This is a genomic window from Streptomyces sp. NPDC060028 (genome assembly GCF_042736725.1).
Taxonomy (GTDB): Bacteria; Actinomycetota; Actinomycetes; order Streptomycetales; family Streptomycetaceae; genus Streptomyces.
Window position 1 is genome coordinate 1 of the sequence record NZ_JBHWVJ010000063.1, and the last position, 43,127, is coordinate 43,127.

The window sequence follows — 43,127 nt, forward strand, 5'->3', positions numbered from 1 at the left end:
CGCCAGCACACCCGCGCCCGGTCCCGCTGGCCCAGACGCCGCAGCGCCTTGCCCAGCACCGTCAGCACCGTGGCCCGGCGCCATTCGCCGCCGATGCCCCGCAGCGCGATGGCCTGCTCGGCGTGTGAGGCGGCCAACGTCGGCCGTCGCGCAGCCAGATGGGCCTCGGCGAGCCGGAAGTGCGTCACGCCCTCCCACAGCGGCTGGCGGTTCTCGTGGAACAGCGACAGGGCCTCGGTGAGCTGCGCCAGCGCCTCGCCGAGGCGGCCCGCCTGGGTGAGCGCGATGCCGAGCGCGTAGCGGCCGTTGGCCAGGCGCAGGGTCAGGCCCATCCGGTCGTAGATGGCGATGCCCTGCTGGGCGAGCTGTATGGCGCTGGTGAGCCGGCCCAGCTCCACGTGGATCCGGGAGAGGTTGCACAGCGCGCTGGCCTCGCCGACGTTGTTGCCGTCGGCCCGGAAGTTTTCGATGGCTTCCAGCAGGTACCGCTCGCCGTCGGCGTGCCGGCCTTCGTACAGGGCGATGATCCCGCGGTCGTTGGGCGCCCAGCAGCTGGGCAGCGGGTCGCCGGCGGTACGGGCGAGCAGGGTGGCCCGGCGGGCCTCGTCGTCGGCCTCGGCGAAGCGGCCGGCCACCAGGTGGACGTTGGTCAGGGTGGTACGGGCCCGGCCCTCGGCGCGCGGGTCCTCCGCGGCGTGCGCGGCGTCGCGCAGGGCCGTCGCGGCCGATTCGTACTGCTTGGAGTTGGCCCCCGACTCGGCGAGGTCCTTGGCCGCCCACAGCAGGTCGACGGCCCGGCGCAGCACCTGCGTCCCGCCACCCGACGCCTTGTCGCCGGCGCGTACGGAGGCCTGCCGGACGCACGCGAGCAGCGGGTCGGCCTCGGCGTACAGCCAGTCCTGGGCGGCGCGCGGGTCGGCGAATGCCAGCCCGGGGTAGTGGGTGGCGGACAGGTGCGCGACGAGGCGGTCACCGGGGCGCTCCAGCCCGTACACGCCGGAGGCGGTGGCCAGGTAGAAGTCCAGCAGCCGGTCGAGGGCGGCGTCGCGCCGGCTCGGCGGCTGTTCGTCGCGCTCGGCGCAGGCACGCGCGTAGAGCCGTACGAGGTCGTGGAAGCGGTAGCGGCCGGGTGCGGCGGATTCGAGGAGGGAGCAGTCGACCAAAGCCTCGAGGAGGTCCTCGGTGTCGTGCTCGGGCAGGTCGATGACGGCGGCGGCCGCGGCCAGGGAGACGTCGGGGCCGTCGGCGAGTCCGAGCAGGCGGAACGCGCGCTGCTGGGCGGGCTCCAGCTGGCCGTAGCCGAGCTCGAAGGTGGCCTTGACGGCGAGGTCGCCGGTCTGGAGCTCGTCGAGGCGGCGGCGTTCGTCGGCGAGTTTGGCGGCGAGGACGGAGACGGTCCAGGTGCGACGGGCGGCCAGGCGCGAGGCGGCGATGCGGATGGCGAGGGGCAGGAAGCCGCAGGCGCCGACGACGTCGAGGGCGGCCTGGCGCTCGGCGCCCACCCGCTCGGCGCCGACGATGCGGGTGAACAGCTGGAGGGCCTCCTCGGGGCTCATCACGTCGAGGTCGACGAGATGGGCTCCGGCGAGGCCCGCCATCCGGACCCGGCTGGTGACGAGGGCGGCGCAGCCCGCGGTGCCGGGCAGCAGCGGGCGGACCTGGGCGGCGTCGCGGGCGTTGTCGAGCAGGACCAGGACGCGGCGGCCGTCGAGCGTGGAGCGGTAGAGCGCGGCCCGTTCGGCGGGGGAGTCGGGGATCGCGGTGTCGGGGGTGCCGAGCGCGCGCAGGAAGGAGCCGAGGACGGCGACGGGCTCGGCGGGGCGCGGCTCGGTGCCCTGGAGGTCGACGTAGAGCTGTCCGTCGGGGAAGTGCGGGCGGGCGGCGTGCGCGACGTGCACGGCGAGGGTGGTCTTGCCGACGCCGCCGATGCCGGCGAGCGCGGAGACGGCCATGACCTGGCCGTCGGCGCCGGCGAGGATCTCGCCCAGTTCGGCCACGAAGCTGGAGCGGCCCGTGAAGTCGGGGACGGTGGCGGGCAATTGGGCGGGCCTTACCTGGATGGGGGCGGCGGCGGGCGCCGGGGCCTCGGCGTGGGCGAGTTCGGCGTCGGCACGCAGGATGCGCTGCTGCAGGGTGGAGAGTTCGGGGCGCGGGTCGACGCCCAGCTCGTCGGCGAGGAGCCGGCGGGTGTCGGCGTACACGGCGAGGGCCTCGGCCTGGCGGCCGCTGCGGTAGAGGGCGAGCATCAGCAGCTCGCGCAGCCGTTCGCGCAGCGGGTGGGCGGCGGTGAGGGCGGTGAGCTCGGAGACGGCCTCGGCGTGGTGGCCGAGCTCCAGGTCCAGGTCGAGGCGGGTCTCCAGGAGCTGTAGCCGCCACTCATCGAGGCGGGTGCGCTCGGTCTCGGCGTGCGGGCCGGGGACCCCGGCGAGGGGTTCGCCGTCCCAGACGTCGAGGGCGCGGGCGAGCAGCGTACGGGCGAGCGCGCGGTCGCCGGCGGTGCGGGCCTGTTCGGCGTCGGAGGCGAGGCTGCGGGCGATGCCGAGGTCGAGGGCCTCGATGTGGCGCAGCCGGATGGCGTATCCGCCGGACTCGCTGACGAGCAGCCCCGGGTCGAGGACCTTGCGCAGCCGGGAGGCGTACGTACGGATGGTGGCCAGCGCCTGTTGCGGCGGGTCCTCGCCCCAGATCGCGTCGATGAGTTCGGGTGCGGTGGCGGTACGGCCGTCGCGGAGCAGGAGTACGGCGAGCAGCGCGCGCTGCTGGGGGGTGCCGGGCGGCAGGAGCTCGGCGCCGCGCCAGGCGCGGATGGGGCCGAGGACGGCGAACCGGGAGCTTCCGGGGGCGTGTTCGGGGGCGGTCGCGGCGCGGTCGGCGGCGGGCGCGGACTTCTCGGGGGCTTCGCGCGCCTCGGGGGCCTGAGGCGCATCGGGGCCCTGGGGAGCCTCGGAGACCTGTGAGACCTGGGAGACCTCGGGGACGGATTCCGCGAGTGCCCCGGCGGGGGTCGCGGCGGCAGTGGCGCTCCGGGCTGTGGCCTGGGGCTCTTGGTTGCTCCGGGCCGCCTCGGGGTGCTTCCGCTGGTGCGGGATGGCCGGTATGCCGTCCATCTGGTGTCCCCCCTGCCTTCCGTAGGTGTAAGGGCCAGTCTGCCCTGTGTTGCTCGTACCCGTCAGCCCGTGGCGGATCGATCCCCTCCCAACTAGCTGACGGTTCGTCAGATTGACGCTACCGTGAGGACATGGAGACCTTCCCCAAGATCATCTCGGTGGACGACCACACGGTTGAGCCCCCCCACGTCTGGCGGGACCGGCTCCCGTCCAAGTACCACGACGTCGGCCCCCGCGTCGTCCGCGCCCCCCTGAAGGAAATGACCTTCCTCGGCGGCAGGTTCGCCCCCGTCATGGGCGCCAAGGGCGACGACGGCCCGATCGGCGACTGGTGGATCTACGAAGACCTGCACCGGCCGCTCACCCGCCTCGACACCTCCGTCGGGTACGACCGCGACGAGATCAAACTGGAAGTCATCACCTACGAGCAGATGCGCCCGGGGTCCTTCTCGGTTCCCGAACGCCTCGCGGACATGGACGTCAACCACGTCCAGTCGGCGCTCTGCTTCCCGACCTTCCCGCGCTTCTGCGGCCAGACCTTCACCGAGGCCAAGGACCGCGAGCTCGGCCTGCTGGGCGTACGGGCGTACAACGACTGGATGGTGGAGGAGTGGTGCGGCCCCGACGCGCGCGGCCGGCTCATCCCGCTCACCCTGATCCCGCTCTGGGACGCCCGCCTGGCCGCGGCCGAGGTCCGCCGCAACGCGGCGCGCGGTGTACGCGCGGTCGCCTTCTCGGAGATACCGCCGCACCTGGGCCTGCCGTCCATCCACACGGACGAGTGGGACCCCTTCCTGGAGGCGTGCAACGAGACCGGCACGGTCATCGCCATGCACATCGGCTCCTCGTCGAAGATGCCGTCCACCTCGGCGGACGCCCCGCCGGCCGTCGGCTCCACCATCACCTTCGCCAACTGCTGCTTCTCGATGGTCGACTGGCTGATGAGCGGCAAGTTCGAGCGCTTCCCCAACCTGCGGATCATGTACGCGGAGGGCCAGATCGGCTGGATCCCGTACATCCTGGAACGCGCGAACGTGGTCTGGGAGGAGAACCGCGGCTGGGGCGGCGTCGCCGACAAGGTGCTGCGCCCGCCGTCGGAGCTGTTCGCGGAGCACGTCTTCGGCTGCTTCTTCGACGACGCGTTCGGCCTGCGGAACCTCGACGCCATCGGCGTGGGCAACGTCCTGTACGAAACGGACTACCCGCACTCGGACTCGACGTGGCCCAAGTCCCGCGAGGTCGGGGAGTCCCAGATGGGCCACCTCGCCCCGGACGTGGTGGACCGCATCGTCCGCGGCAACGCGATCGACCTCCTCGGCCTGACCCCCGAGGGCCTGTGGCCGGGCCCGGGCTCGGGTTCGGGCTCGGGGGCCTGAGCGCCTGTGGACACGCAACCGCCCCGGGAGCGCGCGAGGCGCGGTCCCGGGGCGGTTGCGTGCGCTCCCGGACTACGGGGCGCTGCGCGCCGCCCGCCCGGCGCCCGCGACCGCCGGACGGACGTGGGTCAGGAGGAGCTCCAGGAAGCGCTCCGGGCGGCGGAACGAGGCGAAGTGGCTCGCCCCCTCGATCACCGCGAAGTGCTTGACCGGGGCCTCCACCTCCTCGAAGAAGGCCCGGGCGGACGCCGTCGGGGTGAGGACGTCCAACTCGCCCTGGAAGATGAAGAAGGGGATCTGGAAACGGGTCCCGTCGGCCCGGTCGTCGAGACCGGCCGTCCCCTCCGTCACCCGCTCCGAGAAGGACTGCCCGCGGAAGAAGTCCCGCAGATCGCGCAGCGAGTGCAGCGGCGAGAGCCACATCGAACCCAGCACCACCTTCTTGATGGTGTCGAGCGTCAGCGGGTCGCTCTGCGCGGACAGCTTCGCGTACGTCGCCCGCTGCGCCGGCGTCCAGGCGTGCGCGTCCGGGCCGATCGCCTCGACCTGCGCGAGCCGCTTCGTACTGCCGGCCGCGCGCAGCCGCTCCAGCAGGCCCTCGTGGGCGGTGGTGTCACGGCCGCCGGACTGGATGTTCTGGTCGGTGCCGACGTAGGCGGAGTACAGCTCGGGGTGGTTGCGGGCCAGGCGCAGCCCGAAGACGCTGCCGTAGGAGTTGGCCACCAGGACGACGCGGTCCGTGCGCAGCCGCTCGATGGCGTGGCGGGTGACCTCCAGGGCGTCCTCGTAGAGCCGGTCGAAGGTGGTCTCGCCCTGGCCCTGCGGGCCACCGCGGCCGAAGGTCTTGCCGGCGCCGCGCATGTCCCAGCGGACGATCGTGAAGTGCCGCTCCCAGGCGCGGGTCCGGGTGGTGTGGATGGAGTTGGGGGCGCCGGGGCCGCCGTGGATCTCGACGATGACGGGGTTGGTCCGGTCCTCGCCGCGGACCGAGATCCACTGGTCGATGCCGCCGATGCGCACGAAGCCCTGCTCGTCGATGCCGGCGGGGGAAGCGATGTGCAGCGCCGCGGCGCCCCGGGCGCGGCGTACGGCGCGGTGGGCGAGGAGGCCGGCGGGCGCGGCGGCGAGGGCAGCGGCGGTGACGAGTGCGGCGGCAAGCATTGTGTCCCCCATAAACTGTTTCCGGTGTATGCAGAGGAGTGTGCGGTGCGGCGCCGGCACTGTCAATACCCTTGGGCGGGCAGCACCTTGCGGCGGGAGTGGCGGCAAGGCATGCTTCGCCAGAGCAAAGTCGGGAGGGGTGCCTGTGGTGGACAAGCGGACCGTGGTGACAGCGGTGTTGTGTGCAGTGGCGGCGCTGGGCGCGTCCGCGGTCATGACGCAGGTGGTGCCCGCCTCGGACGGCGGGAGCGCCGCGCGGGTGAAGTCGGCGCCGCCGGTGACGTCGTCGACCTCCCGGCCGTCGCAATCGCAAGCGGGGAAGCAGCCGCAGCTGTCCACCCCGCAGAGCCCCCGCCCGAAGGGCTCGGCGCCCGAGGAGGGTGGGGTCGCGCGCATCGCCGGAGCGCTGTTCGAAGGCACCGTTGAGGGCGACCACTTCTGCACGGCGACGGTCGTGCACAGCCCCGGGCGGAACCTCATCGTCACCGCCGGGCACTGCCTGCTCGCCGGCCGGAGCGGCGGCGACGGCGCGATCTTCGCACCCGCGTACGCCGACGGGCGGGCCCCGTACGGCACCTGGAAGATCGAGGAGGTCTACGAGGACCCCCGCTGGGCGGACGACACCGACGACGACTACGACCTCGCCTTCGCCCGCCTCGCCCCGGACGCCACGGGCCGCAACATCGAGGACGTCACCGGCGCGGCCGCCCTGGACACCACGGGCCGCTCGGGCGAGGAGGTCACGGTCACCGGCTACCCGGCGGACCGCAAGGTCCCGCGCACCTGCACGGGCATCGCGGTCCGCACGAGCGTGACGGAACAGCGCTTCGACTGCGCGGACTTCCCGGGCGGCACGAGCGGCAGCGCGTGGATCGCCAAGGACGGCCGGATCATCGGCATCCTGACGGGCGGCGACACGGACGACGTCTCGACGAGCACCGTCCTGAACGAGTACGCGGCAACCCTGTACGGCCGGGCGACCACGACCACGGGCGCGACCACGGGCGCGAAGCCCTGAGCCACCCTTGAGACGGCCGGGCAGTTAGCGGAGCAGGCCCAGGTGCACCGGCTCGGCGGGAATGTCGGCGAGGAGTTCCGCCAGGCGCGGGGGCCACAGGGGCTCGCCGAGGGTGGCGAGCGCCTGCTGCGGGAGCCAGCGCCAGTGCGCGTCGGGGGACTCGGTGACGGGCTCGCGGTGGGGCCCGTCGGTGACGTAGATGTGCTCGTGCTGGCGTACCGGGACGCCCTGGTACGTGAAGTCGTGCTCCCACGTGCACAGCAGCCGCCGCGGCTCGAGATCGGTCCAACCGGTCTCCTCGCGCAACTCCCGCCGCACACACTCCTCGGGACTCTCCCCGGGATCGATCCCCCCGCCGGGCGGCAGCCAGTGGATGCCGACCTCGACGTTGTCCTCGCGGAAGAGGAACACGGCCCCGTCGGGGGACCGGACGACAATTCGTGCTGCCTGACGCGGAGTTCTCATCGAGCCAGCGTACGACGACGGGCCGTACCGGGACCGGGCCGTGCCGGGACCGGGCTTGAACGGGGGCGTTGACAGGGTTTGGGGGTTTCCCGTCAGTCTCATCGTCTCTCCGCGTCGGCCCGGCCTGTCAAGGGCGCTCCCTACGGTCGCGTCGCTGCGCGATGGCCTTCGGCCACCCTTGACAGACCGGCCCGCCACGGAAATACGAAGACTGTCGGGAAACCCCCAAAAGGACGGGCCGGGAGCGGACTTCCCACTTTCCCGGACTTGGTTGCGGGACGGGGGGAGGGTCGAGCGAAAGGCGGCCCAACCTGCCCCGAATGGTGGCTGGATGACCGCGTCGGGGGGTCAGGCGCGTCAGACCGCCAGGCGCTCCACTTGCTCAGCGGCTGCAGGCCGTCTGTGGCTGGACATAAGCCGCCAACGATCGCTACACGCTCCTACCGGACGGCGACTGCGGGCTGAATGGGGCTTGATGGGCACTTGATAGGCATCTGGTGGAGTCTGATGGAGTCTGAGGTTGATGGATCCGTCCTCACACTCCACCTGGGCCCTCTCCCACCTCCGGATCGGCCCACAGGTCACAGCAGCACCAGACGGCCGTCGGTCGCGGTCGGTGAGGAGGGTGTCGGGAGTGTGGGCTGCTTATGTCCGGCCACGGACGGCCTGCGGACGCTGAGCAAGTGGAGCGCCTGATGGTCTGATGCGCCTGGCCTCCCGGCAGGATCATCCAGCCGTCGTTCGGGGCAGGTTGGGGTGGCCTTTCGTCGAGGCGGCCTTCCGTCCCGCAAGGGGGTACGGGGAGGAGGTCGGATCGGTCCGGTCCCCGGCCACGTCCTTTTGGGGGTTTCCCGACAGTCTTCGTGTTTCCGTGGCGGGTCGGTCTGTCAAGGGTGGCCGAAGGCCATCGCGTAGCGACGCGACCGTAGGGAGCGCCCTTGACAGGCCGGGCCGACGCGGAGAGACGATGAGACTGACGGGAAACCCCCAAACCCTGTCAACGCCCCCGTTCAAGCCCGGTCAGGCCCTCCTCACCCCCGCCCTACCCCCCTCACCCCGCCGCCTCTCCGCCGTCAACCTCCACGAGACGCCTGGTCGGCGCGCAGCGCCGGTTCGCCGCCAAGGCCGCCTCCCGCAAGCCCGCCTCCCGCTCGCCGTCCAGCGCGCGGCGGCCGAGATCGGCCTGGCCGTCGCCGCCGCCGAACTGGCCGCGGCCGCACCGGAGGCCGACGACGCGGGCCTCACCGTCGTACGCACCCTCGCGCCGCTGACGGTGACCGGTGACGCGACGCTGCTCGGCCACCTCGTGCGCAATCTGCTCGCCAATGCCGTACGTCACAACCGTGCGGGCGGCCGCATCGCCCTGGTGACCACCGCCGACGGGGAACTGACGGTGTCCAACACCGGCCCGGTGATGGCTCCGCAGGACGTTCCGCGTCTCCTGGAGCCCTTCCGCCGCCGCGCCGAGCGGCAGCACACCGCAGGTGAGGGCGCCGGGTTGGGGCTTTCCATCGTCGCCTCGATCGCCCGCGCGCACGGCGCCGGGCTGCTCGCCGAGGCCAATCCGGAACCGGAGGGCGGCCTCACACTTCGGGTCCGCTTCCCCGTGGCGGAAGCCCCCGGGCCCTGAGTCCGCCCCGGAGCGGAAGATCGGCGGTGTAGTACGGTCGGGCCAATGAGCAAGCACGCCCGAGCCCGTTCCCGTTCCCGGCGCCCGCGTTCGCGTCCGCTGGCCATTGGTGCCACCCTCGGCCTGCTGACCTTCGTCGCGGGCTGGGCGTACGCCGTGTACGAGACGCCCGGTGCGGACCCCCGGCAGTCGCTGGCGGCCGACGACCGGGCGGCCGCCCCGGAGCGCGCGGCGCGCGGGGTGCAGCGCGAGGCCCTCCAGGGTCTGCCCGGCCTGAGCGAGCAGACGCGGGCGCGGATACCCGCGGATTCCCGCCAGCTCGTCCTGGTCACCGGCGAGGCGAAAGACTCCTCGCGCTCCACCGTCGCCCTCTACACGCGCCCGGCGCCGGGTGCGGACTGGGTCAAGGGCGACAGCTGGCCCGCGCGCAACGGTGCGAAGGGCTGGTCCACGGAGCGCACGTACGGGGATCTGACGTCCCCGCAGGGCGTGTTCGCGCTGACCGACGCGGGCGGGCTGCTGGCGAAGCCGCCGGGCACGAGGTTCCCGTACGACCGCAGTGGTTCCTTCGTCGCGTCGGGCCGGGGTGTCGAGGGGGAGTCGCTGGCGGGTTCCTTCGACTACGTCGTCGCGATCGACTTCAACCGCAAGCCAGGAACCTCGCCGCTGGACCCGACCAAGCCCGACGGAGAGCGCAAGGGCGGCAACATCTGGCTCCACGTGGACCACGAAGGCCCCTCGCAGGGCTGCGTGGGCATCCCGAAGGAGGCCATGAAGAAGGTGCTGGAGACCCTCGACCCGGCCGCGAAGCCGGTCATCGCGATGGGTCCGGCAGGCTTCTGAGGGTCCGCTCCGGCGGCGCCGCCGCCGTAGCCCGCCGGCCGTGCAGCAGCAGGCCGGTGTAGGCGAGGTCGAAGACGCTGCACAGGATGCCCAGGCCGAGGATGAACGGCGCGTCCTCGATCACCCCGAAGAGGATCGTCGGGGCGAGCGTCCCCAGCCATTTGGCGACGGCGATGACGAGCGACTGGCCGCGGGGGCCGCGCCGGGCGGCGTAGAGGGCGATGAACAGCCCGGACATCAGCAGGTTCTGCAGGAAGGCCGAGTACCGGGTCGCGTCGTGGGTGCCGAAGTGTGCGAGGAAGAGCCACTGCACGGCGAAGGCACTGCCGAAGACGAGCACGCTCCAGGCGGCGAACAGCGGCCGGGTCACGAGCTCCGGGAGCTCCGCGCGCCCGAAGCGCAGGTAGGTGTAGACGATGACGAGGTCGGCGACGGCCCACACCACGTTGACGACGCCCTGCGCGGACACCCCGCCGAGGAACTCGTTCACGGCGTAGGTCGACTCCCACGCGAAGTTCAGCGCGAGCGCCGCGACCGGCATCGCGTAGGTACGGTCCCGCAGCCCGACCCGGATCGCCTCGACGTACACCACGGTCCACGCGACCCCGCTGACCAGGGTCAGAAACAGATCCACGCGATCTCCCGCCGCTCGCACCACCCGGAGCGCCGCACCCTAGCCACTCCGGTGCCCGCCGGGAATGGGAACGAACGGGACCGGCGTGCTTCAGGGTGTGAGGTCCAGGACGCGAACGGGTTCGCCCTCCCACCGCTTGGGGTCCGTGGTGGCGACGATCGCCCCGTCGGGCCGATCGGCGGTGGGCTGGGCGCTGTGCAGGCAGTGGGCCACGGCCCAGGTCTCGTGCCGGGCAACCGCCAAGGCTCCCGGCAGGTCCAGATCGAGCACGATGATGCCGGGCAGGGCGGCGAGGTGCTCTGCGGTGCCGGGGCGGGTCCGGTCGGCCTCGACCAGCGCGCACGCGGGGGCGTACAGGAACCAGCCCGCCTCGGCGTGCGCGCGGTGGATGAGGCGGGAGGCCAGGACGTTGCCCTGACCGGCGGCGGTCGTGGCGGTTTCGTCCAGCACGATGTGCATCGGATCGGTCACCGGGGCCTCGCCTCGCGCAGACGCCGGTCCAGTTCGCTGTCCAGCTCCTGCTGCTCCGCGGCCGTCGGCGCGTAGCCGTTCCAGGCACGCAGTGCGGCGCGGGCGCGTTCGGCGCGTTCGGCGCGTTCGGCGGGGGTCAGCAGGGTTTCGGCGAGACGGGCCAGGTAGGCGCGCAGCGACAGACCCTCGGATGCCGCTATGGCGGCGAGTCTGTCCTTGGCTTCCTCGGGGATACGGATGTTGGCATCGGCCATCGTCGTGCTCCTTCCCATACCCCCAGGGTACGGGTACGCACCCGTACCCGCCACCTCCGGTTCGATGCGGCACCCCCGCACCCCTTGCCTGACGGACCGTCAGCTACGACGATGGCCCCCGGCGTCGGTATGACGAATCGGCAGACGAGGACGAGGCGGGGACGGCCATGGCGCGCGTGTTTCCGGAAGGTCGGCTGGTCTACGGGATGCAGCTCCCGATCCAGTCGCAGAGCACCATCTACGCCGAACCCTGGGAGGCATCGGCCGGCGCGGCCGATCTCGCCGAGGTGGCGCGGGCCGCCGACCGGGCGGGCTTCGGGTACGTCGCCACCTGCGACCACGTGGCCATCCCGCGCCGGCTCGCCGGCCCCATGAGCACCGTCTGGTACGACCCGGTCGCCACCCTGGCCTTCCTGGCCGGCATCACCGAGCGCGTGCGGCTGCTGAGTCACGTCGCGATCCTGGGCCTGCGCCACCCGCTGCTCAGCGCCAAGCAGTACGCCACCGTCGACCACCTGTGCGGCGGCCGGCTGATCCTCGGCGTCGGCGCCGGGCACGTCCAGGAGGAGTTCGAGGTCCTCGGCGCGGACTTCGAGCGCCGCGGGGCCGTCCTCGACGAGACCCTGGACGCGCTGCGCGCGGCCCTCGGGCCCGAGGAGTACCCGCAGTTCGAGGGCGAGCGGTTCTCCTTCAAGGACCTCGGCCAGTTGCCCCGGCCCACCCAGGAGCGGATCCCCGTCTGGGTCGGCGGCTCCTCGCCGGCCGCCCTGCGCCGGGCCGCCGTGCGCGGCGACGGCTGGCTCCCGCAGGGCGACCCGCGCGACAAGCTCCCGGCGCAGATCGCCCGTATCAAGGAGCTCCGCGCGGCCGCCGGTGTCGAGGGCCCCGTCGAGTTCGGCGCGATCACCGAGGCGCTGTACGTGGGCGTGCCCGGCTGGGACACCGGCCGTCGGGCCCTCACGGGCAAGGCGGAGGCGCTGGCGGAGTCCCTGCGCGCGTACAAGGCGCTCGGCGTGGACCAGATCCAGGTCCGCTTCCGCAGCCGCGACCGCGCCGAACTCGTCGATCAGATCACCGCGTTCGGGGCCGATGTGGCCCCGCTCCTCAATGACTAGCGACTGGGAGTCGTGACCATGGGCAAGCTGGACGGGCGCGTCGTCATCATCACCGGGGCGGCGCGCGGCCAGGGCGAGCAGGAGGCCCGCCTCTTCGCCGCCGAGGGCGCCAAGGTCCTCCTCGGCGACGTGCTGGACGAGCAGGGCTCGGCGGTGGCCAAGGAGATAGGCGAGGACCGGGCCCGGTACGTGCGGATGGACGTGAGCCGGGAGGAGGACTGGGCGGCCGCCGTCGCGACGGCCAAGGAGGCCTTCGGCCGGGTCGACGGCCTGGTCAACAACGCGGGCATCCTGCGCTTCAACGAGCTCACCGCGACCCCGCTGGAGGAGTTCCGCCAGGTGATCGAGGTCAACCAGGTCGGGGCCTTCCTCGGCATCAAGGCCGTGGCCCCCGAGATCGAGGCGGCCGGCGGCGGCACGATCGTCAACACCTCCTCGTACACGGGCCTGACGGGCATGGCGTACGTCGGCGCGTACGCCGCGACCAAGGCGGCCATCCTCGGGCTGACCCGGGTGGCCGCGCTGGAGCTGGCGGCCAAGGGGATCCGGGTCAACGCGATGTGCCCGGGCGCGGTGGACACGCCGATGGCCAACCCGGGCCTGCTGGATCCGGCGAACATGACCGACGAGGCCAGGGACGCGATGGCCGAGCTCTACAAGAAGGTCGTGCCGATGGGGCGGGTCGGGCAGCCGCAGGAGATCGCGCGGCTCGCGCTCTTCCTGACCGGCGAGGACTCCTCGTACATCACCGGCCAGCCGTTCGTCATCGACGGCGGCTGGATGGCGGGCGTCAGCATCGTGTAGCCACCTATCTGATGGAGCGTCAGGTATTGACGCTCCCGCCCTCGCGATGGAACAGTCGTGACATCGAATCTGACGCAACGTCAGAAACCAAAGGACGGTGAACCCCCTTGGAATTCGGGCTCTTTGTGCAGGGATACGTGCCTGAGGCGCGATCCAAGGTCGACCCCGAGGCAGAGCACAAGGCGCTGATCGAGGAGACCGAGTACGTCATCCAGGCCGACAAGTCCGGCTTCAAGTACGCCTGGGCCTCCGAGCACCACTTCCTGGAGGAGTACTCGCACCTGTCGGCGAACGAGGTGTTCCTCGGGTACCTCGCCCACGCCACCGAGCGCATCCACCTCGGCTCCGGCATCTTCAACCCGCTCGCCCCGGTGAACCACCCGGTCAAGGTGGCCGAGAAGGTCACCATGCTCGACCACCTCTCCAAGGGCCGCTTCGAGTTCGGCACCGGCCGCGGCGCCGGCAGCCACGAGATCCTCGGATTCCTCCCCGGCATCGAGGACATGAACGGCACCAAGGAGATCTGGGAGGAGACCATCGCGGAGTTCCCCAAGATGTTCCTCCAGGAGGAGTACGAGGGGTTCCAGGGCAAGCACTGGTCGCTGCCGCCGCGCAAGATCTTCCCCAAGCCGTACGGGAAGGCGCACCCGGCCATGTGGTACGCCGCCGGCTCGCCCGCCTCGTACGCGATGGCGGCCAAGAAGGGCCTCGGCGTGCTGGGCTTCAGCGTGCAGAAGGTCTCCGACATGGCGTGGGTGCTGGACCAGTACAAGACGGCCGTCCAGGAGGCCAAGGCCATCGGCGCCTTCGTCAACGACAACGTCATGGTCACCTCGACCGCGATCTGTGCCGAGACCCATGACAAGGCCGTCGAGATCGCCGTCAACGCGAACATGAACCGCTTCCAGTCGCTGGTCTTCCGCTACCACGACACCTTCCCGCGGCCCGAGGCCATCCCGCAGTGGCCCGAGATACTGCCCGAGTACAACGCGGAGATCATCGAGCTGCTGATCGCCGAGGAGCTGCTGATCTGCGGCGACCCGGACGAGGTCCGCGCGCAGTGCAAGCGCTGGGAGGAGGCCGGCGCCGACCAGCTGTCCTTCGGCCTGCCGACCGGGGTGTCCCCCGAGGACACCATGACCACGATCAAGCTCATCGGCGAGCACGTGATCCCGCACATCGACACGGACCCGGTCCACCGCACCACGCGCTTCCGCGAGGCCGCGGGCTCCTGAGGACGGGGGCGGCGTCTTCCCGGACCGCCGCCCCGAACCGGCCCCGGCCGGAGGTCAAGGCCGCGGCCGGCCGGCGACCCCCGACCGGGGCCCTCGGGGGCCCTGGACGAGGGCGGTCGCCCGGCACAAAACAGCCCCGCCGGCGTTTGAGGCGCGGGGTCTGGGGCGGAGCCCCAGGACACGGAAGGGACGTCATGCTCGACCACCTGATCAAGGGCGCCACCGTCGTGGACGGCACCGGCGCCCCCGCCCGCGTCGCGGACATCGGCATACGCGACGGCCGGATCGCCGCCATCGCGGACCCCGGCACCGTCACCGAGGAATCGCGCACCACCGAGGACGCGACCGGCCTCGTCCTGACCCCCGGCTTCGTCGACCCGCACACCCACTACGACGCCCAGCTCTTCTGGGACCCGTACGCCACCCCCTCCATGAACCACGGCGTGACCACCATCGCCGGCGGCAACTGCGGTTTCACCCTGGCCCCCCTCAACCCGGCCCGCCCCGAGGACGCCGACTACACGCGCCGCATGATGAGCAAGGTCGAGGGCATGGCCCTCAAGGCACTCGAAGAGGGCGTCGACTGGACCTGGTCCACCTTCGGCGAGTACCTCGACGCACTCGAAGGCCGGATAGCGGTCAACGCCGGCTTCATGGTCGGCCACTGCGCCCTGCGCCGGCACGTGATGGGCGAGGACGCCGTCGGCGGCCGGCCCACCGCCGAGCAGATGCGGCAGATGACCGACCTCCTCCACGACGCCATGAACTCCGGCGCCTGGGGCCTGTCCACCACCCGGTCCTCCACCCACTCCGACGGCGCCGGCGCCCCCGTCGCCTCCCGGCACGCCGAGCCGCAGGAGCTCCTCGCGCTGTGCGAGGCCGTCGCCGCACACGAGGGCACCCAGCTCGAAGCCATCGTCGCGGGCTGCCTCGACCAGTTCTCCGACGAGGAGATCGACCTCTTCGTCGACATGAGCGCCGCCGCCGGCCGCCCCCTGAACTGGAACGTCCTGACCATCGACGCCTCCGTCCCCGAACGCGTCCCGCGCCAGCTCGTCCCGAGCGAGCGCGCCCGCAAGGCCGGCGGCCGGATCGTGGCGCTGACGATGCCGATCCTGACCCCCATGAACATGTCGCTCGGCACCTTCTGCGCGCTCAACCTCATCCCCGGCTGGGGCGAGATCCTCGGCCTGCCCGTCCCGGAGCGGATCGAGAAGCTGCGCGACCCGGACGTACGGGCCGAGATGCTGCGCCGCGCCGACAGCAAGGAGGCCGGGGTCTTCCGGCGCCTGGCCGACTTCGGGCGCTACGTCATCGGTGACACGTACAGCAAGGAGAACGAGGGCCTGTCGGGGCGCGTCGTCAACGACATCGCGGCCGAACGCGGCCAGGACGCCTTCCGGTGCCTGGTGGAGATCTGCGCCAACGACGAGCTGCGTACGGTGCTGTGGCCCATGCCGACCGACAACGACCCGGCGAGCTGGGCCCTGCGCGCCGAGACCTGGCAGCACGAGGACGTCATGCTCGGCGGCTCCGACGCGGGCGCGCACCTGGACCGCATGTGCGGGGCCCCGTACACGACCCGGTTCCTCGGGGACTGCCTGCGCGGCCGCAAGCTGCTGCCGCTGGAGCAGGCCGTACGGATGCTCACCGACGACCCGGCGCAGCTGTTCGGGCTGCGGGAGCGCGGCCGGATCGCCGAGGGGTACCACGCGGACCTGGTCCTCTTCGACCCGGAACGGATCGAGGCCGGCCCGGCGACCCTCGTGCACGACCTGCCCGGCGACAGCCCGCGGCTGGACGCGCGGGCCATCGGCATCGTCTCGGTACGGGTCAACGGCGTCGAGACCATCCGCGACGACGAGGTGACGGGGGCGATCCCGGGCATCGTGCTCCGCTCCGGCAGGGACACGAGGACGGTGAGCACCCGATGAGCGGGAACGGGCCGCAGCGCCTCTACATCGGCGGCGAGTGGGTCGAGCCCGCGGGCGGCCACTACGAGGTGGTCAACCCGGCGGACGAATCCGTCGTCGGTCTCGCCCCCGAGGCCTCGCCCGGCCAGGTCGAGGAGGCGGCGTGCGCCGCGGCCGCGGCCTTCGGGAGCTGGTCCCGCACCCGGCCCGAGGAGCGCGCCGCGATCCTGGACCGGGCCGCCGACATCATCCAGCGGGAGTACGAGCCCTGGTCGGCGCTGGCGCAGGCCGAGACGGGCGCGCCCACCGCGATCGCCCGCGGCATGCAGGTCGGCGTCGGGGTGGCCCGCTTCCGGCGGTACGCGAAGGGCGCCTTGGAGCCGGTCGAGCGGGGCCTGCCCCCGCAGGTCACCGACGCCGGGCCGATGGGCGCGGCGAGCGTGCTGGGCGCGCTGGAGGTGCGCCAGCCGGTCGGGGTCGTCACCTGCATCACCTCGTACAACAACCCGTGGGCGAACCCGGCGGGCAAGGTGGCCCCGGCCCTGGCCATGGGCAACACGGTGGTGGTCAAACCGGCCCCGCAGGACCCGCTGTCGGTGTTCAAGATGGCCGAGGCCCTCGCGGAGGCGGGGGTCCCGGCGGGTGTGGTGAACGTGGTGAACGGCCGGTCGGTGGAGGTCGGCGAGGCCGCCGTGGACTCCCCGTACGTGGACATGGTGTCCTTCACCGGTTCCACGGGCGTCGGCCAGCGCATCGCGGAGGTCTGCGGGCGGACCATGAAGCGGCAGCTGATGGAGCTGGGCGGCAAGGGCGCGGCGATCGTCTTCGAGGACGTGGACGACGCGGGCCTCTCCGCGGCGGTGACGGGGATCGGCACCACCTTCTCCTTCTACTCGGGGCAGATCTGTACGGCCCCGACCCGGGTGATCGCCCACCGGGCGGTCTACGACCGGCTGATCGAGAAGCTGACCGGCTACCTGGGCTTCATGAAGGTCGGCGACCCGGCGCAGCGCGGCACGGTGGTCGGCCCGGTGATCTCGGCGGTGCACCGCGACCGGGTGGAGTCGTACGTCGAGCTGGGCCGCAAGGAGGGCGCGCGCCTCGCGTACGGCGGTGAGCGGCCGGTGGTCGGCGAGGGCGGCCGGGCGGGCAAGGGCTTCTACGTGGCGCCGACCCTGCTGGTGGACTGTACGAGCGACATGCGGGTGGTCCGCGAGGAGATCTTCGGCCCTGTCGTCGTGGTCGTCCCCTTCGACGGGGCCGGTGATGATGCGGAGGAGGAGGCGGTCCGGCTCGCGAACGACAGCGACTTCGGCCTGATCAGCTACGTGTGGTCCGGGGATCCGGCCCGCGCCTTCCGGGTCGCGCGCCGGCTGCGGTCGGGCGGGGTCGGCGTCAACACCATCGGCCGGAACATGGAGGCGCCGTTCGGCGGCTTCAAGCGGTCGGGGGTCGGGCGGGACGTCGGCTCGTACGCCCTGCACGCGTACAGCGAGGTGCAGTCGATCGTCTGGACGGGCTGAGGAACAAGGGGGCAGGGGGGTGGGGGCTGCAAGCCGCCCGCACTTCCCGCCCCACCCCCCTGCCCCTCGCCTCAGTCCTTGAAGTAGTCGGTGAGCACGCAGCCGCTGACGAGCGCCTTCTCCTTCACGTACCCGCTGGGCGGGGCGAAGTTGGGGTTGCAGTTCAGGATGAACAGCCCGCCCGGCTTGGTCATGGCGGTGATGGCGTTACGGCTCGTGGCGATGACCGCGAAGTCCTGGCCGACGGCGAAGCCGCCGTTGATGCCCTTCTTCGGGTCCGCCGCGAGTTCCGCGTCGATCGACGCCTTGTAGGCGGCCTGGAAGGCCTTGGGGTCCTTGAGCATGAAGATGCGGGTGCCCTTGCCGCAGTCGCCTCGTTCGGTGACGGACCACTTGGCGTCGTACTGGGCGTCGTCGTCCCAGTACTCGTAGTCGTTCTTGTCCGTGGCGACCGAGGTGCACTTCGTGTACCCGTTGACGTAGCGGGCGGCCGCGGCCATGGTCGCCGCCTTGGGCAGCTGCTGGAAGGCGGTCCCGTTCTTGGGGGCGTTTCCGTTGACCCCGCCGTTCTTGGTGGGGTTGTCCAGGGTGCCTTCGTTCGGGCCCCCGTCGCCTTCGCCGGTGCCACCGACGACGGAATCCCCGCCGATGCCCCCGATCGCCTGGTCTGCGCCGCTTCCGCAGGCGGTGAGGGGGAGGAGGGCCGTGACGGCAATGACAGTGGTGAGCAGTGACTTGATACGCACGGCCGGGACTCTAGGGCGATGATCATGTCCACGGCAAACCGGGGGAGGGGTGGGTGACTGCGGTCACACGGGAAAGTTCAAAAAGCCGCAAATCGGACAAGGCTGCGGTTTCCGTATGACGGAACCTCATGTCCGGCGCCTGTTGAATCATGGATAGATGCCTGAGTGAACCTTGTATTACGAGCTCGTGAACGGCGCATCCCTGGGGATTCCAAGGGGTTTGGGCCTGTGCACTTCCGGACTTAAGTCCTCCAGATGTGGAAACCGCAGCATCTAACGTCCTGACACATGACACAGCTGGACGTTCGGCCTCAGGTCACAGACACGGCAGGCGGTGGCGCCGAGGGCGCCGGCGACGTGCGCGGCAAGGGCCTCGGCAAGGGCTCGGTCGGCCTGCTGGGAAGCGCCGTCATCGGCATCTCGACCGTCGCGCCCGTCTACTGCCTGACCTCCACCCTCGGCTCCACCGCGGGTGAAGTCGGCGTCCAGATGCCGGCGATCTTCCTCGCCGGCTTCCTCCCGATGCTCCTGGTGGCCTTCGCGTACCGCGAGCTCAACAAGGTCATGCCGGACTGCGGCACCTCCTTCACCTGGACCGTCAAGGCCTTCGGCCCGCGGATCGGCTGGATGTGCGGCTGGGGCCTGGTGATCGCCACGATCATCGTGCTCTCCAACCTCGCCGGCGTCGCGACGTCCTACTTCTGGCTGCTGGCCGGGGAGATCACGAGCAACCCCTCGATCGCGGCCCTGGACGACGACAAACTCGTCCACATCGCCACCTGCCTCACCCTCATCGCCGCCGCGACCGCCATCAGCTACCGCGGCATGACGGCCACCAAGGGCATCCAGTACGGCCTGGTCGGCCTCCAGCTCGCCGTCCTCGGCATCTTCGTCGCCATGGCCTTCCAGAAGGGCTCCGCCGGCACCTTCGACACCGGCCTGGACTTCTCCTGGTCCTGGATGAACCCCTTCGCGGTCGAGTCCATGGCGGCCTTCACCGCCGGACTCTCGCTGTCGATCTTCATGTACTGGGGCTGGGACGCCTGCCTCGCCACCAACGAGGAGACCACCGGCTCCGCCAAGACCCCCGGCCGCGCCTCGCTCATCGCGATGATCGTCCTCGTCGGCTCGTACCTCGCCACCGGCATCGCCGCCCAGATGGCCGTCGGCTCCGGCGGCGCGGGTCTCGGCCTCGGCAACGAGGAGACCTCCGACAACGTCTTCGCCGCCCTCGCCGGCCCCGTCATGGGCCCGGTGCTCGGCATCCTGCTCTTCGTCGCCGTCCTGGCGTCCGCCGCCGCCTCCCTGCAGACCACCTTCATCCCGGTGGCCCGCACGGTCCTCGCCATGTCGACGTACCAGGCCCTGCCGCCCGCCTACGCCAAGGTCCACCCGCGCTTCAAGACCCCCGGCCGCGCCACGGTCGTCGCGGGCGTCGCCACCGGCGTGTTCTACACGGTGATGACCCTGGTCAGCGAGAACGTCCTGACCGACACGATCTTCGCCCTCGGTCTGATGATCTGCTTCTACTACTCCCTCACGGCCTTCGCCTGTGCCTGGTACTTCCGCCGCGAACTGCGCCGCTCCGCCCGCGACCTGTTCTTCAAGGGCGTCTTCCCGGTCCTGGGCGGCCTCCTCCTGGCCGCGGTCTTCTGCAAAACCCTCTACGACGCCTGGGACCCCTCCTACGGCTCCGGCTCGCACATCCCCGGCCTCGGCGTCGGCAACGTCTTCGTCATCGGCGTCGGCCTCCTGGCCCTCGGCCTGGTCGTCATGTTCCTCACCGAACGCCGCACCCCGGCCTTCTTCCGCGGCCAGACCCTGACGAAGTCCACCCCGTCCCTGGTGGTCGAGGACTGACCCTCCCGGCTCACTCCAAAGTGGGGGTGCGCGGTGACCCCGGGGTGGGCGGGTCGTTGGGTGGGGCATGAACGCCATGAAGCGCAGCCTTGCCGCCCTGGTGCTTTCCGGGGGCGCCGCACTCGCACTGACTCCCGGCCTCGCGCACGCCGCCGACGAGCAGCCCGCCCAGGGGCAGCCGATCGTCGAGCGCGCCGCCGACATCGTCGACCACCCCGCGCAGACCGTCCAGGACGCGAAGACGGCCGTCGCCGTCACCGCGGCCGCCGCCGGGTCCGCCTCGAAGGCGACCGACTCCTCCCTCGCGGGCGCCGGCAGCGCCCTGTCCGCCGGTCTGCCGAAGACCCCGAAGGTCGGCTGAGCCGCCCTCAGCCCGTACGGGTCACCAGCACCAGCGGGATCTCCCGGTCCGTGGCCGCCCGGTACGCCGCGTACGAGGGCATCGCCGCGACCACCGCCGGCCACAGCCGCTCCGCCTCGGCCGCGCTCGCGCGCCGCGCCGCCGCCGGGAAGGTCTCCGTACCGACCTGGAGGGTCACCGCCGGGTCGGCCGCCAGGTTCAGGTACCAGGCCGGGTGCCGGTCGGCCCCCGCGTTCGACGCCGTCAGCACGTACGCGTCCCCGTCCGGTACGTAGGCCAGCGCCGTCCGGCGGTGCAGACCGGACGTCCGCCCCCGGGTCGTCAGCAGCAGGTCGCGGATCCCCGGGCGCGGCACCCCGCCGGTCTCCTCGAAGCGGCGGATGTGCTCGGCGACCCAGGGGTTCGGGCTGTCGCTCACGCCGCCGACACCCCCGCGTGCGCGCCGTGCACCGTCGGGTCCAGGGCCTCGTCCAGCACCGCCCGCGCGAAGTCCGCGTGCGAGATCCGCCCGGCGGCGTCGGCAGGAGCGAACGCGTAGCCCCCGACGGCCTCCCCGACGGCGAAGTCCCCGGCCGGGCTCAGCACCGCCCAGTCCAGCCCGCCCGGCGCCGCCGCCCGCAGCGCCTCGGTACCGGCGCCGTGGCCGACGTAGAACTCCCGCCACTCCTGCGGATACCCCGGGGTGTCCATCAGCAACGCCCCCGACCCGGTGGGCAGCACGGAAGCCAGCCCGACGGACACCAGCCGCCGCACCCCCGCCTCGGACAGCCCCACCGCCAGCGCCCGCGCCGCCGCCGGGAAGAACTCCCCGGGCGCCGCCTGCGGGTCGTACACCGCCGCCACGGCCACGTCGTGCCCCGCCGCCAGCCGCGCCACGTCCACCGCCGAGGTCACCTCCCCGTCGGCCCGCCCCGCCACGGTCACCTCGTGACCCCGGGCCCGCGCCTCCGCGACCACGGCCCGCCCCACGCGCCCGCGGCCGCCGAACACGATGATGCGGCCGCCTGTTTCCTGCTCGTTCGTCGTCATGGGGCGAGCGTAGGAGGAGGGCTGGTTACCGATCGGATACCGGCTTACCGTGGGGATCATGATTCAGCAGCAGCCCCTGGACCCGGAGATGTTCGACCCCGTCTGCCCCTCGCCCCTGGTCCCGTTCCGGATCGGCGACAAGTGGGCGACCCTGATCCTGCGCTGCCTCCAGGACGGCCCGCGCCGCTTCTCCGAACTGAAGGTCCCGCTCCCCGGGATCACCTCCAAGTCCCTGACGCAGTCCCTGCGCGGCCTGGAACGCGACGGCTTCGTCAGCCGCACCGAACACGACGGCCCCGAACGCCGCGTCGAGTACGCCCTCACCCCGCTCGGCCGCGGCCTGCTCGGCCCGCTGGACGCGGCCTGCGAGTGGACGCGCGAACACTGGGACGAACTCCTCGACGCCCAGGAGGCGGGTCTGTCCGACCGAGGTGCTCGTTGAGCAGGGCATGATTCTTTGGCTGCTCAACCACCTCAGCACCTTCGTCATCGCCGTCCTCCTCGTCGGCGGCCTCATCTTCCTCGCCGTGACCGGCAGCGTCGCCGCCCGCCGCCGCTACCCGCACCTCGCCAAGGGCGAGCACAACGAGATGGTCGGCGTCGCACTCGGCATGTTCGGTGCGATCTACGGCATCATCCTCGCCTTCGTCGTCGTCACGCTGTGGACGCAGTTGGAGAACACCCAGAACATCGTCGCCACCGAGGCCACCGACCTGGCCCTCGTCGTGCGCAGCGCGCAGACCTTCCCGCCCGGCGACCGCGCGCGGGTGGAACAGGCGGTCGGCGCGTACTCGCACGCCGTGGTCGAGGTGCAGTGGCCGCTGATGCGCGACGGCCACCCGAGCTACGAGGCCACCGCGCCCCAGACGCAAGCCCTGTACACCGCCCTCCAGTCGTACGAGCCGACCGGCACCCGCGCCGAGACCTTCTACGCCGAAGCCGTCAGCCACCTCAACGACGTCGCCGCGCAGCGCCGGGCGCGCGTGTCGATGGCCGAGACCTCGCTGCCGCTGCTCCTGCAAGTCCTCGTGTACGGAGGCGCGTTCGTCATCCTCCCGCTCACGTTCCTGTTCGGGCTGCGCAGCCTGAAGATGCAACTGCTGTTCGTGTCGGCGGTGGCCGGGCTGATCGGCTTCAGCCTGCTGCTCGTCGTGGCGCTGGACCGCCCGTTCGCCGGGGACCTGAGCGTCAGCCCGGAACCGTACAAGGAGTCGGCCCTGTCGCAGTTCTGGGCCGCCGGCTCCTGAGGGCTCAGCCCCAGGTACGGGAGCAGAGCACCAGCCGGTAGCCGTCAGCTCGAAGTGCCAGCCGCCCCCGACGGGCCCGACCATCACCAGGTCGTGCTCGCCGGACACCCGCACCTGAGTTTTCCATTCCTCGAAATTCCCGCGGTTCCGGATCGAGAAATCCGCTAGGGATATTCGCCCGCTCGGCGAGGCAGCCAGTTCCGGGCTTCGACGGACTCGGCGGCCTTGTGGACGCGATCAGCAGGTCCTGATAGTCGCGCCAGGAGAATCACCCGGCACCTGGGCGCGGGGATGGCATCTGACCTGCAGAAACGGATGCCAAAGACGTCGGTCGGGGCTGTCGCGTCCGATCTTTCCGAGCCTTGCCGACTCCACTGGGGCTCCCGTCGGGCGGGAGGAATCCCTTGTGCCGGTGGCTGGAATCCGGCGCGGGGGGTCACAACGGCCCCGGCACATTCACCCGCCGGGGCCGCCCTTCCGGGCCGCGCACGTGAGGGTGCGATGACCCATCTATCAGGCTACTCCCCGTGGCGAACTTTCGGCCAGGGACAGGACTGTGGGGGCGGTTGTGGTGCGGGGGCGGGGCTGAAGCGCGGTCGCCGACGCGCGCGAGGTCAGTGGCCGCGGCCACCTCCAGGGTGTCAATTCCCATGTGGGTCGAGATCGGTTTCTTACCTCCGGCATATTACGCAGAAATCTGCATCGGAGTGCGGTCGATTCGGGGCGATTTTCGATTGTCCCGGTCGCCTCGAGAAAGCGTCCGAATTCTGGTTAATTTGAATCGGAAAATATGGCCGGTCGGGTGAGGGTGATGCGAATTCGGCCTTCTTTGCCCGGGCGTGAATTCACCGTGCACAATGCTGAGTCGAGGCGTATCGGGCAGCCCCTGGCGTGGGAGCCTGTTCGCCAGTGCAAGATTCCTTGGAGCGGAGGTACGCGTCCCGTGGGCGTCACTGTGAATCCCACCGTCAGCAGACGCCGGCTGGGGTCGGAGCTGCGCCGGCTTCGGGAGATCAGCGGAATGACGACACAGCAGGTGGCGGAACGCCTGCTGATCTCCCAGCCCAAGATCAGCCTGCTGGAGAACGGCCGCCGCCTCATCAAGCCGCGCGACGTGCGCGATCTTTGCGCGCTGTACGGGGTCCAGGATCAGCGGCGTGTCGACCACCTGATGCAGCTGTCCAAGGAATCGGGTCAGCAGGGCTGGTGGAATTCTTACGGCGACGTCCCGTACGGCGCCTACATCGGCCTGGAGGCCGAGGCGGCCGCGATCCGTTTTTACGAGCCCATGGTGATCCCCGGCCTGCTGCAGACTCCCGCCTACGCACACGCTGTCATCGCAGGAACGATCCCTCACGCCACTGCCGAACAGGCCGCCACACGCCTCCAGGTGCGGCTGCGGCGCCAGAGCCGGTTGGGTGCCCGGCACAACCCGCCGCGCTTATGGGCCGTAGTGGACGAATCGGCGCTGCGACGCGTCGTGGGCAGCCGCGAGATCATGCGCGAACAGCTGGACCGTCTGAGCCACCTCAGTGCGCAGCCGCACGTCACCCTGCAGGTCCTCCCTCACGATGCGGGCGCGCACCCGGGGGTCTCGGGACAGTTCGCGCTGCTCGAATTCGACGACGCCACCGATGCGAGCGTGGTGTATCTGGAGAGGTTCACCAGCGACCTCTATCTGGAGAAACGATCCGACGTACGGCTCTACAGCGACATGTATGCGCACTTGCAGGCCCGGGCGCTGGGCCCGGAACGTACGCGGCGTTTCATCGACGAAGTCGTCACGACGTACGGCCGCACGGAAGCCCGGCCTGACCTCCGTCGGCCAGGGCGGGGAGTTCAGCGCGTACAGGCACCCCGTCCCCCGACGACCTGAAGGCGAGTCCGGCAGTCGCCTCACTGAGCCCCTGGACGACGAGTCCAGGGGCTCAGCCGCCGAACGGCTGACAGGGCGTTCCGTGTGGGACCGAGCTCCGGCCCCGGCCGCGAGGGGCTAGTCCTGTCGAGTCGCCGTACGCCGGACTCTCTTCATGGTGAAGAGGACCGAGCCTGCGAGGAATGCGAGCGCGGCTGCGGAGGCGGCCATGATGCCGGGCCCGCTGCTTGCGTCGTTCGCGGCGAGCGCGGGCGACGCTCCCTGCGGCTGCTGGCGGGTGGCGGCGCTCACGTGGGCGAAGTTGACGCTCTTGGCCGTGTGACCGGCACCCAGGGGGCCCATGACACCGTCGAAGTTGCCCGGCAGGAGGCCGGCCCACGGAGGCTTGCCGTGGTCGTCGTGGCCGTGGCCGGGTCCCCCGTCGTCGGGCCCGTCGTGGCCGTGGCCAGGTCCGCCGTCGTCCTCGTCCCCGTCGTCGTGGCCGGGTCCGCCCTCGTCGTGGTCGTGGTCGTGATCGTGGTGGCCGTGGCCGTGTTCGCCGCGGTCACCCTTTTCGCCCTTGTCCCCGCGCGGCCCCTTGGGCCCTGCGGGTCCGGCAGGTCCGGCAGGCCCAGCGGGTCCGGCGGGTCCGGGGGAGCCGGTCGGGCCGGGAGCGCCGGGGGCGCCGGGAGCGCCGGGGGCACCGGGGGCGCCGGGGGCACCGGGGGAGCCGGTCGGGCCGGGAGCGCCGGGGGCACCGGGAGCACCGGGAGCACCGGGGGAGCCGGTCGGCCCGGGAGCACCGGGAGCACCGGGAGCACCGGGAGCGCCGGGAGCGCCGGGGGCACCGGTCGGGCCAGGGGCACCAGTCGGGCCAGGGCTGCCAGTGGGGCCGGGCGAGCCGGTCGGGCCGGGCGAACCCGTGGGGCCGGGCGAACCCGTCGGTCCGGGAGGCCCGGGCGGGCCAACGGCGCAAGCCGCCCTCGTAATGGTGTTGTTGTCCAGCGTGACCGCGCCGTTCCGCGCGAGGGCGCGGCCTTCGATTACGGCGCTGTTGTTCAGCGTGATGGACGTCAGGGCCAGGATGTTGCCCTTGAACTGTGAGGTCGTGTCGATGGTGGCGGAGCTGCCCACCTGCCAGAACACGTTGCAGGCATTCGCTCCGTTGATGAAGGCCACGACGCTCGCCGGAGCCGTGATCAGCGTCGAAGGGATCTGGAAGATGAAGACGGCGTCGGGGTTGTTCTGGCCGTCGAGAGTGACCGTTCCGGTGATGTTCAGCGTCGACGAGGCCGTGTAGACGCCGGGCGCCAGCGTTTGTCCGCCGATGTCGGCCGAAGTGGCGGTGCCGGGTCCACGGCTGGCCGCATCGTTGTAGGCGACGACGAGGTCGGACTTCGCCTGAGCGGCGGCGGCGTCGGTGATGTGCTGTGTTCCGTTGACGATTCCGGGCGGAAAGCCGGTCACCGCCGTGCCCGGATGGAGCCCCAGGTCTCCGTTGATGATGGTGTTGTTCGTGTTGGTGATCGTGGAACCGGCCAGCACCGCGTAGTTGGTGGCGGTCCCCAGCCCCACAGGGGCTTCCGCGGCCTGAGCGGAGTACGGGACCAGAGTGGCCACCGCGAAGAGCACGGTGGGGAGCAGGAAGATGGCTCCCCGTTTGAGCAGTTTGCGTTGGGACGGTCTGTCGGGTGGATCCAACCGAATGGCATCCAATGCCATAGCAGGACCTTTCTGTTCCTTCGAGCCTCAGTCCTCCCGAAGGAGAACCCCGAGCGCCCATGACGGTCACTGGCCAGGGCGGAGGACCCCCACCTGCGATCCCTCGTACACGCTCACCCTGGGCGGGGGCCGCCGAGCGACTCCCTGCCAGAGGTAGTGATACGCCGTTACCCGGCAGTACTCCCGCATATTTCAGAGCAATAGGCCGTATATCGGAAAAATGCCGCTGCGCGGGTGACGGAACGTCGGGAAGCCGGAAACGTCTCGCACGCACGTGCGGATCGATCGTGCAGGTCAGGTGGCAGCGCCGGCCGCTGCCCCCACGGCAAAAACCCACGGACTCGGCCTGCCGCCGAGCGGCTCGGCACGTCCGCTCCTCCGTCCGTACCTCCCCGGCCATCCTTCGGGGGCTTCCCGGCAGGCTTGTGGCATTCCGGGGCGGGTCGGTCGGTCAAGGGTGGCCGAAGGCCATCGCGCAGCGACGCGACGAAGGAGCGCCCTTGAGGGACCGGCCCGACACGGAAGGACACTGGACTGACGGGCAGCCCCCGGGCCCCTTCGAAGCTGAGGGGCGGGCCGGGTCAGGCTTGGGTGACCCCGCCGAGGAAAGCGGCCCAGGCCGTCGGGGCGACGGCGAGCTCGGGGCCGGCCGTCTGCTTGGAGTCCCGGATGTGGACGGCGTCGGCGCAGGACGCGACCTCGACGCAGTCGTCGCCCTCGCTGCCGCTGTACGTGGACTTGTGCCAGGAGAGGGCGACCTCGACGCAACTGTCACCCTCGCTGCCGCTGTAGCTGCTCTTGAACCACCACAACTCGGAGCTGTTCACAGGGATCCTCGCATTCGCATCAACAGGCCCATGCTGTCCGCAGGATTGAGGGCCTGGATGCGAAGTTTGGCATACCGCTGGTGAAGGTCGCTGATGGCCTTCGGGTCGGAAATCACTCGACCCGTCTTCTGCCCCTCGCTGTACCCCAGCCACTCGTGCTCATCGGTTTCGAGGAGTTGAAAGGGCCCATCGAGCCCCGCGTGCTCCGGGCTGATCGTCGGCATGATCTGGAGGTCGACATTGGGCAGCTTCGCGCACTCCAGCAGGTGGTCGATCAGCTCGCGCGTCACCTCCGGGCCGCCCGTCTGCCGCTCGATCACCGACTGCTCGATGATGAAGCTGAGGGCGACGAAGGGAGTCCTGCGGAGCAGGGCCTGACGTTCCAGGCGCTGGACGACGCGAGCCTCCGCCTGTTCCGGTGTCGGCAGCGGTGGGACGTCCCGGATCTGGGCCCGCGCGTACGCCTCCGTCTGCAACAGCCCCGGGATCGACCGGCACTCGTACGTGTTCAGGGTGACGGCGGCCTCCTCCAGCTCCGCCCACCGCCGGAACCACTTCGCCAGCCCCCGGCGCCGGTTCAGGCGCTTCGCCGCGATGCGGATGACTCCGAAGGCGTCCAGCACCTCCTCCGTCCGCTCGACGAACCTCGGTGACGGGTGGCGGCGGCCCTGTTCCACCGAACCGACGTACTGGACCGAGTAGCGGACCAGCGGGGCCAGTTGCTCCTGGGTCAGGCCCGCCCGTTTGCGGCAGGCCTTGAGCGTCTCGCCGAAGCTGCGCAGGTCGTTGTCCGGCTCCACCTCGCCGTCACGTTCGCCGTCACCGCTGTTGCCGGCCCTTGCCATGGCGGTCACCTCCCCGGACCAGAGTCACGGGGTGTGACCGCTACTGTCCAGAGAGTGTGCTCGTACAGATGAAAAGTAGCGGTTCGCGTGCTGTGAACCACCCCGGCCACACGGGACGTTGCCGCCATGACCGCACTCTCGGGGCCCACCCCGGCCCTCGTACGCACGTTCACTCAGCGTTTCAGCTGCACCCGCCGCGGCGCCAGGCTCGCCCGGCAGTTGGCCCTCGTGGAACTCCACGACTGGGGCATCCCCGAGTCCACCGCGACGGCCGCCGACGCGGGGCTGCTCGTGGCCGAGCTCGCCTCGAACGCCGTCACCCACGGGCGGGTCCCGGGGCGGGACTTCGAGCTGCGGATGGTGCTGCTGGCGGGCGTCCTGCGGCTGGAGGTGTCGGACGCCCGCCGCGACCGGCGGCCCGAGGTCCGCCCGCACGTCTACGGGGCCGACTCCGGCTACGGCCTGCGCATCGTCGAGGCGGTGGCCACCGCCTGGGGCGTCACGGACCGCCTGATCGGCAAGACCGTCTGGGCGGAGCTGGCGGTCCGCCGGTCAGACCCGCCAGCGGGGTGCCTCGTCGTCGGGGGTGTCGGGACTGGCGAAGTGGAACGGCACGCCCAGATGCTCGGCCAGTGAGCGGCCGGCCTCGGCGGCCGCCGCCTCCCTGCCCATGTGGTGGTGGACGGTGGCCAGGTGGTGGTCGCCGGCCGGGTTCTCCGCGACGGCCAGCAGCTTCACGAACCAGTCGTGCTCGGTGTCTCCGTCCCAGACGGCCTCGATCGCCACCACCGTGGCCCGGATGCCGCCGGCGCGGGCCGCGAGGGAGTCCAGGTCGAGGGGGGAGCCGGGCGTACGGGGCACCCTCGCGCCGAAGTGCTCGTAGCGCCTGTGGACCATCTCCTGGGCCTCGGCCAGGCCGATCCCCCGGGCTCGGCCGGTCTCCCAGACGATCCGAACCGCCTGGAAGCGGCTGTCCTGGAGGACGTACGCGTCGACCTGCCCGCGGACGCCGGACGGGAGTTCCTCCCACCGGGCGGTCACGGGCGGGCCTTCGGGACGAAGACGCTGACCCGGTAGGTGGTCGGGTGCTCCAGGCGGCCGCAGAAGGTGTCCAGCCGGAGCTGGTCCGCGGTGACCGCGCCCTCCTCGTACAGGCGGCGGACGTGGTCGCGGAACTCCACCTCGTCCTGCGTGGAGAACAGCGGCTCCCAGCGGCCCGGGGTCTCGGCACGGCGCCGCCGGGCCGCCTCCTGGCGATTCCTGCGCTTGCGCTGTCCCGGCATGCCCGTCATGGTCGGGCACGCCGGGCCCCACCGCGACCGGATTTCAGGCGTCCTGCGCCGGGCGCTCGTTCACGGGCTCGCACATGCCGTGAACGTACCTGATGGGCATGGGCGCGTCCCCAGGTCAGAGGTACTGCGCGAACCCGTCCAGGACGCGGAGTACCTCCGCCTCGTTCTCCGACGGGAGTTGGAGGACGACCTCCTCGATGCCCAGGGCGGCGTAGTGGCTCATCTTGCCGGGGCTCGGCTGGACGGCGTACGGGACCACCTGGAGGGACTTGGGGTCGCGGCCCGCGGTTTCCCAGACCTGGCGCAGCACCGGGAGGGATTCCGTGAGGCCGCCGCCGCCGATCGGGAGCCAGCCGTCGGCGTGGTCGGCGATGGCGGCGAAGAGCTTCGGGCCGGCCTGGCCGCCGATCAGGGTGCGCGGGCCGTGCAGCGGGATGCCCGGGCCGAGTTCGCGCGGGGCCTGGACCGGCTTCGGGTACGCCGCGCTGGCCTGGACGGAGGAGAACCGGCCGGCGTACGCCGTGGGCTCCGGGGCCCACAGCGCGCGCATCAATGCCATGCGGTCGCGGACGAGTTCGCGGCGGGTGCGCCACTCGACACCGTGATCGGCGGCCTCCTCCACGTTCCATCCGTAGCCGACGCCGAGGGTGACCCGGCCGCCGGAGAGGTGGTCCAGGGTCGCGACCTGCTTGGCGAGGTCGATCGGGTCGTGCTGGGCGACCAGGGTGATGCCGGTGCCGAGGTGGAGCCGCTCGGTCACGGCGGAGGCCTGGCCGAGGGCCACGAAGGGGTCGAGGGTGCGCCCGTACATCTCGGGGAGTTCGCCGCCCATGGGCGCGGCGGTGTCCCGGGTGACCGGGATGTGGGTGTGCTCCGGGAGGTAGAGGCCGGAGAACCCGCGTTCCTCCAGGGCGCGCGCGAGGCGGACGGGGGAGACGGTGCGGTCGGTGAGGAAGATCGTCGTGGCGATCCGCATGTGGGCTGACACCTCCGTGACGTGGGAGGGCCACGGTACGTCGTGGCGCCCCGAATGTTGAGTGTGCGTCAGCCCCGGGGGTAGCGGGCCAGCCAGCCCGGGGAGGAGACCGCCGGGCCGTGCAGGGCGGGGCCCTGGGTCATCTCCAGGGCGAAGTCGTCGGAGAGTTCCAGGATCGTCGAGCGGCCTTCGAGGTCGGCGAGCCAGGCCGCCGGGAGGGCGGTCTCGCCGTGCAGGGCGCCGAGCAGCGCCCCGCACAGGGCGCCGGTGGCGGTGGAGTCGCCGCCGTGGTTCACGGAGAGGCGCAGGCCGTGCGCGACGTCCTCGGCGACGAGGGCGCAGTACACGGCGACGGCGAGGGCGTCCTCGGCGTCGCGGCCGTCGCCGGGGGAGAGGGACTCGACCATCTTCGGTGACGGGGTGCCCTGGGTGACGGCGGCCACCGCGCGCTGGAGGGCGTCGGTGACGGGCTGGTGGCCGTGGCGGGAGCCGAGCAGGCCGAGGGCGCGCTGGACGGCCGCGTCGAGGGAGTCGCCGCGGGTCAGGCCGTGGACGATGACGGCGAGGGCGCCGGCCGAGAGGTACGCGGTGGGGTGGCCGTGGCTCTGCGCGGCGCACTCGACGGCGAGTTGGAGGACCAGGGCCGGCTCCCAGCCGACCAGCAGCCCGAAGGCGGCCGAGCGGACGGTGGCGGCGGCGTCCCGGGCGGTGGGGTTCTTCGGCTGCTCCAGGGTGCCCAGGGTCTCGTCGGCGAAGCCGGTCATGCAGGCGCGGTCGGGGCCGCGGCGGGCGTAGAGCCACTCCTCCTGCGCGAGCCAGCCGTTGTCCTTGCGGCGCTCGTCGGGGCCCCAGTCGTGCTGGGTGGCCGCCCAGCGCAGGTACGCGCGGTGGACGTCGGTCGGCGGGTGCCAGGCGCCGGTGTCCCGGCGCACGTGGGCCCGTATCAGCCCGTCCACGGTGAACAGGGCCAGCTGGGTGGAGGCGGTGACGGTGCCGCGGCGGCCGTAGGCGGGGGCCGGTTCGGTCAGGCCCTCCAGGCCGTGGGTCTCGCGGATCCCGTCGAGCGAGAGGCCGGCGACGGGCGCGCCCAGGGCGTCGCCCATGGCGGAGCCGAGGAGGGTGCCGCGGACGCGGCTGCGGAAGTCCTGCTGTTCGACGCGGCCCCACAGGCCGGTGGTCACCGCGGTCCGGCCGCCGAGGGTGTCGCCGGCGCCGGGGCCGCTGCTCGGGCCCAGGCCGGGTCTGCGCGATCCGGCCAGTCCGGCCGTGTCCGCGGGCCCCCCCGGGCCCTGGTTGTCCGTGTGTTCCGTGTGTTCCGCGTGTTCCGCGTGCGAATCCGTCGCCGTGTCCATCGCGATCCCCCTGCCCAGCCCCCACGTGCTCTGGCGCGCACTGTAGTGGACAGGCTCGATCGAATCCGGAAGGAGCTGGTCATGAGGCCCGTAAGTGAGCACAGAACGGCCGGAATGTGTCCGGGAATGTGCGCGAGGTCCGTCGCACACGTGCGGGAATCGGCCAGTGGCACGTTTTGCCACTTGCCTTCGAACCGGTCGGTTCCGGCCACGCCGCGTTCACGCGCAGTTCTCCGGCCGCCCACAGCCTCGGAACCATGAAGAAGGCCATGAAGAAGGCACTGCTCGCCGCGACCACCGTCGCTTCCGCACTCACCGTGTCCCTGGTCGCGGCCCCCGCCGCCACCGCCTCCGGCGCGGACCTCCCCTGGAGCGGCCACCACGGCCGGTCCATCCCCTTCACCGAGGCCACCGTCACCGCCGGCGCCGACGGCTCGTACGCCCTGAAGTGGACGGCCAAGGGCACCGAGCGGGTCGAGATCAAGGCGAACGGCAAGGTCGTCGCCAGGGGCGGCGCCCAGGGCCAGGCCGTGGTCAAGGGGCTGCCCGCCGCCGACCGCCAATGGTTCGACTTCAAGCCGGAACACGGCGCGGGCCTGCACCTCGCCGACCGCCTGATCAAGCTCGACGGCGCCGTCAACTTCCGCGACGCGGGCGGCTACCGCACCACCACCGGCCAGTGGGTCAAGATGGGCGAGATCTACCGCTCCGACGCCCTGAACAAGCTCACCACGAACGACCTGGCCAAGCTCCGGCGCCTGCGCGTCAAGACGGTCTTCGACCTGCGCATGACCGACGAGCGCACCAAGGACGCCGACCGGGTTCCCGCGGGCGCCACCTACGTCGTCGCCGACGTCTTCGCCGGGTCCCCCGCCTTCCAGACCATGCCCAAGTCGCCCGACGAGGCAGTCAAGGCCATGGTCGACGCAGAAAAGGCCATGGTCTCCGGCGAGGGCGGCAAGAAGGCGTACACGCAGGTCTTTGAAGGCGTCGAGCGCGACCGCAGCCGCTCGGTCCTCTTCCACTGCACCGCCGGCAAGGACCGCACCGGCTGGGCCGGCGCCACCCTGCTGACCGCCCTCGGCGTGCCCCGCGGGACCGTCGAGGCCGACTACCTGGCCAGCAACGACTACCGCAAGGCCGCCAACGACGCGGTCCTCTCCCACCTGCCCGCCGCGCAGGCCGCCGTCTACAAGCCGATGCTCGACGTGCGCCCCGAGTACCTGAACGCCGGGTACGACGAGGTCGAGGCCACGTACGGCTCCTTCGGCCGCTACCTCAAGGACGGGCTCGGCATCGACGCCCGCGAGCTGAAGGAGCTCAAGAAGGACCTCCTGACCGGCTGATCCGCATCCGCGCAGGACGGGAGGCGGTCTCAGTCGAGCACCGGCAGCAGCTCCGGCAGGTGCCCGTCCGAGGCGCGGGCCGCCGCCCGGCGCTCCTCCGGGACCTCCCCGTACAGCGTCGTACGCGGCTTCGCGGGCCGCCCCGCCGCCTCCGCGACGGCGATCAGGTCCTGCACCGACTTGTACGAGCCGTAACTCGACCCCGCCATCCGCGAGATCGTCTCCTCCATCAGGGTCCCGCCGAGGTCGTTGGCCCCGGACCGCAGCATCTCGGCCGCGCCCTCCGAGCCCAGCTTCACCCAGCTCGTCTGGATGTTGGGGATGTGAGGGTGCAGCAGGATCCGCGCCATCGCCGTCACCGCCCGGTTGTCGCGCACCGTCGGGCCCGGGCGGGAGATGCCCGCCAGATAGACCGGCGCGTTGGTGTGGATGAACGGAAGCGTCACGAACTCGGTGAAGCCACCCGTCTGTTGCTGGATCCGGGCCAGGGTGCGGAAGTGGCCGAGCCAGTGCCGGGGCTGGTCCACGTGCCCGTACATCATGGTCGAGGAGGAGCGGATCCCCAGCTCGTGCGCCGTGGTGACGACGTCGATCCAGTCCGCCGTCGGCAGCTTGCCCTTGGTGAGGACCCAGCGCACCTCGTCGTCCAGGATCTCCGCCGCCGTGCCCGGGATGGAGTCCAGTCCGGCTTCCTTGGCCGCCGTCAGCCAGTCCCGTACGGACATCCCGGTGCGGGTCGCACCGTTGACGACCTCCATCGGCGAGAAGGCGTGCACGTGCATGCCGGGAACCCGCTCCTTCACCGCCCGCGCGATGTCGAAGTAGGCCGTACCCGGCAGGTCCGGGTGGATGCCGCCCTGCATGCACACCTCGACGGCGCCCACGTCCCAGGCCTGGGCCGCGCGGTCCGCGACCTGGTCCAGGGAGAGCGTGTACGCGTCGGCGTCGGTGCGGCGCTGCGCGAACGCGCAGAAACGGCAGCCGGTGTAACAGACGTTGGTGAAGTTGATGTTGCGGGTGACGATGTAGGTGACCTCGTCGCCCACCACCGACTTGCGCAGGTCGTCGGCGATCCGGCACAGCGCGTCCAGCGCCGGACCGTCCGCGTGCAGCAGGGCGAGGGCCTGGTCGTCGGTGAGCTTCGTCGGGTCGTCGGCGGCCTGCGCGAGGGCGGCCCGTACGTCCGTGTCGATGCGCTGCGGCACCATCCCGGGCGCCGCCGCCTCCCGCAGGGCCTCCCAGTCGCCGTAGACGTGGTCGAAGTCCTCGCGGCGGTCCCCGGTGCGGCCCTCGGTGTCGATGGCGGTGTGCAGGTCGGTGCGCCCGTAGGAGGCGAAGCTGTCGTCGGGCTCCTGCCAGGGGCGCCCCTCGACCGTCGCATCCTCGTACGCGAGCCCGGTCTCGGGGTCGCAGAGCGCGCGCACGTGCGGCAGCAGCCGCGGGTCCAGCCAGGGCTCGCCGCGCCGGACGAACTCCGGGTACACGCACAGCCGTTCGCGCAGCTCGAAACCGGCCGCGGCGGACTGCCCGGCCAGCACGTCGATCTGGGGCCACGGCCGCTCGGGGTTGACGTGGTCCGGGGTCAGCGGCGAGACGCCGCCCCAGTCGTCGATCCCGGCGCCGATCAGACGGGCGTACTCCCCGTCGACGAGGTTCGGCGGCGCCTGGAGGCAGGCGGACGGGCCCATGATGTGCCGGGCGACGGCGATCGTGGCGACCAGGTCGTCCAGCTCCGCGTCCGGCATGCCGCGCATCGCCGTGTCCGGCTTGGCGCGGAAGTTCTGGATGATCAGCTCCTGGATGCCGTGGTAGGCGCGGGAGACGCGGCGCAGCGCGAAGAGGGACTCGGCGCGCTCCTCGTACGTCTCGCCGATCCCGATGAGCAGGCCGGAGGTGAAGGGCACGGAGGAACGGCCGGCGTCCTCCAGCACGCGCAGCCGGACCGCCGGCTCCTTGTCGGGCGAACCGTGGTGCGGCTGCCCGGGCTCGCTCCACAGCCGATCGGCCGTGGTCTCCAGCATCATGCCCATCGACGGGGCGACCGGCTTCAGCCGCTGGAAGTCGGCCCAGGACATCACGCCCGGGTTGAGGTGGGGGAGCAGGCCCGTCTCCTCCAGGATCCGGATGGAGATGGCCCGTACGTACGAGATCGTGTCGTCGTAGCCGTGCGCCTCCAGCCACTCCCGGGCCTCGGGCCAGCGGTCCTCGGGCTTGTCGCCGAGGGTGATGAGCGCTTCCTTGCAGCCGAGGGCCGCTCCGCGGCGGGCGATGTCGAGGACCTCGTCCGGGGACATGTACATCCCGTGGCCGGCCCGGCGGAGCTTGCCGGGGACCGTGGCGAAGGTGCAGTAGTGGCACTTGTCGCGGCACAGCCGGGTGAGCGGTATGAAAACGCTCTTCGAGTACGTGATGACACCGGGCCGCCCGGCCGAGGCGAGCCCGGAGTCCCTCACACGTGCGGCGGAGGCCATGAGGTCGTCCAGCGCCGCACCGCGCGCCTGGAGCAGTACGGCCGCCTCGGTCGCGTCGAGCGCGACGCCGTCGCGGGCCCGCCGGAGCGCGCGGCGCATCGCGTTGTCGGTCGGAGCGTCACTCGGAGTGGTCATGCCGTGAGCATACGATCCGGTCGTACGGGCACGGTCGGGAAGCGCGGGGTCACCGCATCAGCTCCCCGGCGTTGACCAGCAGCGACTGGCCGGTTATCGCCCGCGCCCGGTCGGAGGCCAGGAACACGGCGGCGTCGGCCACGTCCCCGTCGGTGGCCAGATCCGGCAGCGCCATTCGCTCGGCGAGGCGGGCGTGCACCTCGGCCTCCGGGACGCCTTCGGTGTGCGCGGTGAACGTGACGAAGGCCTGCACGGGCGGCCCCCACATCCAGCCGGGGAGCACGGTGTTGACCCGGATCCGGTCGGGGCCGAGCTCGCGGGCCATCGAGTACATGGCGGAGGTCAGCGCCCCCTTGGAGGCGGCGTAGGCGGCCTGCTGGACCTCGTTGGGCGCGGCCACGGCGGACTGGGTCCCGATGATGACGACCGAGCCGCCACCCCCCTGCTTGAGCGCGGGCAGACAAGCCCGGGTCATCCGCAGGGTCCCCAGGAGATTGACGTCGATGATCTGCTGCCAGGTCCCGAAGTCGGCGTCCTGGAGCCCGCCGAAGTAGGAGTCCCAGGCGGCGACGTGCACGACGGCGTCGACACCCCCGAACCGCTCCCGCGCGAGCGCGACGAGGGCCTCGCACTGCGCCTCGTCGGTGACGTCGGTCGGCCGGTACGCGGTGTGCGCGCCGTCGGGATCGATCTCGGCGGCGGACTTGGCGAGATTCGCCTCGGTCCGCGCCCCGAGCACGGCATTCCCCCCGTCCCGCACCACGGCGGCGGCCACCTGATGCCCAAGCCCGGCCCCGACCCCGGACACCACGACGGTCTTCCCCAGCAGCAACGACATGACGGGCCTCCAGGCGGCCGGGACAATGTCCGCAGATGACGCACGGATCTGACGGAGCGTCAGGCTAGGGGGCGGGCGCGGGGTTGTGAAGGGGCGGGACGGGGGTCCTGTGGCGGGAACTCCCCGGGGTCTCTATCCACTCTGCTCCTGGGTGAGGTCACCGTTGACCTTGGCGCGCCTGACGACCTGTTCACCGGCGCCGGGCAGCCTCTGTGCGAGTGCGCCGTCGACGTCGACGTCCTCGACCTCCTGGCGGCGGGCCGCCGCCCGGTCCGACATCGTCAGCCACGCCTGGAGGCCTCCCCCGATCACCACCGCGACGGTCGTGCAGAGCCACCAAGCCAGTGTCCACTTCTGGGTCAGCATGCCCGTGGCCACATTCACGGCGGCCGCGGCGACGACCGTCCCACCCGCCGCCCACATGCGCTTTCCTGCCGTCGTCATGCGCAACTCCCGCTGGTTTGCGTAGTATTACGGCCCTCATCTTCCCGAGACTTCTGCCACGGGGGAAGCGCGTGTGCGGTGGATGGAAGCAGCAGATCAAGGACGTGCGCGCCGAACATGTGACGCAGATCCAGGTCCACATGGGCGACGGGGACGTGGTCACGGCCACGAACCGCGCCGCGCGCGAGCTCCACAGGGCCGTCCGGTCCCGGATGCGTGACGAGATCGCGCGGCTCAGGCTGGAGCACCCGGGGCGGATACCCGTCCGGTGGTCCCCCACCGGCAGGCCCGTGCGGTCACCGGCCGAAGCGCTGGGCGTGCAGGGCATGGCGCTGACGGGCGACGTGAACCAGGTGCCGGAGTTCCTGCGTGGCCTGCCCCGGCGCCAGCTCGTCGTGTTGGGCCCGCAGGGTGCCGGCAAGAGCGTCCTCGCACTGCTGCTGGCCTGGGACCTCCTCAAGACGTGGCAGCTCCACGAGCCGGTGCCCGTCGTGCTGTCGCTGTCGTCCTGGAGGCCGGAGGTCGGACTACGGGAGTGGATGGCCCGTCGGATCCGGGAACTCGGCGACGCGGGCGGGCACGGTCGAGGCACGAAACGCCGCGCCGGCAAGAACGCCGCCGCCAGACTGGTCGACGAGAACAGGGTGATGCCCGTGCTCGACGGCCTCGACGAGCTTCCGCCGGCGTTGCACGCGAGTGCCGTCGAGGCGATCGATGCGGCGGTCGTGGAGGGCGTGCCGCTGCTCCTGACGTGCCGGGGCGACGAGTACGAACGGGCGGTGCGGGACAGCGGCAGCCACCTCACGAGGGCCGCGGTCGTGGAGCTCGAACCCGTGACGCCCACAGACGCGATCACCTACCTCGAACAGTCGACGGTGACCGGTGACCGCCGATGGGAGGAGGTGTTCGACGCCCTGCGCGGCCGGCACGACTCGGCGTTGGCCACCGCCCTGTCCTCCCCCCTGATGCTGTACCTGGCCCGCACGGCCTATCAGGCGGGCTCCACGGATCCCGGGGAGCTGCTGGGGGAGCGGTTCGGGACACGGGAAGAGATCGAGTCCCATCTGCTGAAGCGATACCTTCCCGCGGTCTACGCCGAGTCCCCCGTGCCCCCCGCGCCGCGCTTCGCCGCGGACCGGGTCAGGCGGTACCTGACGACCGTCGCACTCCAGATGCGGCGCGACCGGACACTCGACTTCGCCTGGTGGCAGGTCCATTCCCCGGTCACCGGACCGGTCGTGGCGGCTGCGTTCGGCTGTGCGTACGGATGGTTCCTCTACCTGCTGTTCGGCGCGTTGCAGGCGGCGCTCTCCGCACTGATGACGGGGGTGGCCGGCTACGGGGTGCACGCCGTCGTCCGGGTCGCGCTGATCCACGTGTACGTCACCGAGGACGTCCTGCGGGGTCCGCGTGGCGTGCTCCGCCAGTACGCGCTCATCGCCCTCCTGTCGGCCCTGGCCGTGGGGTCGGTCACGGGGGCCGCCGTGGGCGGCTGGCTGAGCCTCGTGCTGGGCGCGCCGGCGGGGTCGGTCCTCGGTTTCGGCGTGCTCGTCGGCGGGGCTGCCGGCGCCGCCGCGCTCCTCGGGTCGGCCTGGGGCTCGTACCAGGTCTCACGTACGTGGTTCTGCTTGACGGGCAGACTTCCCTGGCGGCTGTGGGCGTTCCTCGACAACGCCCACGAACTCGGGGTGCTGCGTCAGACCGGTGCCGTCCACCAGTTCCGCCACCTGCGGGTCCGGGAACAGCTGAGCGGCGGAGGCGATCCGTCGGGCCGGTCGGTCCACAGCGGACGAACCGCGGCACGGCGCTGGAGGTACGTGCTCCCGGTCCTGCCCAGCGTCGCCCAGGCACTGCTCGTGCTGGCGTGGCTCTTCGTCACGGGTTACGTCAACGTCGCCGGGCCCGCCGAAGCCCTCTCCCTCCGCTCGGGGGACTGGCCGGAACGCGAGCTCGAAGCCTGCGAAGGCTATTGCCGGCGCAGTGAAACCTGGTACTGGAATTTGCCGCAGGGGGAGTCCCGGCAGGCCTCACTGCGCATGCCCAACCCCGAGGGCCCCTCGTTCACGAAGTGGTACGGCCTGGTGGGCGCCCGAGGCTGCACCGGCGCGGCCGTCGAAGTGACCCTGCAACTGGGGGATCGTCCGCCGGTGTCCTTCGTCCTGGCGGCCGGCAACGGCCCGCGGGTCGACGTGGCCCCGAAGGTGCCGGTGCCCGAACCCGTACGGCTGAAGGAGGAGCCGATCGTCCTCACCCTGCGCAGAGTGGACGAAGAGCCGTGCGACCTGTCCTTCTCGTGGGCGGACGCCGGACTGCGCAGGGACGGCATGGAGCTGGCGAGGAAGCGCTTCGGCATCCCTTCCCCGCATCGGGATTCGGCGGCCGTCCGAGGGTGACGGAGCCTCAGCCGACGGCCCGCCCCAGCCGCCCCAGCCCCTCCGCGATCTCCCCCGCCGTGTGCGTCGTGAACGAGAGCCGCAGCGTACGGGCGTCCGCCGGGCCCGTGAAGAAGGGGGCGCCCGGGACGAAGGCGACCCCGTGGGCGATCGCCGAGCGGAGCAGGGCCGTCGCGTCGTGGCCCTCCGGGAGGCGGGCCCAGACGAACATGCCGCCCTCCGGCCGGTTCCAGGCGGAGCCCGCCGGGAGGGCTCCCGGCAGGCCCGCCAGCAGGGCGTCGCGGCGGGACCGGTACGCGGCGCGGACGGTGGCGATGTGCGCGGCCAGGTCCGCCTCGGCCAGGTAGTGCGCGGCGGCCAGCTGGTCCACCGTCGAGGTGTGCAGGTCGGCCGCCTGCTTCGCGACGACCACCGCGCGGCGCAGCGCGGCCGGTGCCCGGAGCCAGCCCAGCCGCAGCCCGGGGGCCATGATCTTCGAGAAGCTCCCGAGCAGCGCCGTGCGGTCCTCCGCTCCCGGGTGCGCGGCGAGCCACGGTACGGGGGAGCCCTCGTAGCGGAGGTCCCCGTACGGGTCGTCCTCCACCAGCCACAGCCCGAGGCGCGCCGCGATCTCCGCGACCGCCGCCCGCCGGGCTCCCGGCAGGGTGCGCCCCGTCGGGTTCTGGAAGGTCGGGATCGTGTAGAGCAGCCTGGGCCGCTCCCGCGCCACGATCTCCGCCAGCGCGTCCGGGAGCATGCCCTCCTCGTCGCACGGCACCGCGACCACCCGCGCGCCCGCGAGGCCGAAGCACTGCAGCGCCGCCAGGTAGGTGGGGTTCTCGACCAGGACCACGTCCCCCGGTTCGACCAGGGCGGTGGTGAGCAGCGTGAGGCCCTGCTGGGATCCCGAGGTGATGAGTACGTCGTCCGGCCCCGTCGGCAGCCCCCGCGCCGCCGCGCGGTCCGCGACGGCCGCGCGCAGCTCGGGGACGCCCTCGGTGGTCGAGTACTGGAGCGCCCGGCGCGCGGAGCCCGCGAAGGCGGCGTCGTACGCGGCCCGCAGACCCTCGGTGTCGAAGAGTTCGGGCGCGGGCAGGCCGCCGGCGAAGGAGATGACCCCGGGGCGTTCGGTGAGGGCGAGGATCTCGCGTACGGGGGAGCTTCCCACCGAGGCGGCGCGGGCGGCGAAGGCGGGCGGCGGTGTCAGGGCGGCTACGGACACGGCGGGCACGGCAGGCACGGGAGCTCCTTCGGGAGGCGGGTGCGCGCATCCTAGCCACAGAAACATGTAGATAGCACCTATGTGTCACATCTTGGATTCGGATCCGGGATCCGTCCCGAACCGCCCGCGCACCCTGTCGATCTGACGTGTCATCAGCTACACCGTCCCCATGACACCTGGAGAAGAAGACACCCGCGTCGACGACTACGCCGCACTCGCCTCCGTCGGCCCCTACGGCGTCCGCCCCGGCCATGCACTGATCACCATGGTGGAGCCCCACCCGGGCCACGAGTCCGCGTACAACCGCTGGTACGAGGACGACCACTACTACGCCGGCGCCATGGCCATGCCCTGGATGTACGCCGGCCGCCGCTGGGTCGCCACCCGCGAGCTCCAGGAGCTGCGCTACCCGGAGAAGTCGGCCGTCGCCCAGCCGGTCACCGCCGGGTGCTACATCTCCACGTACTGGGTCACCGAGGGCCGCTACGACGAGCACATGAAGTGGACCGTCGGCATCAACAAGCGCCTGAACCGCGACGGCCGGGTCTACCAGGACCGCACCCACGTCTTCACGGCCTTCCAGGACCACGCGGCCACGGTCTACCGCGACGGGGCGGCCGGCCCCCGGGACTTCCACGCCCTGGACCACCCGTACGCCGGGCTCGTGGTCCAGGTCGTCGACGCCGACGGGCCCGAGCAGCGGGCCGAACTGCTGGAGTGGTTGCGCTCGCGGGCCCTGCCCAGGCGGCTCCAGGGCTCCCCGGCGGCGATGGTGACGGTGTTCCGGCCGACGCCGCTGCCGGGGGACAGGATGACGTACGTGAAGCAGGTCGAGGGGGTGGACACCCGCCTCACGCTGCTGTGGTTCCTCGAGGCCGACCCGCGGACCTGCTGGGACCGGTTCCAGGGGCTGGACACCGAGGTCGCGGAGTCGGGGCTCGGGCGGGTGGAGCTGGTGGCGCCGTTCATACCGACGGTGCCCGGGACCGACCGGTACGTCGATCAGCTCCGCTAGTGCCGTGCCCGGAAGGGCTCAGCGGACAGGGGCGAGCCCTCTCGGCCAGGACGGCGTGCCGGTCGAGAGGGCTCCAGACGGTGGTGCGGATGCCGTTGCGGACGCGGATGCGGACGCCGATGCAGCGGATGGTGCAGCCGCGGACGCGCTCGCGGCTGCGGTCGTTTCGCGGTCGTGCGCCGTGACGTTCAGACGAGGCCCCCCAGTCGGCCCTCGGTGACGTCCGCGACGAACGAGGTCCACGAGCCGGGGGCGAAGGTGATGGACGGGCCGTCCTGGACCTTCGAGTCGCGGACCGCGATGGCCTCCATGACGGGGGACTTGACCTCGACGCAGGCGCCGTTTCCGCCGGAGTAGGAGGACTTGGTCCAGTTTTCCGTGGCGCCCTGACGAATAGCCATGTTTCTCTCCGGTTCAACGAGTAGTGCCGGTGGTGTGTCGGCCATTTCGGCTTTCCTGGCCGACGTGATGGACGCTACCGGCACCGCCCGATGGGTGAAGGGGTCATTCACCCGACCGAGTGGCATATTCCATTCAGGCCTTCTGTGGCCGGGGAGTGACGGTGTACCGTGCGGGCCCCCCTCGTCACCTGCACCGTTTCCGACGGTTTTACTTCCTCTTGCCCGCATAGTGGTCGATGATCTCGCCGATGAACTGTCGGGTCTGCTCGACATTGAGGGCCTGGGCGCGCAGGTGCTCGTACATCACGCTGTACTTCTGAACGTCGTTTGACTTCTCCAGGTACAAATCGCTCGTCACGCCCTCGATGTAGACGACCGTCGAGTCCGAGGCGTCCGGGAATTCCAGAATCGCGTACTGGCCGTTCACGCCAGGATGCGCGCCCATCGAGAAGGGCATCACCTGCACGGTGATGTACGGCTCCTGGGAACGCTCTATCAAGTACTCGAGCTGCCGGATCATCAGCTGGGGATCGCCCACGTGCCGGCGCAGCGCAGCCTCGTCGATGACCGCCCAGAGGCGCAGCGGCCCGACGTCGGGGTTGTTGTTCTCCGTCTCCGAGAGCCGCTTCTGGCGGTGCATCCGGACCTGGACGCGTTTGTCGACATCGGCCGGAGCCGTCTCGGGCAGCGCGCCGCGGATGAGGGCCTGGGCGTACTCCGGGGTCTGGAGCAGGCCGGGGACCATCTGGGGCTCGTACGTGCGCAGGCTGGCGGCATCCGTCTCCAGCCCGATGTAGACGCTGTACGGGATGTCGCCGAAGGCGTGCCACCAGCCCTGCTGGCGGGAGTCCTTGGCCATCTGCATGAGCGAGTCGACGAGCCGCCGGTCCTCGACCTCGTACACGTCGCACAGGTCGCGGACGTCGCGCTGGCTGATGGATCGGCGGCCGTTCTCCAAGCGGCTGATCTTCGACTGGGAGACGAGGAGGCGCTCGGCGACCTGCTCGGCCGTCATGCCCTTGTCCTCACGGAGCTTGCGCAACTCCATGCCCAGTCGGCGGCGTCGGACGGTGGGATTGACATTGGACGCCACGTGAACGGCACCTCCGCCTTCTTCTGACTCTCTGCGTGTCTGATGATGAGCAGATTGCCACCGAAGAGCGTGGCGCCGCCGGGAAAGCCGGGAAACAGACGCGCGGGGTGGCGGGGCCGGCGGACCGGC

Annotated in this window: 40 protein-coding genes; 18 read left to right on the forward strand and 22 right to left on the reverse strand. The window is 71.6% G+C overall.

Features of this window, described 5'->3' with window-relative positions; genetic code table 11:
• Positions 1-3,107: BTAD domain-containing putative transcriptional regulator (locus ACFWBF_RS26565; protein WP_385606286.1), on the reverse strand; the 3,107-nt coding region annotated here is incomplete at its 3' end.
• 131 nt (positions 3,108-3,238) lie between these two features.
• On the opposite strand from ACFWBF_RS26565, the gene ACFWBF_RS26570 reads away from it, so the two are divergent.
• Entirely contained in the window at positions 3,239-4,483 is a 1,245-nt protein-coding gene (locus ACFWBF_RS26570) for an amidohydrolase family protein (protein WP_385606288.1), read from the forward strand.
• A 72-nt stretch (positions 4,484-4,555) separates the two neighbouring features.
• Here the strand turns inward: ACFWBF_RS26570 and ACFWBF_RS26575 are convergent, their stop codons facing one another.
• Positions 4,556-5,644: an alpha/beta fold hydrolase gene (locus tag ACFWBF_RS26575; protein ID WP_385606289.1), complete on the reverse strand. Its 1,089-nt coding sequence runs from the start codon at positions 5,642-5,644 to the stop codon at positions 4,556-4,558.
• Between the two features lie 148 nt (positions 5,645-5,792).
• Here ACFWBF_RS26575 and ACFWBF_RS26580 point away from each other — a divergent pair, with 148 nt between their 5' ends.
• Entirely contained in the window at positions 5,793-6,662 is an 870-nt protein-coding gene (locus ACFWBF_RS26580) for a trypsin-like serine peptidase (RefSeq protein ID WP_385606291.1), read from the forward strand.
• A gap of 24 nt (positions 6,663-6,686) precedes the next feature.
• Here ACFWBF_RS26580 and ACFWBF_RS26585 read toward each other — a convergent pair whose 3' ends face one another.
• Positions 6,687-7,127, reverse strand: coding sequence for an NUDIX hydrolase (locus tag ACFWBF_RS26585; protein WP_385225397.1), 441 nt, complete (start codon positions 7,125-7,127; stop codon positions 6,687-6,689).
• Positions 7,128-8,094: 967 nt separating this feature from the next.
• On the opposite strand from ACFWBF_RS26585, the gene ACFWBF_RS26590 reads away from it, so the two are divergent.
• Both ACFWBF_RS26590 and ACFWBF_RS26595 read left to right on the forward strand, forming a co-directional pair.
• Positions 8,095-8,757, forward strand: a complete 663-nt coding sequence (locus ACFWBF_RS26590) for an ATP-binding protein (protein ID WP_385606293.1) — start codon at positions 8,095-8,097, stop codon at positions 8,755-8,757.
• A gap of 45 nt (positions 8,758-8,802) precedes the next feature.
• Positions 8,803-9,600, forward strand: coding sequence for a hypothetical protein (locus ACFWBF_RS26595; RefSeq protein ID WP_385606295.1), 798 nt, complete (start codon positions 8,803-8,805; stop codon positions 9,598-9,600).
• Here the strand turns inward: ACFWBF_RS26595 and ACFWBF_RS26600 are convergent.
• From ACFWBF_RS26600 to ACFWBF_RS26610, 3 genes are all read right to left on the reverse strand, one after another.
• The gene (locus ACFWBF_RS26600; protein ID WP_385606296.1) at positions 9,572-10,234 is read right to left on the reverse strand and encodes a hypothetical protein; all 663 of its coding nucleotides are present in this window, start codon (positions 10,232-10,234) and stop codon (positions 9,572-9,574) included. The genes ACFWBF_RS26595 and ACFWBF_RS26600 overlap by 29 nt on opposite strands.
• Positions 10,235-10,324: 90 nt before the next feature.
• Positions 10,325-10,693, reverse strand: coding sequence for a hypothetical protein (locus ACFWBF_RS26605; protein ID WP_385606353.1), 369 nt, complete (start codon positions 10,691-10,693; stop codon positions 10,325-10,327).
• 8 nt (positions 10,694-10,701) lie between these two features.
• Positions 10,702-10,959, reverse strand: coding sequence for a hypothetical protein (locus tag ACFWBF_RS26610; RefSeq protein WP_385606297.1), 258 nt, complete (start codon positions 10,957-10,959; stop codon positions 10,702-10,704).
• Positions 10,960-11,126: 167 nt separating this feature from the next.
• Between ACFWBF_RS26610 and ACFWBF_RS26615 the strand changes: the two genes are divergently transcribed.
• From ACFWBF_RS26615 to ACFWBF_RS26635, 5 genes are all read left to right on the forward strand, one after another.
• Entirely contained in the window at positions 11,127-12,074 is a 948-nt protein-coding gene (locus ACFWBF_RS26615) for an LLM class F420-dependent oxidoreductase (protein ID WP_385606299.1), read from the forward strand.
• Between the two features lie 18 nt (positions 12,075-12,092).
• Positions 12,093-12,878, forward strand: a complete 786-nt coding sequence (locus tag ACFWBF_RS26620; protein ID WP_385606301.1) for an SDR family NAD(P)-dependent oxidoreductase — start codon at positions 12,093-12,095, stop codon at positions 12,876-12,878.
• 107 nt (positions 12,879-12,985) lie between these two features.
• Positions 12,986-14,113 (forward strand): LLM class flavin-dependent oxidoreductase, encoded by a 1,128-nt coding sequence (locus ACFWBF_RS26625; RefSeq protein WP_385606303.1) that lies wholly within the window; start codon positions 12,986-12,988, stop codon positions 14,111-14,113.
• A 194-nt stretch (positions 14,114-14,307) separates the two neighbouring features.
• Positions 14,308-16,047: an amidohydrolase family protein gene (locus tag ACFWBF_RS26630; protein ID WP_385606305.1), complete on the forward strand. Its 1,740-nt coding sequence runs from the start codon at positions 14,308-14,310 to the stop codon at positions 16,045-16,047.
• Positions 16,044-17,549 carry an aldehyde dehydrogenase family protein gene (locus tag ACFWBF_RS26635; protein WP_385606307.1) on the forward strand — a complete coding sequence of 502 codons (1,506 nt, stop codon included), beginning with the start codon at positions 16,044-16,046 and terminating at the stop codon, positions 17,547-17,549. The genes ACFWBF_RS26630 and ACFWBF_RS26635 overlap by 4 nt, the downstream gene beginning before the upstream one ends.
• Positions 17,550-17,620: 71 nt before the next feature.
• Here ACFWBF_RS26635 and ACFWBF_RS26640 read toward each other — a convergent pair whose 3' ends face one another.
• On the reverse strand, positions 17,621-18,295 hold the full coding sequence (locus tag ACFWBF_RS26640; RefSeq protein ID WP_385606309.1) for a hypothetical protein: 675 nt from the start codon (positions 18,293-18,295) through the stop codon (positions 17,621-17,623).
• 288 nt (positions 18,296-18,583) lie between these two features.
• Between ACFWBF_RS26640 and ACFWBF_RS26645 the strand changes: the two genes are divergently transcribed.
• Together ACFWBF_RS26645 and ACFWBF_RS26650 are read left to right on the forward strand one after the other, a co-directional pair.
• The gene (locus ACFWBF_RS26645) at positions 18,584-20,155 is read left to right on the forward strand and encodes an APC family permease (protein WP_385606311.1); all 1,572 of its coding nucleotides are present in this window, start codon (positions 18,584-18,586) and stop codon (positions 20,153-20,155) included.
• Positions 20,156-20,222: 67 nt separating this feature from the next.
• A complete protein-coding gene (locus ACFWBF_RS26650) occupies positions 20,223-20,516 on the forward strand; it encodes a hypothetical protein (RefSeq protein ID WP_385606313.1) in 294 nt (97 codons plus the stop codon).
• Between the two features lie 7 nt (positions 20,517-20,523).
• Here ACFWBF_RS26650 and ACFWBF_RS26655 read toward each other — a convergent pair whose 3' ends face one another.
• Both ACFWBF_RS26655 and ACFWBF_RS26660 read right to left on the reverse strand, forming a co-directional pair.
• Positions 20,524-20,934, reverse strand: a complete 411-nt coding sequence (locus tag ACFWBF_RS26655; RefSeq protein WP_385606314.1) for a nitroreductase/quinone reductase family protein — start codon at positions 20,932-20,934, stop codon at positions 20,524-20,526.
• Positions 20,931-21,545: an NAD(P)-dependent oxidoreductase gene (locus tag ACFWBF_RS26660; RefSeq protein WP_385606316.1), complete on the reverse strand. Its 615-nt coding sequence runs from the start codon at positions 21,543-21,545 to the stop codon at positions 20,931-20,933. The genes ACFWBF_RS26655 and ACFWBF_RS26660 overlap by 4 nt, the downstream gene beginning before the upstream one ends.
• 58 nt (positions 21,546-21,603) lie before the next feature.
• On the opposite strand from ACFWBF_RS26660, the gene ACFWBF_RS26665 reads away from it, so the two are divergent.
• The 3 genes from ACFWBF_RS26665 (at position 21,604) to ACFWBF_RS26675 (ending at position 24,668) form a co-directional block, all read left to right on the forward strand.
• Positions 21,604-21,987 carry a winged helix-turn-helix transcriptional regulator gene (locus ACFWBF_RS26665; protein ID WP_385606318.1) on the forward strand — a complete coding sequence of 128 codons (384 nt, stop codon included), beginning with the start codon at positions 21,604-21,606 and terminating at the stop codon, positions 21,985-21,987.
• Between the two features lie 7 nt (positions 21,988-21,994).
• On the forward strand, positions 21,995-22,792 hold the full coding sequence (locus ACFWBF_RS26670) for a DUF4239 domain-containing protein (protein ID WP_385606320.1): 798 nt from the start codon (positions 21,995-21,997) through the stop codon (positions 22,790-22,792).
• 943 nt (positions 22,793-23,735) lie between these two features.
• Positions 23,736-24,668, forward strand: a complete 933-nt coding sequence (locus ACFWBF_RS26675) for a helix-turn-helix domain-containing protein (RefSeq protein WP_385606322.1) — start codon at positions 23,736-23,738, stop codon at positions 24,666-24,668.
• Between the two features lie 117 nt (positions 24,669-24,785).
• Here the strand turns inward: ACFWBF_RS26675 and ACFWBF_RS26680 are convergent, their stop codons facing one another.
• The 3 genes from ACFWBF_RS26680 to ACFWBF_RS26690 form a co-directional block, all read right to left on the reverse strand.
• A complete protein-coding gene (locus ACFWBF_RS26680; protein ID WP_385606323.1) occupies positions 24,786-26,348 on the reverse strand; it encodes an ice-binding family protein in 1,563 nt (520 codons plus the stop codon).
• A 602-nt stretch (positions 26,349-26,950) separates the two neighbouring features.
• On the reverse strand, positions 26,951-27,196 hold the full coding sequence (locus ACFWBF_RS26685; RefSeq protein WP_385606325.1) for a DUF397 domain-containing protein: 246 nt from the start codon (positions 27,194-27,196) through the stop codon (positions 26,951-26,953).
• Entirely contained in the window at positions 27,193-28,041 is an 849-nt protein-coding gene (locus tag ACFWBF_RS26690; protein WP_385606327.1) for a helix-turn-helix domain-containing protein, read from the reverse strand. Before ACFWBF_RS26690 ends, ACFWBF_RS26685 begins: the two co-directional genes overlap by 4 nt.
• 126 nt (positions 28,042-28,167) lie before the next feature.
• On the opposite strand from ACFWBF_RS26690, the gene ACFWBF_RS26695 reads away from it, so the two are divergent.
• Positions 28,168-28,677: an ATP-binding protein gene (locus ACFWBF_RS26695; protein WP_385606329.1), complete on the forward strand. Its 510-nt coding sequence runs from the start codon at positions 28,168-28,170 to the stop codon at positions 28,675-28,677.
• On the opposite strand, the gene ACFWBF_RS26700 is transcribed toward ACFWBF_RS26695, so the two are convergent.
• The 4 genes from ACFWBF_RS26700 to ACFWBF_RS26715 all read right to left on the reverse strand — a co-directional run bounded on the left by ACFWBF_RS26700 (position 28,594) and on the right by ACFWBF_RS26715 (position 31,490).
• A complete protein-coding gene (locus ACFWBF_RS26700; protein ID WP_385606331.1) occupies positions 28,594-29,082 on the reverse strand; it encodes a hypothetical protein in 489 nt (162 codons plus the stop codon). The genes ACFWBF_RS26695 and ACFWBF_RS26700 overlap by 84 nt on opposite strands.
• Positions 29,079-29,324: a hypothetical protein gene (locus tag ACFWBF_RS26705; protein WP_385606333.1), complete on the reverse strand. Its 246-nt coding sequence runs from the start codon at positions 29,322-29,324 to the stop codon at positions 29,079-29,081. The genes ACFWBF_RS26700 and ACFWBF_RS26705 overlap by 4 nt, the downstream gene beginning before the upstream one ends.
• A gap of 124 nt (positions 29,325-29,448) precedes the next feature.
• Entirely contained in the window at positions 29,449-30,309 is an 861-nt protein-coding gene (locus ACFWBF_RS26710) for an LLM class F420-dependent oxidoreductase (RefSeq protein ID WP_385606335.1), read from the reverse strand.
• Positions 30,310-30,377: 68 nt separating this feature from the next.
• On the reverse strand, positions 30,378-31,490 hold the full coding sequence (locus ACFWBF_RS26715; protein ID WP_385606354.1) for an ADP-ribosylglycohydrolase family protein: 1,113 nt from the start codon (positions 31,488-31,490) through the stop codon (positions 30,378-30,380).
• A gap of 428 nt (positions 31,491-31,918) precedes the next feature.
• Between ACFWBF_RS26715 and ACFWBF_RS26720 the strand changes: the two genes are divergently transcribed.
• The gene (locus tag ACFWBF_RS26720; protein ID WP_385606337.1) at positions 31,919-33,007 is read left to right on the forward strand and encodes a tyrosine-protein phosphatase; all 1,089 of its coding nucleotides are present in this window, start codon (positions 31,919-31,921) and stop codon (positions 33,005-33,007) included.
• A gap of 29 nt (positions 33,008-33,036) precedes the next feature.
• On the opposite strand, the gene ACFWBF_RS26725 is transcribed toward ACFWBF_RS26720, so the two are convergent.
• From ACFWBF_RS26725 to ACFWBF_RS26735, 3 genes are all read right to left on the reverse strand, one after another.
• On the reverse strand, positions 33,037-35,613 hold the full coding sequence (locus ACFWBF_RS26725) for a bifunctional FO biosynthesis protein CofGH (protein ID WP_385606338.1): 2,577 nt from the start codon (positions 35,611-35,613) through the stop codon (positions 33,037-33,039).
• A 49-nt stretch (positions 35,614-35,662) separates the two neighbouring features.
• A complete protein-coding gene (locus ACFWBF_RS26730; protein WP_385606340.1) occupies positions 35,663-36,451 on the reverse strand; it encodes an SDR family oxidoreductase in 789 nt (262 codons plus the stop codon).
• A 132-nt stretch (positions 36,452-36,583) separates the two neighbouring features.
• Positions 36,584-36,895, reverse strand: a complete 312-nt coding sequence (locus tag ACFWBF_RS26735) for a hypothetical protein (protein WP_385606342.1) — start codon at positions 36,893-36,895, stop codon at positions 36,584-36,586.
• Positions 36,896-36,966: 71 nt separating this feature from the next.
• Here ACFWBF_RS26735 and ACFWBF_RS26740 point away from each other — a divergent pair, with 71 nt between their 5' ends.
• On the forward strand, positions 36,967-39,288 hold the full coding sequence (locus ACFWBF_RS26740; protein ID WP_385606344.1) for an NACHT domain-containing protein: 2,322 nt from the start codon (positions 36,967-36,969) through the stop codon (positions 39,286-39,288).
• 7 nt (positions 39,289-39,295) lie between these two features.
• Here ACFWBF_RS26740 and ACFWBF_RS26745 read toward each other — a convergent pair whose 3' ends face one another.
• The gene (locus ACFWBF_RS26745; RefSeq protein ID WP_385606345.1) at positions 39,296-40,555 is read right to left on the reverse strand and encodes a PLP-dependent aminotransferase family protein; all 1,260 of its coding nucleotides are present in this window, start codon (positions 40,553-40,555) and stop codon (positions 39,296-39,298) included.
• 103 nt (positions 40,556-40,658) lie between these two features.
• Here ACFWBF_RS26745 and ACFWBF_RS26750 point away from each other — a divergent pair, with 103 nt between their 5' ends.
• Positions 40,659-41,504 carry a hypothetical protein gene (locus tag ACFWBF_RS26750; RefSeq protein WP_385606347.1) on the forward strand — a complete coding sequence of 282 codons (846 nt, stop codon included), beginning with the start codon at positions 40,659-40,661 and terminating at the stop codon, positions 41,502-41,504.
• A 188-nt stretch (positions 41,505-41,692) separates the two neighbouring features.
• On the opposite strand, the gene ACFWBF_RS26755 is transcribed toward ACFWBF_RS26750, so the two are convergent.
• Both ACFWBF_RS26755 and ACFWBF_RS26760 read right to left on the reverse strand, forming a co-directional pair.
• Positions 41,693-41,905 carry a DUF397 domain-containing protein gene (locus ACFWBF_RS26755; protein ID WP_385606349.1) on the reverse strand — a complete coding sequence of 71 codons (213 nt, stop codon included), beginning with the start codon at positions 41,903-41,905 and terminating at the stop codon, positions 41,693-41,695.
• Between the two features lie 208 nt (positions 41,906-42,113).
• Positions 42,114-42,998 (reverse strand): helix-turn-helix domain-containing protein, encoded by an 885-nt coding sequence (locus ACFWBF_RS26760; RefSeq protein ID WP_385606351.1) that lies wholly within the window; start codon positions 42,996-42,998, stop codon positions 42,114-42,116.
• Positions 42,999-43,127 lie beyond the last annotated feature (129 nt).

Excerpts from the sequence above, each read along its gene's own strand:
- ACFWBF_RS26585 (WP_385225397.1), bottom strand. The coding sequence starts at position 7,127 with ATGAGAACTCCGCGTCAGGCAGCACGAATTGTCGTCCGGTCCCCCGAC.
- ACFWBF_RS26750 (WP_385606347.1), top strand. The coding sequence starts at position 40,659 with ATGACACCTGGAGAAGAAGACACCCGCGTCGACGACTACGCCGCACTC.
- ACFWBF_RS26755 (WP_385606349.1), bottom strand. The coding sequence starts at position 41,905 with ATGGCTATTCGTCAGGGCGCCACGGAAAACTGGACCAAGTCCTCCTAC.
- ACFWBF_RS26690 (WP_385606327.1), bottom strand. The coding sequence starts at position 28,041 with ATGGCAAGGGCCGGCAACAGCGGTGACGGCGAACGTGACGGCGAGGTG.
- ACFWBF_RS26620 (WP_385606301.1), top strand. The coding sequence starts at position 12,093 with ATGGGCAAGCTGGACGGGCGCGTCGTCATCATCACCGGGGCGGCGCGC.
- ACFWBF_RS26590 (WP_385606293.1), top strand. The coding sequence starts at position 8,095 with ATGAGACTGACGGGAAACCCCCAAACCCTGTCAACGCCCCCGTTCAAG.
- ACFWBF_RS26615 (WP_385606299.1), top strand. The coding sequence starts at position 11,127 with ATGGCGCGCGTGTTTCCGGAAGGTCGGCTGGTCTACGGGATGCAGCTC.
- ACFWBF_RS26665 (WP_385606318.1), top strand. The coding sequence starts at position 21,604 with ATGATTCAGCAGCAGCCCCTGGACCCGGAGATGTTCGACCCCGTCTGC.
- ACFWBF_RS26575 (WP_385606289.1), bottom strand. The coding sequence starts at position 5,644 with ATGCTTGCCGCCGCACTCGTCACCGCCGCTGCCCTCGCCGCCGCGCCC.
- ACFWBF_RS26670 (WP_385606320.1), top strand. The coding sequence starts at position 21,995 with ATGATTCTTTGGCTGCTCAACCACCTCAGCACCTTCGTCATCGCCGTC.
- ACFWBF_RS26725 (WP_385606338.1), bottom strand. The coding sequence starts at position 35,613 with ATGACCACTCCGAGTGACGCTCCGACCGACAACGCGATGCGCCGCGCG.
- ACFWBF_RS26695 (WP_385606329.1), top strand. The coding sequence starts at position 28,168 with ATGACCGCACTCTCGGGGCCCACCCCGGCCCTCGTACGCACGTTCACT.
- ACFWBF_RS26730 (WP_385606340.1), bottom strand. The coding sequence starts at position 36,451 with ATGTCGTTGCTGCTGGGGAAGACCGTCGTGGTGTCCGGGGTCGGGGCC.
- ACFWBF_RS26605 (WP_385606353.1), bottom strand. The coding sequence starts at position 10,693 with ATGCACATCGTGCTGGACGAAACCGCCACGACCGCCGCCGGTCAGGGC.
- ACFWBF_RS26650 (WP_385606313.1), top strand. The coding sequence starts at position 20,223 with ATGAACGCCATGAAGCGCAGCCTTGCCGCCCTGGTGCTTTCCGGGGGC.
- ACFWBF_RS26595 (WP_385606295.1), top strand. The coding sequence starts at position 8,803 with ATGAGCAAGCACGCCCGAGCCCGTTCCCGTTCCCGGCGCCCGCGTTCG.
- ACFWBF_RS26610 (WP_385606297.1), bottom strand. The coding sequence starts at position 10,959 with ATGGCCGATGCCAACATCCGTATCCCCGAGGAAGCCAAGGACAGACTC.
- ACFWBF_RS26745 (WP_385606345.1), bottom strand. The coding sequence starts at position 40,555 with ATGTTTCTGTGGCTAGGATGCGCGCACCCGCCTCCCGAAGGAGCTCCC.
- ACFWBF_RS26635 (WP_385606307.1), top strand. The coding sequence starts at position 16,044 with ATGAGCGGGAACGGGCCGCAGCGCCTCTACATCGGCGGCGAGTGGGTC.
- ACFWBF_RS26570 (WP_385606288.1), top strand. The coding sequence starts at position 3,239 with ATGGAGACCTTCCCCAAGATCATCTCGGTGGACGACCACACGGTTGAG.
- ACFWBF_RS26735 (WP_385606342.1), bottom strand. The coding sequence starts at position 36,895 with ATGACGACGGCAGGAAAGCGCATGTGGGCGGCGGGTGGGACGGTCGTC.
- ACFWBF_RS26660 (WP_385606316.1), bottom strand. The coding sequence starts at position 21,545 with ATGACGACGAACGAGCAGGAAACAGGCGGCCGCATCATCGTGTTCGGC.
- ACFWBF_RS26645 (WP_385606311.1), top strand. The coding sequence starts at position 18,584 with ATGACACAGCTGGACGTTCGGCCTCAGGTCACAGACACGGCAGGCGGT.
- ACFWBF_RS26720 (WP_385606337.1), top strand. The coding sequence starts at position 31,919 with ATGAAGAAGGCCATGAAGAAGGCACTGCTCGCCGCGACCACCGTCGCT.
- ACFWBF_RS26710 (WP_385606335.1), bottom strand. The coding sequence starts at position 30,309 with ATGCGGATCGCCACGACGATCTTCCTCACCGACCGCACCGTCTCCCCC.
- ACFWBF_RS26705 (WP_385606333.1), bottom strand. The coding sequence starts at position 29,324 with ATGCCGGGACAGCGCAAGCGCAGGAATCGCCAGGAGGCGGCCCGGCGG.
- ACFWBF_RS26630 (WP_385606305.1), top strand. The coding sequence starts at position 14,308 with ATGCTCGACCACCTGATCAAGGGCGCCACCGTCGTGGACGGCACCGGC.